This is a genomic window from Rhizobium sp. PP-CC-3G-465, assembly GCF_004343445.1.
Lineage (GTDB): Bacteria > Pseudomonadota > Alphaproteobacteria > Rhizobiales > Rhizobiaceae > Ferranicluibacter > Ferranicluibacter rubi.
The window spans coordinates 1075665-1133335 of record NZ_SLYH01000001.1; the positions used below are offsets into that span (position 1 = coordinate 1075665).

50 protein-coding genes (2 of these 50 cut by a window edge) are annotated in these 57671 nt (G+C 63.0%); 16 read left to right on the forward strand and 34 right to left on the reverse strand.

Annotated features, from left to right (window positions below; genetic code table 11):
• The 9 genes from exoR to C8J33_RS05040 all read right to left on the reverse strand — a co-directional run.
• Positions 1–472, reverse strand: the 5' portion of a protein-coding gene (gene exoR / locus C8J33_RS05000) for an exopolysaccharide production regulator ExoR (protein ID WP_110798839.1). Its footprint begins 326 nt before the window's first position; 472 of the gene's 798 nt are visible here — the first part of the coding sequence; the start codon lies at positions 470–472; its stop codon lies off the left edge, out of view.
• Positions 473–1241: 769 nt separating this feature from the next.
• On the reverse strand, positions 1242–2498 hold the full coding sequence (locus tag C8J33_RS05005; protein WP_110798838.1) for an OmpP1/FadL family transporter: 1257 nt from the start codon (positions 2496–2498) through the stop codon (positions 1242–1244).
• 454 nt (positions 2499–2952) lie between these two features.
• Complete coding sequence (locus C8J33_RS05010; protein ID WP_110798836.1) at positions 2953–5796, reverse strand: valine--tRNA ligase; 2844 nt, start codon at positions 5794–5796, stop codon at positions 2953–2955.
• 235 nt (positions 5797–6031) lie between these two features.
• On the reverse strand, positions 6032–6997 hold the full coding sequence (locus tag C8J33_RS05015; RefSeq protein WP_132663344.1) for a PopZ family protein: 966 nt from the start codon (positions 6995–6997) through the stop codon (positions 6032–6034).
• Positions 6998–7163: 166 nt separating this feature from the next.
• Complete coding sequence (locus tag C8J33_RS05020; protein WP_132663345.1) at positions 7164–8522, reverse strand: TolC family outer membrane protein; 1359 nt, start codon at positions 8520–8522, stop codon at positions 7164–7166.
• A 368-nt stretch (positions 8523–8890) separates the two neighbouring features.
• The gene (locus tag C8J33_RS05025; protein ID WP_132663346.1) at positions 8891–9550 is read right to left on the reverse strand and encodes a protein-L-isoaspartate O-methyltransferase family protein; all 660 of its coding nucleotides are present in this window, start codon (positions 9548–9550) and stop codon (positions 8891–8893) included.
• Between the two features lie 176 nt (positions 9551–9726).
• The gene (exbD, locus tag C8J33_RS05030; RefSeq protein WP_132663347.1) at positions 9727–10161 is read right to left on the reverse strand and encodes a TonB system transport protein ExbD; all 435 of its coding nucleotides are present in this window, start codon (positions 10159–10161) and stop codon (positions 9727–9729) included.
• A gap of 3 nt (positions 10162–10164) precedes the next feature.
• Positions 10165–11187, reverse strand: a complete 1023-nt coding sequence (gene exbB / locus C8J33_RS05035) for a tonB-system energizer ExbB (RefSeq protein ID WP_245507063.1) — start codon at positions 11185–11187, stop codon at positions 10165–10167.
• 156 nt (positions 11188–11343) lie between these two features.
• Positions 11344–13830, reverse strand: a complete 2487-nt coding sequence (locus C8J33_RS05040) for a ComEC/Rec2 family competence protein (RefSeq protein ID WP_245507064.1) — start codon at positions 13828–13830, stop codon at positions 11344–11346.
• Between the two features lie 310 nt (positions 13831–14140).
• Between C8J33_RS05040 and gltA the strand changes: the two genes are divergently transcribed.
• Positions 14141–15430, forward strand: coding sequence for a citrate synthase (gene gltA / locus C8J33_RS05045; RefSeq protein ID WP_092936179.1), 1290 nt, complete (start codon positions 14141–14143; stop codon positions 15428–15430).
• Positions 15431–15586: 156 nt separating this feature from the next.
• On the opposite strand, the gene C8J33_RS05050 is transcribed toward gltA, so the two are convergent.
• Positions 15587–17482, reverse strand: a complete 1896-nt coding sequence (locus C8J33_RS05050) for a L,D-transpeptidase family protein (protein WP_132663348.1) — start codon at positions 17480–17482, stop codon at positions 15587–15589.
• Positions 17483–17990: 508 nt separating this feature from the next.
• On the opposite strand from C8J33_RS05050, the gene fumC reads away from it, so the two are divergent.
• Positions 17991–19382: a class II fumarate hydratase gene (gene fumC / locus C8J33_RS05055; RefSeq protein ID WP_132663349.1), complete on the forward strand. Its 1392-nt coding sequence runs from the start codon at positions 17991–17993 to the stop codon at positions 19380–19382.
• A 310-nt stretch (positions 19383–19692) separates the two neighbouring features.
• Positions 19693–20763 (forward strand): GGDEF domain-containing protein, encoded by a 1071-nt coding sequence (locus C8J33_RS05060; RefSeq protein ID WP_132663350.1) that lies wholly within the window; start codon positions 19693–19695, stop codon positions 20761–20763.
• 119 nt (positions 20764–20882) lie between these two features.
• On the opposite strand, the gene C8J33_RS05065 is transcribed toward C8J33_RS05060, so the two are convergent.
• From C8J33_RS05065 to C8J33_RS05075, 3 genes are read right to left on the reverse strand one after another with little or no spacing between them, the layout of a single operon-like run.
• Positions 20883–21461, reverse strand: a complete 579-nt coding sequence (locus C8J33_RS05065) for a nucleoside 2-deoxyribosyltransferase (RefSeq protein ID WP_132663351.1) — start codon at positions 21459–21461, stop codon at positions 20883–20885.
• 34 nt (positions 21462–21495) lie between these two features.
• Positions 21496–22683, reverse strand: a complete 1188-nt coding sequence (locus tag C8J33_RS05070) for a low temperature requirement protein A (RefSeq protein WP_422037518.1) — start codon at positions 22681–22683, stop codon at positions 21496–21498.
• The gene (locus C8J33_RS05075) at positions 22680–23081 is read right to left on the reverse strand and encodes a gamma-butyrobetaine hydroxylase-like domain-containing protein (RefSeq protein ID WP_110798828.1); all 402 of its coding nucleotides are present in this window, start codon (positions 23079–23081) and stop codon (positions 22680–22682) included. Before C8J33_RS05075 ends, C8J33_RS05070 begins: the two co-directional genes overlap by 4 nt.
• A 255-nt stretch (positions 23082–23336) precedes the next feature.
• Between C8J33_RS05075 and moaA the strand changes: the two genes are divergently transcribed.
• Genes moaA through mobB form a run of 3 tightly spaced genes read left to right on the forward strand, consistent with a single transcriptional unit; the run spans position 23337 to position 25484 of the window.
• Positions 23337–24326: a GTP 3',8-cyclase MoaA gene (gene moaA, locus C8J33_RS05080; protein WP_245506862.1), complete on the forward strand. Its 990-nt coding sequence runs from the start codon at positions 23337–23339 to the stop codon at positions 24324–24326.
• Between the two features lies 1 nt (position 24327).
• Positions 24328–24972 (forward strand): molybdenum cofactor guanylyltransferase MobA, encoded by a 645-nt coding sequence (gene mobA, locus C8J33_RS05085; protein WP_132663352.1) that lies wholly within the window; start codon positions 24328–24330, stop codon positions 24970–24972.
• Positions 24969–25484 (forward strand): molybdopterin-guanine dinucleotide biosynthesis protein B, encoded by a 516-nt coding sequence (gene mobB / locus C8J33_RS05090; protein ID WP_132663353.1) that lies wholly within the window; start codon positions 24969–24971, stop codon positions 25482–25484. Before mobA ends, mobB begins: the two co-directional genes overlap by 4 nt.
• A gap of 9 nt (positions 25485–25493) precedes the next feature.
• Here the strand turns inward: mobB and C8J33_RS05095 are convergent, their stop codons facing one another.
• Together C8J33_RS05095 and C8J33_RS05100 are read right to left on the reverse strand one after the other, a co-directional pair.
• On the reverse strand, positions 25494–26228 hold the full coding sequence (locus C8J33_RS05095; protein ID WP_132663354.1) for a polysaccharide deacetylase family protein: 735 nt from the start codon (positions 26226–26228) through the stop codon (positions 25494–25496).
• A 122-nt stretch (positions 26229–26350) separates the two neighbouring features.
• A complete protein-coding gene (locus tag C8J33_RS05100; protein WP_132663355.1) occupies positions 26351–28639 on the reverse strand; it encodes an OmpA family protein in 2289 nt (762 codons plus the stop codon).
• A gap of 357 nt (positions 28640–28996) precedes the next feature.
• Here C8J33_RS05100 and C8J33_RS05105 point away from each other — a divergent pair, with 357 nt between their 5' ends.
• The 6 genes from C8J33_RS05105 (at position 28997) to C8J33_RS05130 (ending at position 33855) form a co-directional block, all read left to right on the forward strand.
• Positions 28997–29779: an ABC transporter substrate-binding protein gene (locus tag C8J33_RS05105; protein WP_110729688.1), complete on the forward strand. Its 783-nt coding sequence runs from the start codon at positions 28997–28999 to the stop codon at positions 29777–29779.
• 120 nt (positions 29780–29899) lie between these two features.
• Positions 29900–30703 carry an ABC transporter permease gene (locus tag C8J33_RS05110; protein ID WP_132663356.1) on the forward strand — a complete coding sequence of 268 codons (804 nt, stop codon included), beginning with the start codon at positions 29900–29902 and terminating at the stop codon, positions 30701–30703.
• 53 nt (positions 30704–30756) lie between these two features.
• Complete coding sequence (locus C8J33_RS05115) at positions 30757–31617, forward strand: ABC transporter permease (protein WP_132664461.1); 861 nt, start codon at positions 30757–30759, stop codon at positions 31615–31617.
• Positions 31618–31767: 150 nt separating this feature from the next.
• Positions 31768–32034, forward strand: a complete 267-nt coding sequence (locus tag C8J33_RS05120) for an usg protein (protein ID WP_092933569.1) — start codon at positions 31768–31770, stop codon at positions 32032–32034.
• Positions 32035–32117: 83 nt separating this feature from the next.
• The gene (locus tag C8J33_RS05125) at positions 32118–32942 is read left to right on the forward strand and encodes a methyltransferase domain-containing protein (RefSeq protein ID WP_132663357.1); all 825 of its coding nucleotides are present in this window, start codon (positions 32118–32120) and stop codon (positions 32940–32942) included.
• A 40-nt stretch (positions 32943–32982) separates the two neighbouring features.
• The gene (locus C8J33_RS05130) at positions 32983–33855 is read left to right on the forward strand and encodes an NAD(P)-dependent oxidoreductase (protein ID WP_132663358.1); all 873 of its coding nucleotides are present in this window, start codon (positions 32983–32985) and stop codon (positions 33853–33855) included.
• A gap of 43 nt (positions 33856–33898) precedes the next feature.
• On the opposite strand, the gene C8J33_RS05135 is transcribed toward C8J33_RS05130, so the two are convergent.
• From C8J33_RS05135 to C8J33_RS05145, 3 genes are all read right to left on the reverse strand, one after another.
• Positions 33899–34387: an Lrp/AsnC family transcriptional regulator gene (locus tag C8J33_RS05135; RefSeq protein ID WP_062596499.1), complete on the reverse strand. Its 489-nt coding sequence runs from the start codon at positions 34385–34387 to the stop codon at positions 33899–33901.
• Positions 34388–34454: 67 nt separating this feature from the next.
• The gene (locus tag C8J33_RS05140) at positions 34455–35096 is read right to left on the reverse strand and encodes a uracil-DNA glycosylase family protein (RefSeq protein ID WP_132663359.1); all 642 of its coding nucleotides are present in this window, start codon (positions 35094–35096) and stop codon (positions 34455–34457) included.
• Positions 35081–35620, reverse strand: a complete 540-nt coding sequence (locus C8J33_RS05145; RefSeq protein WP_245507065.1) for a thermonuclease family protein — start codon at positions 35618–35620, stop codon at positions 35081–35083. The genes C8J33_RS05140 and C8J33_RS05145 overlap by 16 nt, the downstream gene beginning before the upstream one ends.
• A 153-nt stretch (positions 35621–35773) precedes the next feature.
• Between C8J33_RS05145 and C8J33_RS05150 the strand changes: the two genes are divergently transcribed.
• A complete protein-coding gene (locus C8J33_RS05150; protein WP_132449255.1) occupies positions 35774–37309 on the forward strand; it encodes a sensor histidine kinase in 1536 nt (511 codons plus the stop codon).
• 19 nt (positions 37310–37328) lie between these two features.
• Here C8J33_RS05150 and C8J33_RS05155 read toward each other — a convergent pair whose 3' ends face one another.
• The 12 genes from C8J33_RS05155 to dusB all read right to left on the reverse strand — a co-directional run bounded on the left by C8J33_RS05155 (position 37329) and on the right by dusB (position 52881).
• Complete coding sequence (locus C8J33_RS05155; protein WP_132663361.1) at positions 37329–38405, reverse strand: ABC transporter ATP-binding protein; 1077 nt, start codon at positions 38403–38405, stop codon at positions 37329–37331.
• A complete protein-coding gene (locus C8J33_RS05160; RefSeq protein ID WP_245507135.1) occupies positions 38402–39952 on the reverse strand; it encodes an ABC transporter permease in 1551 nt (516 codons plus the stop codon). Before C8J33_RS05160 ends, C8J33_RS05155 begins: the two co-directional genes overlap by 4 nt.
• Positions 39953–40161: 209 nt before the next feature.
• Positions 40162–41118, reverse strand: a complete 957-nt coding sequence (locus tag C8J33_RS05165) for an iron ABC transporter substrate-binding protein (protein WP_422038056.1) — start codon at positions 41116–41118, stop codon at positions 40162–40164.
• Between the two features lie 194 nt (positions 41119–41312).
• The gene (locus tag C8J33_RS05170; RefSeq protein ID WP_422037524.1) at positions 41313–41753 is read right to left on the reverse strand and encodes a diacylglycerol kinase; all 441 of its coding nucleotides are present in this window, start codon (positions 41751–41753) and stop codon (positions 41313–41315) included.
• A gap of 1 nt (position 41754) precedes the next feature.
• Positions 41755–43380: a phosphoethanolamine transferase gene (locus C8J33_RS05175; RefSeq protein ID WP_132663363.1), complete on the reverse strand. Its 1626-nt coding sequence runs from the start codon at positions 43378–43380 to the stop codon at positions 41755–41757.
• A gap of 153 nt (positions 43381–43533) precedes the next feature.
• Positions 43534–44856 (reverse strand): GTPase HflX, encoded by a 1323-nt coding sequence (gene hflX, locus C8J33_RS05180; RefSeq protein WP_132663364.1) that lies wholly within the window; start codon positions 44854–44856, stop codon positions 43534–43536.
• 79 nt (positions 44857–44935) lie between these two features.
• Positions 44936–45178 carry an RNA chaperone Hfq gene (gene hfq / locus C8J33_RS05185; RefSeq protein WP_018325164.1) on the reverse strand — a complete coding sequence of 81 codons (243 nt, stop codon included), beginning with the start codon at positions 45176–45178 and terminating at the stop codon, positions 44936–44938.
• Positions 45179–45369: 191 nt separating this feature from the next.
• Entirely contained in the window at positions 45370–46734 is a 1365-nt protein-coding gene (locus C8J33_RS05190; RefSeq protein ID WP_062596507.1) for a sigma-54-dependent transcriptional regulator, read from the reverse strand.
• Positions 46724–49084, reverse strand: coding sequence for a sensor histidine kinase NtrY-like (locus C8J33_RS05195; RefSeq protein ID WP_132664463.1), 2361 nt, complete (start codon positions 49082–49084; stop codon positions 46724–46726). The genes C8J33_RS05190 and C8J33_RS05195 overlap by 11 nt, the downstream gene beginning before the upstream one ends.
• A gap of 178 nt (positions 49085–49262) precedes the next feature.
• Entirely contained in the window at positions 49263–50717 is a 1455-nt protein-coding gene (gene ntrC, locus C8J33_RS05200) for a nitrogen regulation protein NR(I) (RefSeq protein ID WP_092933547.1), read from the reverse strand.
• A complete protein-coding gene (locus C8J33_RS05205) occupies positions 50714–51859 on the reverse strand; it encodes a two-component system sensor histidine kinase NtrB (protein ID WP_110798812.1) in 1146 nt (381 codons plus the stop codon). The genes ntrC and C8J33_RS05205 overlap by 4 nt, the downstream gene beginning before the upstream one ends.
• Positions 51856–52881, reverse strand: coding sequence for a tRNA dihydrouridine synthase DusB (dusB, locus tag C8J33_RS05210; RefSeq protein WP_132663365.1), 1026 nt, complete (start codon positions 52879–52881; stop codon positions 51856–51858). The genes C8J33_RS05205 and dusB overlap by 4 nt, the downstream gene beginning before the upstream one ends.
• Here dusB and C8J33_RS26945 point away from each other — a divergent pair.
• The 3 genes from C8J33_RS26945 (at position 52861) to C8J33_RS05220 (ending at position 54798) form a co-directional block, all read left to right on the forward strand.
• On the forward strand, positions 52861–53001 hold the full coding sequence (locus tag C8J33_RS26945; protein WP_165910534.1) for a hypothetical protein: 141 nt from the start codon (positions 52861–52863) through the stop codon (positions 52999–53001). The two genes, dusB and C8J33_RS26945, sit on opposite strands and share 21 nt — an antisense overlap.
• Positions 53002–53077: 76 nt before the next feature.
• A complete protein-coding gene (locus C8J33_RS05215; RefSeq protein WP_132663366.1) occupies positions 53078–54286 on the forward strand; it encodes a bifunctional 2-C-methyl-D-erythritol 4-phosphate cytidylyltransferase/2-C-methyl-D-erythritol 2,4-cyclodiphosphate synthase in 1209 nt (402 codons plus the stop codon).
• The gene (locus tag C8J33_RS05220; protein WP_132663367.1) at positions 54283–54798 is read left to right on the forward strand and encodes a CinA family protein; all 516 of its coding nucleotides are present in this window, start codon (positions 54283–54285) and stop codon (positions 54796–54798) included. The genes C8J33_RS05215 and C8J33_RS05220 overlap by 4 nt, the downstream gene beginning before the upstream one ends.
• Here C8J33_RS05220 and C8J33_RS05225 read toward each other — a convergent pair.
• The 4 genes from C8J33_RS05225 to lipA form a co-directional block, all read right to left on the reverse strand.
• Positions 54777–55235, reverse strand: a complete 459-nt coding sequence (locus tag C8J33_RS05225; protein ID WP_132663368.1) for a type II toxin-antitoxin system RatA family toxin — start codon at positions 55233–55235, stop codon at positions 54777–54779. The genes C8J33_RS05220 and C8J33_RS05225 overlap by 22 nt on opposite strands.
• 9 nt (positions 55236–55244) lie before the next feature.
• Positions 55245–55817: an AAA family ATPase gene (locus C8J33_RS05230; protein ID WP_132663369.1), complete on the reverse strand. Its 573-nt coding sequence runs from the start codon at positions 55815–55817 to the stop codon at positions 55245–55247.
• A 27-nt stretch (positions 55818–55844) separates the two neighbouring features.
• Positions 55845–56888: a phytanoyl-CoA dioxygenase family protein gene (locus C8J33_RS05235; protein ID WP_132663370.1), complete on the reverse strand. Its 1044-nt coding sequence runs from the start codon at positions 56886–56888 to the stop codon at positions 55845–55847.
• Positions 56889–57103: 215 nt separating this feature from the next.
• On the reverse strand, positions 57104–57671 hold the 3' portion of the coding sequence (gene lipA / locus C8J33_RS05240) for a lipoyl synthase (protein ID WP_110798805.1). Its footprint extends 410 nt past the window's final position; 568 of the gene's 978 nt are visible here — the last part of the coding sequence; its start codon lies beyond the right edge, outside the window — the gene reads right to left on this strand; it ends in the stop codon at positions 57104–57106.

A 57671-nucleotide genomic window follows, 5' to 3' on the forward strand; every position in this document is an offset into this window, starting at 1 on the left:
CACCAAAGGTCGAGGCAGCCTGAAAGTAGAGCTGACGCGCCTGGCTGAGGTCGGCGGAAACGGGTGTATCGGGAATGCCGCGGCGGTAATAGCCTGCAAGAGAGATCAGCGCGTTGACGAAATAGCCTGTATCCTGCGAGCCCGGCTCAACGCCATTCTCGGCGATTTCGCTGTAGATCTTGAAGGCTTCGAGATCGTTTTCGGTGACGCCGTCACCATCGGCATACATGTTGGCCAGAGCCCAGCGAGACGCCGTATGGCCCTTTTCGGCGGCATAGCGATAAGCCTCGATGGCCTCATCCTTGCGGCCATTCTTGTAGGCGGAGAAGCCGAATTTGAAGAGTGCGAACGGACCGGATTCCTTCGTGACGCCGGCATTGGGGTCAAAGGCGCGAACCGCACCACAAGACGCCCCAAGCGCTGCCGCCAAACTCAATACCACCAACGTCAACGACCTGCATTCGCGTAGCATATTCGTCAAAATCTTCCGTTCAACCCGGCTCGCCTCATGTTCGATCCGGCGCTTCCCCACTCGGTCCATGCCTGCCGAAATGCCGCAGCGACCCCTCGCCCGCATTCCCCTGTCGCAACCGCTGCCGGCTGCCGTCCCCTTGAGTGTCGAAGCCAGGCTAGCGCCGATTTTCGGCGACACTGCGGCCCTGTCTCGATCCTCTGTAGATCCGGGGTTCGCCATACCGGTTCCACCCGTCGATGTTCTCGAAGTTCGCCATGTAACATCATGAAACATCACTACTTCGTTTCACCTGCCGAAAATTGTTCCCCTTGGCGCACTCTTGGTTCGCTCGGGGTTCATCTTCCTGCGGCAGGAGATCGATGCTCTCTGTTTGTGGCGGGAAATAGACTGAAACAAGGGCCTGCCGGGGCCACCAAACCATTCAAACCGCGTGTTGCGGAATCGTCACAAAATGCGTGTGTCCGGAGGCGTTTTCCCGTCGCACTCTTCGCTTCCCGGTTCAGCCGCCACCTTCAGATCGAGCCTGACGGAAACATCTGCGAGACGGGTTGAACGTCTATCGATGTCGCGAGATGCGAGCCCTGACGGTCGAAACGGTGCGCGGTCGCCGGCGCTGCGTCATCGTCACCTGAAACGCACAGGCCGACCCGCCAGCATACCACCGTCTTGCCCGAATACGGGCTCGCCTCACGCACCTGCGTCTCCAAACGCAAAAGCGCCCGGCTTTGAACCGGGCGCTCCTTATTTGGCATCTGGTCACGATGGATCAGAAGCGAACCTTCAGCGACGTCGAGACGGCAGTGACGACGTCGTTGCCGTAATCGTAGCTGACGTTGCTGCCGAACGGCACGCCATTGATGGTGGTCGAGCGGGACGAACCGCTGGTCAGGATGCCCACGGCGCCAGCCAGACGGAACTCGACGTTTTCGACCGGCTTGTAGGCAACGCCCGTGCCGAGCGTCCAGGTGTCGCTCTGCGCATTGATGACCGTGCTCGTACCACGATCCCAGGTCAGGCTGACGGCGCCGCTCCACTGATCATTGAACTTGTGACCGACACCTGCCGTGACGGTCAGCCCGTCGCGGTAGAGCAGGTCGAGGCTGGTGCAGGGGGTCAGAGGACTTGCCGTCGCCGGGCAGAAGGCGACCGACTGCAACACACTCCAGTCCGTCCACTTGATCGAGCCGAAGGCCAGCCAGTCGGGTGCGATACCGCTCTGGATCTTGTACTCCAGCGACTGCGGTACGGAGGCCTCACCGCTTATGTCATACTTACCGAACTGGATCGGGCGGGTCGGTCCCAGCGGACCGGGTACGCGCACTTCGCTAAGGTCGATCGTGCCTTCGATATCGTCGAACTTGACTTCGCTGTTGTAAACAAGGCTCGTCAGGAAGGCATATTCCGGAATTTCATACGCAAGACCAACGCGACCGCCCCATCCGTTCGCCTCAAGATCCAGGCGGCCGATGCCGTTGCCTGTACCGTAGAAGTTCGGCGCGACCAGACGCTCCTTGAAGCCGTTGACCTCCTGGTAGAAGCCGCCACCGATGACCCGGATTTTACCCGGACCCATGGCCCACTTATAGGAACAGGTCACCGCGTAGTTGTCGGTTTCGATCTTGGTCTTGGTATTGTCGTTGGCACCGATCCAGTTGCGGCCCGGATTGGTGTAGGCACCGAACGGCTGCGAATAGTCGGCCATGCAGTCGATGCCGCTATCGCCGAGCGCTGCCTTGATGCCGACACGCGGTACCCAGTAGCTTTCCGTGTCACGCGTCGATGTCGAACCACCGCCGCGACCGTCGGCGCCAAGGCCGTTCGCCGGATTGGTGTCGCGGCCGTTTTTCAGGTCGCGCTGCGGGTTCACGTATGTCGTCGTGGCTTCAAGAGCATAGGCAGAGGGATCGAACAGAAGATCGATATTATAGCCGCCGCGCTCCAGACCACCTGCGTGAGCCGATGTTGCTGTCATCGCGGCGAGAACTGCCATGGCAACGACAGACCGTGTATGTTTGAAATTCATGTAACCTCCCACTCAACGTGACGACACGCCCTCGGATGCCGCCTTATTGAACATGAGGATATGCGAATACAAACCGAATGCAATTCCCATAAATTGATGGTCACATCTGGTTGCGTGCAGAAATTGACGTAAGAATTTCGTCTGCATGCCGAATATCGGGTGATTTGGAAATTTTTTTCTAGTGAACTGGGGTTTTCCGATGGAGAGGGTATGAATTTGCTCTGCTCCCTGCACTGTCACCCACATGCCACAACCTGCCCTTTTTCAGACATGTTTCGCTCCTAGTCGTGCCCCGGACGGAACTTTCCTCGTGTGACACTATCTCTTTCTCCGCGACGTCCTCGCATCGCTGAGTCGCTCGATCCAAGAACTCGGACGTGAGAAGGGGCCGCGACGATGCCGCGGCCCCTTCGATGCTCACATCATCCTACATGCGATAGCCCGGTCGCGAACCTCAGCTCGCATCCGCAATGCGTCCGAGGGCGACATCGAGCGCGGCCTTCTGGCCTTCGAGTTCGACCAGTCGCTCACGCTCGGCCTCGACGACCTCCGGCTTGGCGTTGGCCACGAACTTCTCGTTCGACAACTTGCCGAGGATACGCTGGCGTTCGATCTCGACCTTGTCGATCGCCTTGCCGAGGCGTGCCTTTTCGGCAACCAGATCGATCAGAGCACCGAGCGGCAGGCAGAATGTCGCTTCGCCGACCACGATCTGCGCGCTGCCCTTGGGCGCTATCGTCGCGATGTCGATGGCATCGACGCGAGCGAGCCGGCGGATGGCGGCGGCGTGACGTTCCAGCCGCTCGCGTGTGGGAATGCCGGCATCGACCACCACCAGCGGCGCAATCGCCGACGGGGGCACGTTCATTTCCGAGCGAACCGAGCGGATGCCAGAGACGAGATCGATGAGCCAGTTGATCTCCGCCGCCGCATGCTCATTGGCAAAGCCGGTAACGGGCCACGCCGCGTGGCACAGCAGTCCGTCCCGCCGGGCGCCCTCGTCTGCCGTCGCCGTCCACAGCTCCTCCGTCATGAAGGGCATGAACGGATGCAGAAGCTTGTAGGCCGCTTCGAGAACATAGGCGACGCAGGCCTGGGACTCGGCCTTGGCAGCTTCGTCCTCACCGGCAAAGACCGGCTTCAGCAGTTCCAGATACCAGTCGCAGACCTGGTTCCAGACGAAACGATACAGGCTGCCGGCGGCCTCGTTGAAGCGGTAGGTTTCGATGGAGGCCGTAACATCGCGAACCGTGCGCGACAGTTCGGTCAAGATCCACTGGTTGACCGGGAGGACGCAGGCCTCCGGCAGGAAGGACGGATCGGCCTTCACACCGTTCATCTCGGCAAAGCGCGTCGCATTCCAGAGCTTGGTGCCGAAATTGCGGTAACCGGCGATCCGCGCGGGATCGAGTTTCACGTCGCGCCCCTGCGCCGCCATGATGGCCAGCGTGAAGCGCAGAGCGTCGGCCCCGTATTCATCGATCAGGTCGAGCGGATCGATGACGTTGCCCTTCGACTTCGACATCTTCTGCCCGTTCTTGTCGCGAACGAGAGCGTGCACATAGACAGTGTGGAACGGCTCGACCGGGTTGCCGCTCTCGTCCTTCATGAAGTGAAGTCCCATCATCATCATCCGGGCAACCCAGAAAAAGATGATGTCGAAACCCGTGACCAGAACGTCCGTCTGGTAGTACTTCGCCAGTTCCTTGGTCTGATCGGGCCAGCCGAGCGTGGAGAACGGCCAGAGCGCGGAAGAAAACCACGTGTCAAGAACGTCTTCATCCCGCGTCAGGATCTCGCCGACGGCAAAATTCTCGATCCGATCCTGAACGAAAGCCTTCATCGGGCCTTCATGTGACAGATAATGCTGGATGGCGGCGTGCAGCGCCTCTTCCTCGGACTTCTCGACGAAGACCTGGCCATCCGGTCCGTACCATGCCGGAATCTGGTGTCCCCACCAGAGCTGACGGGAAACGCACCACGGCTGGATGTTTTCCATCCACTCGTAATAGGTTTTTTCCCAGTTCTTCGGGACGAAGTTGGTCCGGCCCTCGCGAACGGACGCGATGGCAGGCTTGGCGAGCGTCGCCGCATCGACGTACCATTGCTCCGTCAGGCGCGGCTCGATCGGCACGCCACCGCGGTCGCCATGGGGAACCATGTGCTTGTGCGGCTCGATCTTGTCGAGCAGGCCGCGTTCTTCGAACAAAGAAACGATGATCTTGCGGGCCGCGAAACGCTCGACGTTTTCGAGAATTTCGATCAGCGCATCGAGTTCGCCGGTCGCCGGCAGGCCTTCAAGGAAGTCCTCGTTGTCCTTCAGCGTGACATGGCCATCGATCGTCAGAATGTTGATCTTGCGCAGATCATGTCGGCGCGCGACTTCGAAGTCGTTGAAATCGTGGGCCGGCGTCATCTTGACGGCGCCGGTGCCGGCGGTCGGATCGGCGTAATCGTCGGCAACGATCGGAATGCGGCGGCCAACCAGCGGCAGCACGACGTGCTTGCCGACGATCGCGCGATAGCGCTCGTCTTCCGGATTGACCGCGATGCCGGTGTCGCCAAGCATGGTCTCCGGCCGCGTCGTCGCAACGACCAGATAGTCGCGCGTCTCGAACGCGGTGGGTTCGCCCTCTTCGTTGAAAGCAACGGGGTGCTGGTAGGTAACGCCGGGCTCCAGCGGATAACGCAGATGCCAGAGATTGCCGGCAACCTCGATCTGCTCGACTTCGAGATCCGAAATCGCAGTCAGGAGCTTCGGATCCCAGTTGACGAGCCGGTTGTCCTTATAGATCAGGCCCTGCTTGTAGAGCGTGACGAAGACCTCGAGGACAGCCTTCGAGAGCCCCTCGTCCATGGTAAAGCGCTCGCGCGACCAGTCGCAGGAGGCGCCGAGGCGCTTCAGCTGGTTGAAGATCAGACCGCCCGATTCGTCCTTCCAATCCCAGATCCGGTCGATGAAGGCATCGCGGCCCATATCGCGCCGGCCGGGAAGCTGGCGTTCCATCAGCTGGCGCTCCACGACCATCTGCGTCGCGATGCCGGCATGGTCCATGCCCGGCTGCCACAGCACGTCCTTGCCGCGCATCCGCTCGAAGCGGATCATGATGTCCTGCAACGTGTTGTTGAGCGCATGGCCCATGTGCAGAGAGCCAGTCACGTTCGGCGGGGGAATGACGATGCAGAAGGGCTCGGCGCCGGGCTTGGCGCCCGCACCGGCGCGAAAGGCGTCGGCATCGTCCCAAAGCTTGGCGATACGCGGTTCGACCGCAGCGGAATCATAGGTTTTGTCAAGCATTTCGGAGCCAAACGTGCTGGTGGATGTGGGAGGCTTGTAAACCGGAACCGCGCAAGCACGCAACATTCCGCCCCGCGAATATGGGAGGTGTTGACCGAGAATGCTATGCCTGCGGGTATCAGGAGACGAGCAGAGGACTGCCCGCAGTGCCTGAACGCCCTGCGGTTGATGATCAGGCGTCGGCGTGCCGAACGCGCAAGAATGCGCTCCTGCCGGACGCCGCTATCGAAGGGGGTTAGCGGCGCGGGCCGCGCGCCACGCGTTCGATTTCTTCGCGCACGAGGCGCTCCACCAGCGTCGGCAGATTGTCGTCGAGCCACTCATGAAGCATCGGACGCAGCATTTCTTCCGCGATCTCGTCGAAGGAACGGCGCGGACTGCTATCGATTGCCAGCGCCAGCTCGCCGAACGAACGGGACACCTGCTCGCTGACCGCATCCGAAAGGATGGCGGTGACGTCTTTTTCCCGCACCTGCGACGATGCGTCGGACGACGCAATCGGCGCTGCAGCTGGCGTTTCCGGCTGTGTCGTCACGGTCGTTCCAGCATTGGCGGTCTCGGGGGCGGCAACCTCGTCCGTCACAAGGTGTGGCGTGACGACGTCGCGCGCCATGGCGCGAATGGATGCCTCCACCTCTGCCTGATAAGCGAGATCCTGCTCGCTCTGTGTCTCCACGACAACCGGTTCGCGATAGGCCATCACACGGATCGGTTCGGGCTGGGAAGCCGCTGCGACGTTTGCCTGAGGCAGAGGTTGCTGCACGTCCTGACGCGGTGCGGTGGTCTGGGGTGCCCTCGCCTGCTGATCGCGGGGTGTGGCAACGGCTTCGCGCGGCATCGTCTGGCGTTCGGACGCAGCCCGAACGCGGGCGGCAACATCTGCCAGCGAGAGCGGCGCGGAGGGCACGGCGCGGGGCGGCTCTTCCATGGCGTAGGACGGAGAAGGCACTTGCCGATGACCGATATCGGCCTCGGATGCATCGAACTCGGGGAAGACGGTGTCGTCGATCGTCAGCTGGATGTCTTCGGCCTGCTCCTCGTCGAGGTAGGCTCGGTCGCTGGCGTAATAGCTGTCCGACATCGGACCGTGATCATTGGCGGGAAGACCCGGGCCCGTCGCCTCGTTGCTCTCGATGATCTTGCGGATCGAAGCGAGAATTTCGTCCATCGACGGTTCGCGCGCCAGGTTCGATTGTGCCATTGCAGATCCTCGTTTCATTCAACGCGCGCCGCCGCTTCGCGCAGAGCCTGATGACCCTTAAGCGACTTGTCCGTTAGGCGGAATGCCGCGAATCATCCTCCCGCGATGATGCACAGATTTGTTTCTCCCGTCATCCGGTCCTTGCAGGCAAACGAGACTTCGGCGGTCAACGCCCCTCAACAGGGCTCAAGCCGAACCATTTGTTCTTCACCGCCTCGTAGTGTTCTTCCGGACGATATTCCGCAACGTTCAGGTTCTGACCTCGTACGGTGAGCGCGCCCATGCTGGCGAGCAGAGAATAGCTGGCGACGACGGCGTTGCGCTGTGATGCCGCGAGGCTTTCGCGCGCGATCAGCACCGATTGCTGGGCGTCGAGCACGTCGAGCGTCGTGCGTTGCCCCACCTTGCGCTCCTCGATGACACCAGCCAGCGCCTGGTTCGCAGCCCGGATCTGCTCCTTATTGGCGGTAATGGAAGCGCGGGCGGCATCCAGTTGGGCGTGGGCGCTGACGACCGTCTTCTCAACGTCGAGCCGGACACTGTCGACGACGATACGTTGCTGGCCTGCCCGCTCCTTGGCCTGCCGCACCTGGCCGTATTCGGCACCACCTTGGTAGATGGGCACCTGAAGGCGCGCGGTGATCGACCCCGAGGTGCTGTCGATCCCGCCATTGTTGACAGAATCGCCGGTGTTGCGGCTGACCGAGCCCTGGATCGTCACGCCGGGCAGCATGGTGCCCTCCGCCTGCTTCACCCGGTAGCCGGCGGCATCGACGGCATATTCCGCGGCGATGATCTGCGGATTGTCCCGAAGGCCTGCGGCGACAGCTTGTTCGAGCGTGCGCGGCATGCCGATCTTGGCGGGCGACGCCGCCTTGATATCGCGAGGCGCGCCGCCGACGATCTGGACATAGACCGCCTCACTCTGCTTCTGCTGCGATACCGCCGTGGCAAGCAGCGCCTTGGCACTTGCAAGCTCCGCCTCGGCTTGGCTGACATCCGTACGCGTGCCCTCGCCCACCGTCAGCCGGGCATTTGCGGCCTTCAGCTGCTCCTTGAGGAAGGCAAGGTTCTGGCGGCGAATGCCGACGACCTGCTGGTCGCGGACGATATTGGCATAGGCTTCCGCAGCCGAGAGCAAGATGGAGATCTCGTTGGCCTTCAGGCTTTCCCGATTGGAAAGGACGGTGGATTCGGACGCGCGGACCTCGTTCAGGGTCTGGAAACCGTCGAAGATCTGCTGGGTGATCGTCAGTCCGGCGGACCCCTGGTGGAAGTCTCGCGGGCGTCTCTGCAACTCGCTATCGAAGCGCGTCTGCGTGCCGGTCGCCACCGCCGAAACCTGGGGCCGGTAACCGGACTTCGCGATCGTGACGGATTCGTCCACAGCCCGAAGACCGGCGCGCGCCGCGTTCAGGTCCGGATTGTTGGCATAAGCCTTCGCCATGGCTTCCGCCATCGTCTCGGCGGAGGCAGGGGAAACGAGAGCCAGCCCGAGTATGGCAACGGTGTGCAGCATTTTCATGCGATGCCTCCAGTATGACAGGACCCAGCACTCCGGCACCCGCACATAGACGTCAGTGTTTCCGCGGCAACAGCCATACCGACGGTGGGAACAGCTACGACCGCAGGACTATTCGATGCCAGCCCTGCAGCAATGTGCGCAAGACGGAAACGGCTCTGCGTAACCTTACAGTGGCGTAGCGTTGCTGTCGCGCATCAGGTCGCTCTAAAGCCGGACCGGTATTCAAGCTAGACCTAATTGGCCAGCATGGCGCCGGGCTGACCATAGCACGTTCGGGCGAGCCGCCGCGGTTCGCGGGCATGAAAAAGCCGGGACGCTTTCTCGGCGGCCCGGCTTCTCGTATCCATCGAAGATTGGCGATCAGACGATCAGAACACGAATTCCTTGGCGATGCGGAAGCCCGGCAGCGGCTTGACGGCCGTGTTGAAAGCTTTGCGCTCGGATGCCTTGCCACCCTCGCGCATGAAAACCTTGGCCCGCGAAGCATTGCCGAAGCCGACGACGGCGATCAGGCGACCACCATCCCTCAGCTGGGACGTCAGGGCCGCGGGAACCGTTTCGATCGCGCCATTGACGAAGATGACATCATACGGCGCTTTGCTGGGGTAACCGGCTTCAAGGGGACCCGTCACGACATTGACGTTCGCGTAGCCGAGGCTGGACAGGTTGGCTTTCGCCTGGGCGGCCAGATCGGCGTCGCTTTCCAGCGCGATCACATCCTTGCCCAGCAGAGACAGGAGGGCCGAGGTGTATCCGGTGGTGCAGCCGATCTCGAGAATGGAGTCGGTTACGGTGATCTCGCCGAGCTGCAGCAGCCTCGCCAACGGCGACGGCTCCATGACATATCGGCCGCCATCGGCCTGGGAAACGGCGATATCCGTGTCGATATAGGCGAGTTGCTTGCGGTTTTCCGGAACGAACGCTTCGCGGGGAACCGCGAGGAAAGCGGAAAGGACCGTATGAGAGGTGACATCCGTGGTGCGAACCTGGTTGTCGACCATCTTGATACGTGCTGCTTCGAAATCCATCGCGCGTGCCTCTTCGATCCGCTTTGAACGCCGCCCTTATGGACCATTGTCCGGACGGCCTGCGTCCGCCGCATTGGCGGGCTGCCTTGCAAAGCTCATAAATCGCCGCTTCGTGCGTTTCAAGCGGCGAATGCAGGGATCGGAAAATCGCTCTTCGTCTCGTGCGCCTGAAGCACTCACCGCGCGGCCGGTGTACCCTCGAGACCGACCAGTGCGATCTTGCTGTAGCCTGCCTGCTGGATTCTGTTCATCAGGTCCATCAACGCACCGTAATCGACCGTCTTGTCGGCCCGCAGGAGAATGCGTGTCTGTTTGTTGCCTTCGGTCATACCGTCGAGGTCCGTAGCAAAACGCGTTTCGTCCGTCGTCTCGTTGCCAAGCGCAAGCGTCAGGTCGGACTTCAGCGTGATGAACACAGGCTTGTCGTCGCTGCGCGGAGTCGGCTTTGCCGCCGATTGCGGAAGATCCACCTTCATATCGACGGTGGCCAGCGGCGCTGCGACCATGAAAATGATCAGAAGCACCAGCATGACATCGATGAAGGGTGTGACGTTGATCTCTGCGTTTTCCTCGAGATCGCCGCCACCGCTGTCGCCAAGTCGCGTTGCCATGGTCTACCTCGCCCGTGCGACGGGCGTTTCGCCCTGCTTGATCGTGTCGGCCAGCCGTGGCGCGGTGCGGCGGGCCAGGCGGAAATCGAGGTCGCGGCTGACGAGACGATCGACGGCTGCGGCCGTGTCCGCGAGAATCAGGCGGTAGCCGGCGATGGAGCGAGCGAAGTAATTGTAGATGACCACAGCCGGGATCGCCGCGACAAGACCGATCGCCGTCGCCAGAAGCGCCTCGGCGATGCCGGGTGCGACGATGGCAAGGTTGGTAGTCTGGGCCTGGCTGATGCCGATGAAGGAATTCATGATGCCCCAGACGGTGCCGAACAGGCCGACGAAGGGCGAGATGGAACCGACAGTGGCCAGGACGCCCGTGCCAGACGCGATCTTCTTGCCAGCACCGGCTTCGATGCGCTGGAGGCGCGAGGCGACGCGCTCCTTGACGCCTTCACCCGGCACGAGATCGAGGACTGGCTCGGATTTGGTCAGTTCCTGACCTGCCGCCGTCAGCATCGCCACTGCCGGTCCGCTGCGAACTGCACCGTTTTCGGACGCGTCACGCAGGCCTGTCGCATCGGTGAGATGGGCGAGCGCCCGCCGCAGGCGCGCCTTGGCTGCCGAGAGTTCGAAGACTTTGAAGACAAGAATCGACCAAGTGGCGACCGAGGCGAGCGCCAGCGCGATCATCACGCCCTTCACGACATAGTCTGCCGCCAGGAACATGCCGACCGGCGACAGATCATGCGGCAGCGCCGGGTCGGCGCCGTCTTCAGCGGTGAACTCCTGAAGTTCCGTCGGGGGCTCGTCGGGCGCAGGCGTGGCCGGTGCCGTTTCGGATGCCGCCGGTGTCGTCGTCTGTGGCGCTGGTACCGATGGGGCGGGATCGGTGGGCGCCGGCTGGGCCGAAGGCGCCGGCTCCGTGGCGGGTGCCGGAGGGACAGCCGTCTGGGCGTAGACCGGCAGCGACATCGCGAGGGCCCCCATCAGGGCGGCGGCGAAAAAGGGCGTGGAAAACTTGCGGTTCGACATGATCCGTCCATCTCAAGCGATCCATCCGTGCCAAGTGGCGGAGGATGATCTCGGGCGCCGGCCGCGGCCGGTTTCGTCACCTCTGTGACGTCGTTCGCGCTCTCATATGACAGAGACGGTGTGGAAGGCAAGATTTGTAGAGTGTTTTGATCATGATTATTCACCGACGGCAGACTCGAGGGCTTCGCCGCTGGCGGGCGCACCGTCCGGAAACGAATCGAGCCGCCAGTCATAGGCGCGGTGGCGCTGCCACGGACGGCTGAGCCCTTCCATCGCCGGGACGATCCGTCTGCCGTCCGGCGCGCTCGAGTCAGCGTAGATTTCGAGCGCGCCCGTTTTCCGGAGCATGCGGGCGCCGGCGAGGAATGCTCCGGATCGGCAGGTGGGGAAGGCAAGGCTCGCGGATGTCACGACGAGATCGGCGAGATCGCAGGCCGCACCGACGAGCTTTCGATCCTCCACCGTCACGACGACCCAACCCTGGTGCGACGTCGTGGCACACCATTGTTCGGGGACGCAGGAGAAACGACCCTTTTCCCCTTCGCCGATCAGCCGGCTGAGAGCAGCACGGGCTGCGGAGGGTTCGAAGGCCGGCCGGTTCCGCCTGTCGGTGGTCGGCGATGGCGGCTCGGGCAGAGCGAGATCGGTTCGGGCAGTCGGTGCATCGTGTCTGTCCAGACGGAGCGCCCGCGTCCACTGGCCATAGATGAAGGCAGGTGGCCGGGTTCGATTGCTGGCGCCTGCCGTGCCGTCGATGATCGCGGCAAGCCGTCCGTCCTCGGCAATCACCACAGCCGGACGTTCGGACGGAGCAGCGATAGCAATGCAGAGGCCAAGGATGGCGAGCCCGAGGCCTGCGAGCGCGAGCCGCGTTCGCAATAGGCAGAGAACAACACCTCCGATGGCGATCAGCGCGAAGGCCGCGTGCGGCAGGCGCCCGGTCATGATCTGGCCACCCAGCGACGAGACGAAGCGGGCGACCGCCAGCATAACCTCCAGCCCGTATCCCATCACAATCAGCGGCAGGGTATCGAGCCCGAGCGGCATCAGCAGCATCGCGATAAGCCCGGCCGGCATCACCACGATGCCGATGACAGGCATGGCCAGCATATTGCCGAGCAGGCCGTAGGCGGGTAGCTGGTTGAAGTGTGCCGCGGAGTAGATCATCGTCGAGACGCCACCGATCAGCGAACTGAGAAACAGTCCTGCGAGGAAACCGCGAATGCCGGCGAGCATTTCGTTTCCCTCGCGCCGTCCGGTGGGCACCTCGCGCTCCCTCCAGCGGGCATAGCCGGCGACAAGGGCCAGCGTTGCGGCAAAAGACATCTGGAACCCGGGACCGGACACGGCGGACGGGTCCACCGCCAGAATAACCAGTGCTGCGATGGCAACGTTGCGTAGGCTGATCGAGGGTCGATCGAAGAAGACGGCGACGAGCATGATGACGATCATGATCCACGACCGGACCGCGGAAACGGCACCTCCGGAAATCAGGATGTAGAAGCACACCATCAGCAGAGCCCCGGCCGCCGCGATTTTCTTGATCGGCACGCGGTGGGCTAGGCCGGGCACAAGGCTGAGACCCGTTCGCAGGCCGACCAGCAGCGTGCCCGCGGCCAGCACCATGTTGAGCCCGGAGATCGCCAGCACATGGCCGAGGCCGGAATTTCGCAAGGCGGTAATGCTGTCGCGGCTGATCGCCCGCTCTTCCGCCGTGACGAGAGCGGCCGCGATGGCGCCCGCATCCCCGGGGATCGTCGCGCGGATCCGGATGCCGATCGCTTCGCGCCAAACGGCCAGGCCGGCCCAGCCCCTGTCGATCAAGGACACATTGCCCGTCTCTCGGCCGCCGGCATCGGCGAGGATCTGCGGTTTTCCATAGGCATAGCCCACGGCACCAATGCCTTTGAAGAAGCTGTCGAAGCCAAAATCGTTGAGGCCGGCGAGTGCGGGGCCGGAGGGCGGCGAAAGACGCGCCCTGCCCTTGATAACATCGCCAACCTTTGCCGCGCCGCCGTTGCGAACAACGAGCGTCAGGGTCGTCGGCGGCCGCCGCAGCGTCGGCGCCTCGGTGCGCTGAAGGGCGACGATGTAGCGATAGGCATTTCTTCCGGCGATCTCCCGGCTCAGGATTCGCCCAGTCATCGTCGTCGTTACCGGCGAGTCCAGCATGACGGTGGCCGTCCGGGCGGTCTCGAAGGCCGCCGATGTCGCGCCCAGCAGCAGGCCCGTTGCCATGAGCACGACCAGACGCACCCACCCGGGCCGCGACAGGAGCACGCCACTCGCCATGCAAAAAACACATGCCAGCACTGCAACATTGACGAGACCGGGTGGATCGCGTGCGGAAAACCAGAGAATAGCCCCCAAGGCAATCAGCAGCGGCAGGAAGAGAAACGGATGCCCAAAAGCCGCTTCCTCTTCCCAGGCCGCGCGGCAACGATCCGGCCAGGTGGAAGGGCGCGGCCGCAGGGCGGCGATCCGGCGACCTTGTGCGCGCATCGACAGCTGCGGAAATCGCGGGAAACTCCGGCTGGCCGGGGACGAGACGACCAGCGGGCGTTCCTCAGGACCCGGCTCATGAAGAGCGCGATCAGCTAGCCGCGGGCGGACGTCCGTCATCGTTTCGGGCACCTTACGCATCACATGCATGCCCCCTCTCACCACCGTCGGAAAATGTTGCAGAAAACAGGCCGATTTACAATTTCGAGTTACTGCCTAATTCTTCATCATGTCGCCGATCAAGCGCGGAAAGCCGCGACTTTCCTATGCAGCTGCGATTGGAACTGCCAACAATCCATGCAACTATCGCGCCGCAAGATGTTTATGCTGCATCGCAAAACGTAAGCCCCCGAGCGCTTGGCAGGGGGTATCAAATGCGGTAGCACTGAGGCAACAACGATGAATTGCGGCACGCTTTCGTGCCGTTTCGGTGCAAATGGAGGATCGCTATATGGCAGGCAAAAGCGCAACGGTGACGGTCAACGATAAATCGGTCGAGCTGCCGGTGCGGTCCGGGTCCATCGGCCCAGAGGTCGTCGATATCGGCACGCTCTACAAGCAGACGGGCCAGTTCACCTACGATCCGGGATTCACATCGACCGCATCCTGCGAGTCCAAGATTACCTATATCGACGGTGACGAAGGCATTCTTCTCCACCGCGGCTTTCCCATCGAACAGCTCGCCGAACAGGGCGATTTCCTCGAGGTCTGCTATCTTCTTCTCTACGGCGAACTGCCGACCAAGACGCAGAAGATCGACTTCGATCACCGCGTCACGCACCACACCATGGTGCACGAGCAGATGTCGCGATTCTTCACCGGCTTCCGCCGCGATGCCCACCCGATGGCTGTCATGTGCGGCTGTGTCGGCGCGCTCTCGGCTTTCTATCACGACTCGACGGATATCACCGATCCGCACCAGCGTATGGTTGCAAGCCTGCGCATGATCGCAAAGATGCCGACGCTCGCCGCTATGGCCTACAAGTACCATATCGGCCAGCCCTTCGTTTACCCGAAGAACGACCTCGATTACGCATCGAACTTCCTGCACATGTGCTTTGCGGTTCCGTGTGAAGAGTACAAGGTCAACCCGGTGCTCGCGCGCGCCATGGACCGGATCTTCATTCTCCATGCCGACCATGAGCAGAACGCATCGACCTCGACGGTTCGTCTCGCCGGCTCGTCGGGCGCAAACCCCTTCGCCTGTATCGCGGCCGGCATTGCCTGCCTCTGGGGCCCGGCTCACGGCGGCGCCAATGAAGCGGCTCTCAACATGCTGGCGGAAATCGGCACGGTCGATCGTATTCCGGAATATGTCGCCAAGGCCAAGGACAAGAACGATCCCTTCCGTCTGATGGGCTTCGGTCACCGCGTCTACAAGAACTACGATCCGCGCGCTAAGATCATGCAGAAGACCACGCATGAAGTGCTGGCCGAACTCGGCCACAAGGACGATCCGCTGCTGCAGGTCGCCATGGAACTCGAGCGCATCGCGCTGACCGATCCCTACTTCATCGAGAAGAAGCTCTACCCGAACATCGACTTCTACTCGGGTATCACTCTAAAGGCGCTCGGCTTCCCCACGACCATGTTCACCGTGCTGTTCGCGCTGGCCCGCACCGTCGGCTGGATCGCGCAGTGGAACGAAATGATCGAAGATCCGGAACAGCGCATCGGCCGTCCGCGCCAGCTCTACGTCGGCGAACCGAAGCGGGACTACATCCCGGTTTCCAAGCGCTGACATTCAACATTTCGTTGAAAGACAAGCCGCGGGTGCACAGCCCGCGGCTTTTTCGTGTCCGCCTTCGGAGGAGGACTCACGCACACGAAAAAGCCGGCCCGTTCAACGGGCCGGCTCGGATAAGACTTTGCAGAGGGGCTGGCGCGATGCGAAGACTCAGCCTTCGATGCGGCGGACCTGACGGGTCGCGTCGAACGCGCGGTTCATGTACATGTCGCGATCGTAGACATCGTCGAAATAGGCGATGCGCCCATCCTTGTCCGGCCACGCGGTGAAGTAGGCGACGTAGACGGGGATGCGGCCCGGAACCGAGACGCCCTTGTTGCGGCCGCCGGCGATCTGCTTGGCGACATCGTCCACCGTCGTGCCGAGCACGGCAGCGGCCATGCGGCGGGGGTCGGCGAGCCGGACGCAGCCATGGCTGAGCGCCCGCATGTCCTTCTTGAAGAAGCTCTTGGACGGCGTGTCGTGCATGTAGATCGCATGCGCGTTGGGGAACAGGATCTTCAGTTCGCCAAGCGCATTGTCATCGGACGGCGGCTGGCGCACGGAGACGCCCTTGGTGGAGCCGTACCAATCGACGTCGTAGGACGACACGGCGCGGCCGGCGACTTCCACCTGATAGCCCAGACGATCGAGATAGCCCGGATCGCTGCGCAGCTTCGGCAGCATCTCGTTGATGATGATCGACTGCGGCACGCCCCAATAGGGGTTGAACTCGACGGTCTGGATCTGGTCCTCGAAGAAATACGTCTGGTTCGTCTTCGAACCGACGACGACGCGCATGTTGAACTGCTCGACGCCGGCATCATGATAGGAGGCCGTGAAGGCCGGCTGGTTGATGAAGACGTAGCGGCTGCCGAGGTCGGCGGGAAGCCAGCGGGCCTGCTCCATGGCGATGCGGAGCTTGGCAATCTTGTCGGCATTGCTGTCGCCGCCGCTCAGGATGCGGATCGAGGCGCGTCCGACGATGCCATCCGGCTTCAGGCCGTTTTCCTTCTGGAATCCCTCGACCAGCGCCACAAGATCGGGCGTATAGTCCTCGCTGCCCTGATAGGCGGCGAGTGTCGCGGTATGGTCCGTTTTCAGCGCATCGGAGCCCTTTACCTTGATGGCAGCGACGACAGCCGGCATGCCGGGATCGGCGATACCCGGCTTCAGGAGTGTGCCTTCCGGGATCTCGATGCGCGGCTGGCCGTCGGCGGTCGCCTCCAGCCGCTTCAGCTCGTCGCGAAGGGCGGTGAATTCGGGGTTGGACGGCGTCTGCGTCGCCAGGAAGGCAGCGACATCGTGGCTGGCGGCGATGACGCGCAGCTTGCCGGCGAGGTTGACGTCCTTGCGCTTGAAATCGTGGTAGCCGGAGATCGCATTCGGATCGATACGACCGCGAACCGTATCCTGCACATAGGTCATCACGGCCGCGCTCAGGCGGATCTCGAAGGAGACAAGAGATTTTTCACGGGCGGCCATATCGGTCGCATCCGGCGTTTCCGAGGGAAGCGTGACGGCGTAATCCTGGGGATCGAGCCCGATGCTGGCGGCATCCGCCAGCACGGCCATGGCGGCACGCGCGCGGTTGTTCACGCCGGCGGCGTCGATCCAGATCAGCGCATCCGTCCCGGCGTAATAGGCCTCGATCGTCTTGGCGACATCGGGAGCCGCATAAGCGGTGACGGACGGCATGTAAGGCCTGATATCGCTGAGCGGCGTCGTGTTGCCGGTCGATACCAGATCGGGGCGGAGCGAGCCGGTGACGACCGGATCGACCAGCCGATCGGTCTCGATGCGGCGCGGGGCTTCAGCCTTGTAGGTATAATATTTCGGGCCGACGACACGGGGTGCCGGCGATGACGAGGCGCTCCGCCGGGCCGGCGCGGACTGTTCCTGCGCGGGAGCCGGAGCAACCTCCGGCAGCGTCTGAAGGGTCTCTGGCGCGCGGTTGCGACGGAACAGGTCCATCAGCGTCATGGCGTCGGCATGACCGACGTGGAGCGTGGTCAGGGCGCACCCCGACATGAGGGTGACGATCGCTGCTGTCTTCTTCAATGTCATAGCCGAACTTTCCGTATCGCAGTGCCGCCTCATGGCGGGTGGCGCCCGATGCCGTTCATGTCACCAAGCATCCGACTTATAAGAAATGTTGGTGAATGAAAAGGAAACGCGCTTGGCGGAATCAGGCGGGTGCTTACGGAAAAAATCCGTCTCGACGAAGAGTGGAGCAGGTCAAGAAACTGATAGTCCTTGCTTTTCGCCTTGATGGATTTACAGCGCCGGCCGTGATTATTTTCGGCATGCGGCCACGGGTTTTCGAGAGACATTCAGCCTGTGTTACAAAAGGCACAGAAAGCGCCTCCGAGCCGCTGTCACCGGGACGTGTCGAGTCCTTCACCGCCCGGGATCTTTCAAACGATTGTACGGCCGGCAGCCCTCTCCTGCCTCTTTACAACCGGGCGGCTCCTGGGCCACAGAAGACGCCAGCCCGGCCGGGCCTTGTCACGGCCGGCTCCGAGGATCTTGCAGCGCTCGACGGTGCCGCATCAGACGAAGCAGGGAAGAGACGATGACAGCCACCCGCACGGAAACAGATACATTCGGCCCGATCGAGGTCCAGAACGACCGCTATTGGGGCGCACAGGCCCAGCGTTCCCTCGGCAATTTCAAGATCGGTTGGGAAAAGCAGCCGCTGTCCATCGTGCGGGCCCTCGGCATCGTCAAGCAGGCGGCGGCCAAGGCCAATATGGCACTGGGACGACTCGACCCCGCCGTCGGCGAACCCATCCTTCGCGCCGCGCAGGAAGTGATCGACGGCAAGCTCGACGATCATTTCCCCCTCGTCGTCTGGCAGACCGGTTCCGGCACGCAGTCGAACATGAACGCAAACGAGGTCATCTCGAACCGCGCGATCGAACTTCTCGGCGGCGTCATGGGCTCCAAGAAGCCGGTTCACCCGAACGACCACGTCAATATGAGCCAGTCGTCCAACGACACGTTCCCGACCGCCATGCACATCGCCTGCGCGGAACGCGTCGTGCACGACCTGCTGCCGGCGCTGAAGCATCTGCATGTGGCGCTCGAAGCCAAGGTGAAGGCCTTCGACCATATCATCAAGATCGGCCGCACGCATACGCAGGACGCAACCCCGCTGACGCTCGGCCAGGAATTCTCCGGCTATGCGGCTCAGGTGGCCTCCTCCATCAAGCGCATCGAGATGACCCTTTCCGGCCTGCAGGAACTCGCCCAGGGTGGTACGGCGGTCGGCACCGGGCTCAACGCACCGATCGGCTTTGCCGAAAAGGTCGCCGAAGAGATCGCCGCGATCACCGGAATCGCCTTCACCTCCGCACCGAACAAGTTCGAGGCGCTGGCCGCGCACGATTCCATGGTGTTCAGCCATGGCGCCATCAATTCGACGGCAGCCGCTCTCTTCAAGATCGCCAACGATATCCGGCTTCTCGGCTCCGGCCCGCGCTCGGGCCTCGGCGAGCTGTCGCTGCCGGAAAACGAGCCGGGCTCCTCGATCATGCCGGGCAAAGTCAACCCCACGCAGTGCGAAGCGCTGACCCAGGTCTGCGTTCAGGTCTTCGGCAACAACGCCTCGCTGACCTTCGCCGGCAGCCAGGGCCATTTCGAGCTGAACGTCTACAATCCGCTGATGGCCTACAACTTCCTGCAGTCGGTCCAACTACTGGCCGATGCCGCCGTATCCTTCACCGACAACTGCGTCATCGGCATCGAGGCGCGCGAAGACAACATCAAGGCGGCCCTCGACCGTTCGCTGATGCTCGTCACGGCGCTGGCGCCGAAGATCGGCTACGACAACGCCGCCAAGATCGCCAAGACCGCTCATAAGAACGGGACGACGCTCCGCGAAGAAGCCGTCGGCGGCGGCTATGTGACGAACGAGGAGTTCGACGCCGTGGTTCGTCCGGAAACGATGATCAGCCCTTCGTGATGACGATCACAGCCTGATCCGCTGGAGCGAAGCATGCGGCCGCTTGCGGACGAGCGGCTGAAGCGATTGCTTCAAAAACCTTGCTGGTCTCCAGCAAGGTTTTTTTGTGCGCACGCGAAGCTCCGGTCTTAATGGGTTAAAGAATGTTTTGAACAATCGTTAAACTTTCTCTCATCTTTTCCTCCCTAGAATACGCCATTGCAGAACGCCTCCTCCGATCGATCGAGAGGCACACCTGCAGCCAAGTGCGTTCGCGGAGCGACAATGACGTCGTTCCCGATGCCAAGGTCAGGAAAACAGGAGGGCGTTCGTGCAGCCTGCGACATCACCCAAGGGGCAAGCTCCGGATATTGCGGCGCAGGTTACCTTTGCGATGCGGATCATGGGCATTGCCCCGATCCCGCGCAATTACGAGCTCTATTACGAAGCCTATATCGGCTCGAACCCGCGCCTGACGAAAGAGCTGGCCGCGCTCGGCAGCAAGGCCACGCAGGAAGAGCTGGACGAGATCGGCGCCCGCTACTTTGCCCATATCCATCACGCTGCCGGCGTCGAGCGCGCGCATAGCCGTCTTGCCGCGCAGTTGAACGACCTCCTGGCCCTGATGCGCGACGAGCAGTTCGCGCTCGAGAGCTACAATCGGGTCCTCGGGGAAGCCGCCGACAACATCAACAACAAGAGCGCTGCGAGCGTCGAGATCCTTCGCAGTGCGGTGACGCTGCTCTCCCGCGCCACCGAAGACACGATGAGCCAGGGCAAGGAACTGGCCGAGAACGTCTCCCTGAAATCGGTGGAGATGGATGTCATCCGGCAGGAGTTGGACGAGTACAAGCGGATCGCCAACACCGATTCCCTCACCCGTCTCGCCAACCGACGAGCCTTCGACGAGAAGCTGTCGTCGGTCTACAATTCGGATCAGATCAAGACCTATACCGGGCTTCTGATCGCCGATATCGATCATTTCAAGAAGGTCAACGACACGTTCGGCCATCCGGTCGGCGACAAGATCCTCGCGACGGTCGGCACCGTCATCCGCTCGAACCTGCGCCGGGACGCGTTCGTCGCGCGCACCGGCGGCGAAGAGTTCGCGATCATCCTCAACGACCAGACCGTCGAGGAATGCGTGCAGGTCGCCGACCGCATCCGCACGGCGCTGGCCAACACGCCGTTCAAGAATTCGAAGACGGGCGTGAACTACGGCCCGATCACGCTATCCATCGGTGTCTGCCAGGCCTCCCTCGCGGAAGACCCGGTCGATCTCTACAACAAGGCCGACGTGGCGCTCTACTGCGCCAAGAATGCCGGGCGCAACCGGACCATGCTGTTCGAGGACGGCATGAAGAAAGACACCGGCCGCAACTGGCTTCTCTATCGCCGTTAGAGCGCCACGCGTCACTCATGACGCGCTAAGATCGCTCTAAGGCATAAAATTTGCTGCATAATTCCTCAAGCCGATTCCGGCTTGAGGAATTATGCAGTGAGATCGATCGAGGACGGTGGTCAGGCCGTCGTGCCCTGCTGCTCGGCGAGCAGTCGAAGGCATTCCTCGAAGGCCGCGAGGTCCGTGTAGAGCGCATCGGCCGCCGCATTCCCCACCACCAGCGCGCCACCACGGGCTGCAATGCCGCCATCCAGCATCAGATTGTCGGCCATGTCGAAGTTCTCGATAGAGATACCGTCGGGCCCGCGATGCCGGCCATCGGTCGTCTCGCGAATCTCGCCGCCATAATAGGCCGAGCAACGGTCGTAGTGGGATTGGGCAATGTTCGTGTAGGCATAGACCAGCTTGCCCTGCGCGCACATGAAGCCGACCTCGAAGGCCGTGCCGACATCGGCGGCGACGCCGCGGAACGGGGTGAGGTTAGCGATGACGGCATCGGCCGCGCGCATCATCCCTTCATTGACCTGGCTGATCGCGAGACCCATGCCGAACTTCGTCTCGGCCGGAGGGATCGCAAGATCGCCTGGGCTCAGCGGCTCGAAGCCTGCAGCCCTCGCGCGCTCCGCCTTGAGATCCAAGATCTCCCGCGCGTTGGGCAGGAAGACCTCGGGGCCGGCGAGGTAGACTTTCAGGGGCATTGTTCTTCCAGTTCCAGATGGGTTTGATGCGGGTTCAACGCACGGATTTGAGCGTCAGGTATTCCCAGACGGCGACGATGACGAGAATGATGAAGGAGATGATCAGGAGGACGTGCGGCTCGACCACAAAGGCGAGCGGTGCCGCGAGCACCAACAGTCCGATGCCCGCGAGATGCGAAACGGACAGGCGCGGGGCGACCGAACTCTTGATCCAGACATTGCCGGCGAGAAAGACGATGGGGCCACCGATGATGGCGCTGGCCGTCTTCAGGTCGATCGCGCCATGCGGATGGGCGAGCACGAATTCGTCGGCGACGGCGCAGAGAATGATGCCTGCGACCACCGGGATATGGGCGTAGGTGAAAATGGTGCGCGCGGCTTCGCCGGGCGACTCGTCGCTCTCGATCTGCGCAGCCGCTCGTTCCTGCCCGAACCGGAAATAGATCCACCACATCGTGACGGTCGACCCGAAGCTGCTGACGGCGAGAACGAAGACGAGCGGCGTCACCTCCATTTCGGCAAGCGTGCGGCCCGTTACGAGAATCGTTTCGCCGAGACAGATCAGGACGAATAGAGCGCATCGCTCGGCCATGTGTGCACCAAGCACGTCCCAATCGTCGAACTCGGAACGGCCCAATCCGGGCACCCGGAAGCCGACGGCGGGCGAGACATATTCGATGGTGAGCGCAGCGATCCAGATGAAGAGCTGCGCTTCGCCGCCGATCAGAGCGCCCGCGATCCAGAACACGCCGGAGAGGATCAGCCAGCAGGTGATGCGCAGGAAATCGCGCGCGTTGTCGGGGCTGTGCCCGTGCATCGCGTAGACCGTGAACAGCGACCGGCCGACCTGCATGGCGACATAGGAGATGGCGAACAGCAGCGCCTTGTCGCCGAAAGCGTCGTTGATCGCCGTCGATAGCAGCAGGGCGCCGAACATCAGGGCGAACAGCATGGCGCGAACCGGCATCCGGTCCGGATCGAGCCAGTTCGTGACCCAGGTAGTGAAGATCCAAACCCACCAGACGGCGAGAATCATCAACAGCGCTTCGAGCGCGCCCATGAGGGAGTAATGACCGGCAAGCGTGTGCGACAACTGGATCAGCGAGAAGACGAAGACCAGATCGAAGAACAGCTCGGGAAACGCGACCTTGTCGTCCTCTCCCTCACGACGCTCCCGCATCCAGCCGGCCCGATCCCGCAGCGACTGGAAAAGCGTGCTCATCGCGCGGCGTCCTCATTCGTACCCTGCCCGCTGCGAACTGGGCCGCGGTCGAGGCCCTTGGCGCTCAATTCCTGTTCGTAGGCCGCGAAGGGCGTGGCACCGTCGATGCTGAGGTCCCGCAGGTAGGTCCAGGTGAAGATGCCGGTGTCGTGACCATCGTCGAAGGCGATCCGCACGGCGTAGTTTCCCGTCGGCGTCATCGCGGCGATGGCCACGTTGCGCTTGCCGGGCACGGTGACCTTCTGGCCCGGACCATGGCCCTGGACTTCCGCCGATGGCGAAAGCACGCGCAGCATCTCGGCAGGAAGGACGCCGGCGACCCCGTCATTGAAGGTCACGGTCAGCGTTCTCCGGTCCTTGGAGACACGCAATTCCTTAGGCCAGATCTCGCTCGTCATGTCCGTCCCTCCGCGCCCGTTACGCCCGTGCGCCAGCCACCGCTTGATTTTTCAGAGACCTAGCGCAGTTTCCCCCTCAAGGAAACTGACACGCCCATCATTGCAGGCCGCGAACCACAGCCGGCCTTGACGCATCTCGTCCCAGGCACGATGTTTGTGGGCAGGACGACGGAGACGCTTGTGAACACCATCATCATCGACAGACGCCCGATCGACAAGCGCGGAGCCGTGGCGCTCGTAAACTCCACCGCGCCGATGATCGATCCGTTCGGCCGGGCGGTGACTTACTTGCGCGTCTCCGTCACCGACCGCTGCGATTTCCGCTGCACCTATTGCATGGCGGAGAACATGAATTTCCTGCCGAAGAAGGATCTCCTGACGCTGGAAGAGCTGGAGCGCATCTGTTCCGCCTTCATCGAAAAGGGCGTGCGCAAGCTACGGCTGACCGGTGGTGAACCGCTGGTGCGCAAGAACATCATGCATCTCGTGCGGGCGCTGGGCAAAAAGATCGAAGAGGGAACGCTGGACGAGCTGACGCTGACCACCAACGGCTCGCAGCTGGCGCGCTACGCGCAGGAACTGGCAGACGCCGGCGTGAAGCGCATCAACGTGTCGATGGATACGCTCGACCCGGTGAAGTTCCGGGAGATCACCCGCTGGGGAGACCTGTCGAAAGTGCTGGAGGGCATCGATGCCGCGCAGGCGGCGGGCATCCACGTGAAGATCAACGCCGTCGCCCTCAAGGGCTTCAACGATCTCGAAATTCCCGACATGATTCGCTGGGCGCACGGTCGCGGCATGGATCTGACGCTGATCGAGACCATGCCGATGGGAGAGATCGAGGAGGACCGGACGGATCGCTACATGCCGCTGTCCGAGATGCGCGACCGGCTGGCGAAGATTTTCACTCTGACCGACAACGCCTATGCCACCGGTGGCCCGGCGCGTTACATGACGGTCGCGGAAACCGGCGGACGGCTAGGCCTCATCACGCCGATGACGCATAATTTCTGTGAAAGCTGCAATCGGGTGCGGCTGACCTGCACGGGCACGCTGTATATGTGCCTCGGGCAGAACGATGCCGCGGATCTGCGTGCCGCCGTTCGCGCATCCCCAGAAGACGCTCTTTTGTCGCAGGTGATCGACGAGGCCATCGGCCGTAAACCGAAGGGCCACGATTTCATCATCGACCGCACGCAGAACCGCCCGGCCGTTGCGCGGCATATGAGCGTAACAGGCGGCTGACGTGACTGCAGATGTACCGCGGGCCATCCTCGGCGTCGTGCTCGCCAGCGGTCTGTCGCGCCGCATGGGGCGTGACAAGGCTGCCCTGCCCCTTGGTGGAACACCGCTCGCCATACGCGCCCTCGAGCGGCTGCGGCCGCAAGTAACAACCCTCGCCTTCAACGGCGCTCACGCCTTCCCCGGACTGGCCCCGGATATCGAAGCCATCCCCGACGCGGTGCCGGGGGCGTTTGGTCCGCTTGCGGGCGTTCTCGCCGGGCTGCGCTTGGCGCAATCCCGCGATATCCCGCTTGTCGCCAGCGTTCCCGTGGATGCTCCATTTTTCCCGCATGCATTCGTACGCCGGCTTCTCGAAGCCCTCGACGAGACGAACAGCGTGATCGCCGTGGCGGCATCCAAGGACACCCTGCATCCCGTCTTCGCACTTTGGTCCTCTTGGCTTGCCGACGATCTGGAGCGCTTCATCGCAACCGATGCCAAGCGACGGGTCCGCGGCTTCATCGAGCAGCATGCGCATGTCGTCGTCGATTTCACGGCGACGGGAGATGTCTACGGGGATATCGATCCCTTCACGAACATGAACAGGCCGGGAGATGTCGAGATGATCGAGCGGATGCTTTCCCGCGCGGGGACCGCAGAGCAATGACCACACCGAAGATCTTTGGCATTGCCGGCTGGAAGAATTCCGGAAAGACCGGGCTTGCCGTCAGGCTGGTGACGGAACTTACGGCGCGGGGTTACACGGTTTCCACTGTGAAGCATGCCCATCACGATTTCGACATCGACAAGATCGGCGCCGACAGCTGGCGGCATCGCGAGGCCGGTGCACACGAGGTGACGATCGTCTCGGGCACCCGCTTTGCGATCATGCATGAGCTTCGTGGCGAACCGGAGCCGTCTTTCGAGGCCATTCTCGCGCGTCTCGCGCCGTGCGATCTCGTTCTCATCGAAGGCTACAAGCGCGAACCGATCCCGAAAATCGAGGCGCGACGGCTGGAGGCGAAGAACCGCGAGCCTTTGGCGCCCGGCGACCCGCACATTCTCGCCATCGCGGCCGATCACGCCGTTCCCGACGCAGGCCTTCCGGTGTTCGATCTTGATGATACCGGCGTCATCGCAGATTTCGTGGAGGCGACCTGCGGGCTCAAGCGTCGGTGAGACGACGCGTCAGTTGACGGTCGCGTTGCTGCCTTCCTCATGGACGGCGTCGAGCCGCACGAACTCGTATCCTTTTGCCTTCAAGGCGAGGATACCCGCCGCAACGCCTTCGCCGGCTGCATGTGTCGGCTGGTTGATATGCGAGATGATGACGTCGCCATCATGGGCGTTGGCGATCCGCCGCGTGGCCATCTTGGCGCCCAAAAGCGATCCGTCGTCGCCATTCAGCGAGTAGCCCGCAACATCGAAGCCGAGGGCCCGGATCTGCGCGATCGAGGATGCCGTGTACTTCGCCGTAGCGCCGCGAAACCAGTGGGGCTGTGGTGCGCCGCTGGCGACCAGCGCATTCGCTCCACCCATGACTTCGGCCTCGACAGCCTGCGCAGAGCCGGCCGAGGCAATCCCGTAGACCGGGACCGGACGATCGATGGCCGGCACGTGCATCGCGCCGTGGTTTTCCAGCTCGAACAGATCGGCATGAGCCCGGAAGACCGCGAACGTCTCCGCGTTCCGCTTCAGCCAGCGCTCCGTGATGAAAATCGTCGCCGAGATGCGGTTTTCGATGAGGACGGAGATGATACGCTGGTCGGCCAGCCCCATGCAGGCGTCGAATGTCAGCGCCACGCGTGGTGCCTTGCTGCCTGCCGCGATATGCAGCTTCGGTTCCAGCAGACCGTCGCGGGCCAAGGCCGGGGCAGCCAAGCCGAGGGCGGCGAGGAGCGGCAGGAGGAGAATCGTTTTCATAAGACGTCCAGACGAAAAGAACCCGGCGCGACGAGCACCGGGTTCTTCATCTTCAGGGCCTTGAAGATGGCAAATTCTGGGCAGGCGGCCATGTCTGGCCACCTGCCCCTCACCTCAAAACCTTACTTCTGGGCGACAGGGCGGACGAGCGGGGTGACGCGGCGAATGGTGACGCGGCGGTTTTCCTGCTCGGCTTCCGACGTGCGGACCTTGAGGAATCGCTCTCCGTAGCCCTGTGTGACCAGGTTTTCCGGCGGGATCTCGTAGATGTCGGTCAGAAGTGCGGCGACGGATTCGGCCCGTTCGTCGGAGAGAACGAGGTTCGACTGGTCGGAGCCAACCGCATCTGTATGACCTTCGATCAGGAAGGTCTCGCCGGGATCCTTGTCGATCACCTCGATCATCGCGTCCGCGACCTTGCGCAGGGTCTTTGCCTGCGACGTCGGGACCTCGGCGCTACCCGTAGCGAAGGTGATCGTATCGAGATCGATACGGCGCACCTTGTCGCGGATGCGGGCGGAGTTCCGGACTTCATCCAGCGAATAGGTCCGCTCGACCCGTTCGACCGGCGGCTCGGCCAGGAAGTCGTAGTAGTCGCGATCCGGATCCGTCGAGGTATCGATGATGTAGTCGCGCACCGGCACCGTCAGGCGCATGGGCGGAAGATCCTCACCGACGTCGTAACGCGGCGGGCGCTTTTCTTCGTCGACTTCCGGCGCATAGACCATCAGGTACTCTTCGCCATCGCTATTGATGCGCGTGCGCTGGATGACATCGCCGTAGCGATTGTAGATCGTCACGACACGCATGCCGTTCGGACGCTCGATGACCTCGCGGGTTCTGCCACGCGGCAGTTCCTCGTAATAGGTCTCGCGGGCATCGCGGCGCAGGCGCGGACGATCATCGCTCCTCACAACGATCTCGTCACCGAAATCGAGCACGGTGCGGTTGTTGCGCTGCTCCTCGATCCGCGGACGTTGACCCGTCAGCGCATCGATCAGATCGCCGGCATCGAATTCCGGCGCCCGGTCGATGCGGCGGCCGCGTTCGTTGTTGGCAGCGTTCAGCTCTTCGCGATCCGGCCGGCGTTCGCGGTGCTCCGACTGGGCGTCGGCATCGGTGCGCGGCGGCGGCTGGTTGTCGCGTTCCTGGCGAACCTGTTCACGCTCGCGACGGCGGCGGTCCCGGGTGTCGTCGTTGCCGCGATTGTCGGCATCCTTGTCGCTGTCGAGCACGGCGGCACCGTTCTCGACCGGCAGGACGACCGTTTCATCGCTCTTCGACGGGTCGCGCGCCAGCTTCTCGCGTTCTTCACGCGAACGCTTGTCCACGACGTCCCGCGCGGGACGATCCCGATTGGCGCCGTTATCGCCCGCCTGCGCGGGATCCGTGGCGTTCGGCTCGCTGCCCGGACGTGCCGGATCCTCTGCCTGCTGGCCTTCGGCCTCGCGCTGCTTGCGGCGCTCGGCGCGGATACGAGCCCGCTCTTCGTCGGTCATGTCACCGGCAGCTGGCTGCCGGTTGCTGGCAGCAGGTTGCTCGGCAGTGTCGCCGGGCTGGGCACCATCCTGTTGCCCGTTGAGGCGTTCCGCCTCACGCTTGCGAATGCGCTCTTCGCGCTGGCGCTTGCGTTCGGCGGCATCCGGTGCGTCGGCGTCCTGCCCCGTCTGGCGCGGCCGGGTCGCATCGAGATCGGACGGCTTGATCTGCTCTTGCGTGTCGGCGCCGTCTTGCTTCTTTTGCTGTTCGGCCTCGCGCTGCTTGCGACGCTCTTCGCGGCTCTGGCGCGGTGCCTGACCATCGAGATCCGGCATCGGCTGGCCCTCGGGCTGTGCCTGCTCGCCGTTCTGCTTCTGCTGCTCGGCCTCACGCTGCTTGCGGCGTTCCTCGCGGCTCGGTCGCGGCGTTTCCTCGCCCGAAGGCTGGGCCTGCGGCTGTTCGCCGTTTTGCTGCTGCTCGGCTTCACGCTGCTTGCGGCGCTCTTCACGGCTCGGTCGCGGCGCGTCCTCGCCGGCAGGTTGGGCCTCGGGTGCCGCCTGCTCGTTGTTCTGCTGCTGTTCGGCCTCGCGCTGTTTGCGACGCTCCTCGCGGCTCGGGCGGGGCGTGTCGTCACCCGAAGGCTGGGCCTGCGGCGGCTCTTCCCCCGATTGCTGCTCGGCATCGCGCTGCTTGCGGCGCTCTTCGCGGCTCGGGCGGCCTTCTCCGCTTTCGGAAGGCTCCGACTGCTGTTGCGGCGCTGCATCCTGCTGCCCTTCGACAGGCCTGCGCTTCCGGGGCAACTCTTCTTCCGGATCGGCCTGCGCCACCTGGAACGGCTTCATCTGCGCGTCGGCCAAGGCCGGCTGCAAGCCTATCGTCATTGTGAGCAACGGCATCGCTACCGTTGCGAAAAGCTTGGATCGAATGGTCATGGTGTCTCCTCCTGAGAGAGATCCCGTTCTTGTTCTTGTCAACCGGCACCGATGATCCGGGCCGGTATACGTTTGAACGCCGCGTAACGGACGGTCGCAACTGTGGCTGCGATCCATGGCCAGAGCGGTAGCAACAGGCGCATGAATTGGCGATGAATGCCGCGTTCACCCGGCGGACATAGGCTTTCCTCCTCTTCCCGCCAGAGCCTGTTCACGCTTTTCTCCCCGCGCGCTTTTCCTGTTGCATTTGCGAACGGGTGACGGAATATCGCAACCGAAGCGACCGTTCACCGTCGCTTGCGAATGGCCCCGGGACACAAAGAACAAGCCGGGCCTGCGCCAACAGAGAGGATCGACATGCCTATCGCCAAACGTTTCACCATGGCTGCCGCTGCGGCCGTTTTCGCCCTGACCGCGAGCACGGCACTCGCCGCCGGCGAAAAGATCACCATCGGCACCGAAGGCGCCTACCCGCCCTTCAACGTTCTTGAAGCCGACGGCTCGCTGACCGGCTTCGACATCGACATCGCCAAGGCGCTCTGCGTCGAGATGAAGGCCGAATGCACCTTCGTCACCCAGGATTGGGATGGTGCCATCCCCGCCCTGATCGCCAAGAAGTACGATGCCTTCATCGCCTCCATGTCGATCACGGCCGAGCGCAAGCAGCAGGTGGACTTCTCGGAAAAGTACTACAACACCCCGCCGGCGATCGCCGTGCCCAAGGATAGCCCGATCACCGAGGCGACCGAAGCCGGTCTCGACGGCAAGACGCTCGGCGCCCAGTCCTCCACGACGCATTCCAACTATGCAGAAGCGCATATGAAGAAGGCCGAGCTGAAACTCTACCCGACCTCCGACGAGTACAAGCTCGACATCGCCAACGGCCGTATCGACGCCGTCATCGACGACGTCGTCGTTCTCTCGGAATGGCTGAAGACCACCGATGGCGACTGCTGCAAGCTGCTCGGCACGCTGCCGATCGACCCCGTCATCAATGGCGAAGGCGCCGGCATCGCACTGCGCAAGGGCGACAACGATCTGCGCGAAAAGTTCAACACGGCGATCAAGGCCATCCGCGCCAACGGCAAGTACAAGGAAATCAACGACAAGTACTTCTCCTTCGACGTCTACGGCGGCTAATTCCCCGGCTTGTCCGAAATCCTGCGGCGGGAGCTTGCCCTCCCGCCGTTTTTGTTTGACAAACGATGCCGTAAGCAAGAGGCGCCCAACAAGAAGCGCCTCAAGGGGACAGACCAGACGATGAGCGGAATCATGGCCGCGCTTTCTTCCGCCGTGTCGTGGCTCGGCGCCACGCTCGATCCGTGGTGCGGACCGATCGGCATTTTCCGCCTTCTCGCCGGCAACACGCTGCTCGCCTGCGGCGATGCCGGCTGGGGCGACGAGATCGGCTACGGCTTTCTCATCACCGCATCGCTGGCGATCGCCACGCTGCCGGTCGGCCTTGCGCTCGGCTTCTGTGTCGCACTGGGCAAGCAGTCGAGCGAGAAGTCGCTCCGCCTGTCCTCCGATATCTACACCACCATCTTCCGCGGCCTGCCGGAACTGCTGACGCTGTTCATCGTCTATTACGGCCTGCAGATCGTTGTGCAGCAGGTGCTCGCAGGCGTCGGCTATTCCGGCCCTGTGGAGATCAACGCGTTCTTCGCCGGCATCGTCGCGCTCGGCGTCGTCTTCTCGGCCTATTGCTCCGAGGTCCTGCAATCCGCTTTCAAGGCCATTCCCAGAGGACAATACGAGGCGGGCGACGCGCTCGGCTTCAGCCGGGGAAAGACCATGCGGCTGATCGTGCTGCCACAGCTTTTCCGCATCGCTCTGCCGGGCCTCGGCAATCTCTGGATGGCACTTTTGAAAGATACCGCCCTCGTCTCCGTTATCGGCCTGCCGGATATCCTGCGCCAGACCGGCGTTGCCGCGCGCGTGACCAAGCAGGCGTTCGAATTCTTCGGGCTCGCCTGCATTCTGTTCCTGCTGCTCGCCGCAGCATCCTCCGTCGTCTTCTCCGCGCTGGAGCGCTGGGCGCGCCGTTCGGAGGTGGCCCGATGAGCGCGACACCGCCTCTTCCGCCCGCCGGCGCGCCGCCAGCGCTCGATACGGATATGCCGGGTCCAGGCGTCCGCTCGGTGCAGGCCTTTGTCTCGACGGACCTGCTTCCGCCGCAGCCTGCGCCCCGCGAAGAAGCGCGTCCCTACACCTTGTCTCGCCTGTTCGGCCGCGTCCTTCTCGGCGTTTGGCTGGCGGTCTTCGTCGGCCTCGGCATGCTCATCGTCGGCGGGTTCGATCCGGAAAAGTTCCAGCGCTACGGGCCCGGCTACATCTCCGGCCTCGGCGTCACGCTCGGTCTCGTCTCGACCTCCATCGTGCTCGGCGCACTTCTCTCGCTGCCGGTCGCGCTCGGGCGCATGTCGAAGAACAAGGTCGCGAACTGGATCGCCTACGTCTACGTCTATTTCTTCCGCGGCACGCCGGTCATCATGCAGCTCTTCCTGATCTATTACGGCCTCGGGAGCTTCCGGCCGCAATTGACGGAGATCGGGCTCTGGTGGTTCTTCCGCGAGGCTTGGTACTGCGCGCTGCTGACCTTCGTGCTCAACACGGCGGCCTATCAGGCGGAAATCCTGCGCGGCGCGATCGAAAGCGTGCCGCGTGGCCAGCGCGAAGGTGCGGCCTCGCTCGGCCTGTCTGAGCGCATCGCCTTCTTCAAGATCATCCTGCCGCAGGCGATGATCGTGGCGCTTCGACCCTACGGCAACGAGATCATTCTCATGATCAAGGCGTCGGCCATCGTCGCCATCGTCACCGTCTTCGACCTCATGGGCGAAACCCGCCGCGCCTTCTCCCGCACCTTCGACTACCAGACCTATCTCTGGGCCGCGATCTTCTATCTCATCATGGTGGAAGCGCTGCGCAATCTGTGGGTCTGGCTGGAGAACCGGCTGACCCGGCACCTGAAGCGCTAGCGGCCGAGGCGTTGGCAGCACTCTCCACCTCTCGCTGCCAAGCCATTGGTTAGACACGATTTTTTTCGTCACATGACCGTCATTAAGACTTGCTTAACCATTCCGGCGCTTCATTCTAGAGACCGTCATTCAGCAAAGATGAGGTTTCGCATGGCATCTGACATGGAACTGCAGCTGAAAGGATACGGCCTCACCACGGCCGAGATCCTCTACCGAATGCCGGATCGCCAAGCGATCCTGCAGAGCTACCTCTGGCAGCATTACGACCTGGCGCCGCATTTCCCCGAAATGAAACGCTTCCTGAAATTCTGGCAGGAAACGCTCGATGGGCCGCTCCACTCGGTACGCTACGTCCATCGCAAGCTGATATCGGCGGGCGACTGGCGTGCGTTGCGGGGGGAATTCATCATCAACTGATGTCTCCTTGACGATCCTTTACATTGGTTTCCGGTCGGCGGATCGGGATTGCCATTCGGCGACACCCATCCTACAAAGCCGCCATGCAAAAGAAGATCGACGAAGAAGCTTTGGCCGAGGCCTATAACCGCGCTCTCGCGCTTGAAAAATCCGGCGATGTGGAGGCGGCGGTTGCCGCTTACAGGCAAGTCCTGGTGCTTGATCCGGAAGATCATGGCGGCGCTGCCGTGCGCATCGCCTCCATGGGCCGCGGCGAGACGCCCGACAAGGCGTCGGACGCCTATGTCACGACCCTGTTCGACCAGCATGCCGACGTGTTCGAAGACGTGCTCGTCGAACAGCTCGGCTATTCCGTGCCAATGATGGTGCGCCAGCGGCTGCAGGCGCTTGGGCTCGGTCCCTTCAAGAGCCTGCTCGACCTCGGCTGCGGCACGGGCCTCACCGGCGGCGCGCTGCGCGACATGGCCGAAAATCTGACCGGCGTCGATCTCTCGGAAAACATGGTCGAGATTGCCCATGAGAAGGATCTCTACGACGCGCTCTATGTCGGCGAAGCGGTGGATTTTCTCGAGGATAACGAAGACGGACCGTTCGATCTCGTAACCGCGACGGATGTCCTGCCCTATCTCGGCGGTCTCGAAGCGCTGTTCTTCGCAGCAGCCGAGACCATGGAGCCGGGCGGGCTGTTCATCTTCTCCAGCGAAACACTCCCGGACGATGTCTTTGCCGGTCGCCGCTTCATGGTCGGTCCGCATCAGCGTTTCGCCCATGCGCGCGACTACGTGCTTGAGCGGCTGGAGGCCACCGGATTCGAGCTGGTCGATCTCACGGATATCACCGTGCGCATGGAAGATGGCGCGCCGATTGCCGGTCATCTGGTCGTGGCGCGACTGCGCAATCCGTCCTGAGCCGACGTCTGATTCCATCGATAGCCTTAAGGAGCATCCCGTGGCCAAAGTCGCCTTCATCGGTCTCGGTGTCATGGGGTATCCCATGGCCCGCCATCTCGCCGTCAAGGGCGGCCATGACCTGACCGTCTACAACCGCACATCGGCGAAGGCCGAGACATGGGTGTCGGAAAACGGCGGCACGTCGGCGGCGACCCCGGCCGAAGCTGCGCGCGATGCGGATTTCGTGTTCTGCTGCGTCGGCAACGATGATGACCTGCGGTCGGTCACCACGGGCAAGGACGGCACCTTCGAGACGCTTCGCACGGGCGCGATCTTCATCGACAACACCACCGCCTCCGCCGAAGTCGCCCGCGAACTGGATGCGGCCGCCCGGGCGCGTGGCGCGCATTTCATCGATGCCCCGGTCTCAGGCGGCCAGGCGGGTGCGGAGAACGGCGTTCTCACCGTCATGTGCGGTGGCGATCCCGACGTCTTCGAACAAGCACGACCTGTCATCGACGCCTATGCACGCATGGTCGGACTGATGGGGCCGGCCGGCAGCGGTCAGCTCACCAAGATGGTCAACCAGATCTGCATTGCGGGCCTCGTTCAGGGACTGGCGGAAGCGATGCATTTCGGCAAGAGCGCCGGTCTCGATATGGAGGCCGTCGTGGACGTGATCTCCAAGGGTGCGGCCGGTTCCTGGCAGATGGAAAACCGCCACAAGACGATGATCGCCGACACGTACGACTTCGGCTTTGCCGTCGACTGGATGCGCAAGGATCTCGACATCGTGCTGACCGAAGCCCGCCGCAACGGCGCGAAGCTTCCGGTCACCGCGCTGGTCGATCAGTTCTACGGCGACGTACAGGCGATGGGCGGCAAGCGCTGGGATACCTCGTCGCTGCTGGCGCGGCTGGAAAAGAAGTAGGCGCGCCCCCGCGCCTGCTTCCCGTTCCATTTTCCAGAGGACCTCAGTCCTCCTGGGACTTTGCCTGCTCCAGGATCATGTAGTCGAGCGGCATCTGCGTCGTGTACTTGATCTGCTCCATGGCGAAAGCCGAAGACACGTCGCGGATCTCGATCTTGGCGATCAGGCGCTTGTAGAAGGCGTCATAGGCCGCGATATCCGGCACGACGACGCGCAGCAGGTAATCGACATCGCCGCTCATGCGGTAGAGCTCGACCACTTCGGGAAATTCTCCGACGACCTCCGAGAACCGCCGCAGCCACTCGATCGAGTGGGCATTGGTGCGGATCGACACGAAGACCGTGACCTTGGTGTTGATCTTCGCGGGATCGAGCAGGGCGACGCGGCCACGGATGACGCCCTCTTCTTCCATCTTCTGGATACGGCGCCAGCACGGCGTGGTCGACAGCCCAACCTTCTTGGCCAGGTCGGCAACGGCGAGTGTCGAATCTTCCTGCAGAAGTCGCAGGATCTTGCGATCGAGACGATCCATTTCAATAGCCCCCTTCGAATATTATTTCTTCTATAGCGTCAAAAGGGGCCAATGCCAGAGTGAATTCTCACGATATCCGCAATGCAATTTCAGCGCGGAGCACTGGCAGCAGTTCGGCTTCGAACCAGGGGTTCCGTTTCAGCCATGGCGTGTTGCGCCAGCTGGGGTGCGGCAGAGGCAGCAGTTTCGGTCCTTCCGCCCGCTCGAACGTCCGCCGCCAGTCCGCCACCGTCGCCGTCATCGAGGCCTGCCGCTTCGTGCCGAGATGATAGGCCTGCGCATAGGCGCCGATGACGAGGATGAGTGAGGCGTTCGGCACGGCGGCGAGCGCCGTCTCCCGCCAGACCGGCGCGCATTCGCGCCGTGGCGGGATGTCGCCGCCATGTTTGTCGTAGCCGGGGAAGCAGAACCCCATGGGAACGATGGCGAAATTGTCGGGATCGTAGAAGGTCGGCCGGTCCACACCGAGCCAGTCGCGCAGCCGGTTGCCGGAGGGATCGTCGAAGGGGACGCCGCTGACATGCGCGCGCATGCCGGGGGCCTGGCTCGCGATAAGGATGCGCGCCTTCGCCGAGAGCACGAAGATGGGCCGGGGCTCATGCGGCAAGGGCGCGCCGAAAACCGGCGCATCGCGACAGATGCGGCAGGTAGAGATCGTTGCGGAGAGTTGATCGATGTCGTCTCTGGTCGGTGTCAGCGGAGTGTCCATGCGGTCTCGATACGGCGTAGCAGCGCCTTGATCCAATCCATATCGATATGGGGCGCCTCAGCCATTCCGCCATGGCGGGCGCGCCAGTCTCGCGGTTGATCGAACGTGCCCGCCCAGAGCCCTGCCCGGCGTGCACGCGCATCGGCTTCCTCCGCCTCATAGTCGCCGAAGGCGACGGCAAAGCCGTCCTCGACCATGCGGGCGTTGAGGTCCTCTCCTCCAGCCGCACAGATCGCAAGCCGCCGGCCGTAGCGGTCGTCTGCGTGGCCCTCGCACGCGACGGCGGCCTTGCCGATCAGCCGCGTCAGATGCCGTCGGGCCTCCTGCCCGCAATCCCAGTCCCTGCCGTCGCGCTCGCAGGTCTGTGCGCTCTCGGGCGCATCGATGCCGATAAGGCGGATACGATCTTGCCCGATGGCGAGCGTGTCGCCATCCACCACGCGCGGGTGGCCGGTCATCGTCTCGCCACCACCGGCAAGGCGATTGGCGGCAAGCCAGACGAGCCCGAGGAAGAGGATCGTCAACAGACCGTCCCGGACAAGCGACCGTCGCCGGCCTACCATGGAAAACACCGTAGAATTCGGCTGTCGGAGGGCAGGCTGAGCAGGTGCAGGAAGCAAGTTCTTAACAATTCATACCTAGAATCTGTTGGGTATCCGTCAGACTTTCCGGACAAGATGAATCAGGGCGTCAGCACATCGACCGACAAGATCATTGTCGACAAATCGCGCAGCCATCGCAACAAGGCTGTGTCGAAAACCGTGCGTGCGAATCGCGAACGCCTGCAATCCGGCCCGTCGAACGGTGCCGGCTTCGACAAGGAAATGCTGGCTCTCTACGTCGCTTCCGTCCTGCAGGGCGCAGCAGCGATGCCGATTCTCCTAATGATGATCGCTGCCGGCGGGCTCTATCTGACGGAAAACGTGCAGATCGTCGGTTGGCTGATCGTGGCCCTCGTCATCCACGCCCTCGGCCTCCTTGCAGCACAGCGGGCCCGACGAAAGGATCTGACGCCGGAGGCCGTCGTCTACTGGCGTCGACGGTTCCTCGCCGTGCAGGGTTTGATGGGCGTCGTGTGGGCGCTGTTCCTGCTGCAGGATTGCCAGTCCTGCGTGCCGCGCGATTTCGGGCTGTACAAGGGCGTCGCCCTTCTCGTGGCTCTTGCCGCCACGGCCATCGCCACCATTCTGCTCCGCTATGCGCTGATCGTCACGTTCGCCCCCTGCGTCGCCCTTCTCACCGGCACCGCCATCATGGCCGGGCGTGGGGATCTCGTCGCGCTCGCCATCGTGCTTTCGACGTCGCTTGCCTTTCTCGTCTACATGACGACGCGGATGCGACGCGCCAATATCCAGATCCTCTCCGTTCAAGCCGAGAAGGACGATCTGATCGCGGAACTGGAAGTCGCGAAATCCATGTCGGACGAGGCACGCCGGCGGGCGGAAGAGGCGAACCTTGCCAAATCCCGCTTTCTCGCCTCCATGTCGCATGAGTTGCGCACGCCGCTGAACGCCATTCTCGGCTTCTCCGAGGTCATGTTTACCGAGGTCATGGGCCCGCTGAACAACCCGACCTACAAGGAGTATACCGGCGATATCCACCGCTCCGGCAAGCACCTGCTCGACCTGATCAACGAAATTCTCGACCTCTCCCGCATCGAGGCGGGCCGCTACGACCTCAACGAGGAAGCGATCCTGCTGGCGGAGATTACCGAGGACTGCATAGGCATGGTGCAACTGCGCGCCCGTACGAAGAGCATCACGATCACCGAACAGTTCGAGCAGGGCATGCCGGCCGTCTGGGTGGACGAGAAGGCCATGCGGCAGGTAACGCTGAACCTGTTGTCGAACGCCGTGAAGTTCACCCCGCAAGGCGGACAGATCTCGGTCAAGGTCGGGTGGACGGCGGGCGGCGGACAGTATCTGTCCATCAAGGATGACGGTCCGGGCATCCCGGAAGAGGAAATCCCCGTCGTGCTCTCGGCCTTCGGCCAAGGGTCGATCGCCATCAAGAGCGCGGAACAGGGAACCGGCCTCGGCTTGCCGATCGTTCAGGCGATCCTTGCAAAACACGATGGCGAGTTCATTCTGCGCTCGAAGCTGCGCGAAGGGACGGAGGTCATCGCCATCCTGCCGGCGCGCCGCGTGCTGCAGACGGTCCCCGCCGTGCAGGAAACCGCCGCCGTGGCACGTCGTCGCAAGAGCTTCGCCTGATCAAGACTTTTTGATAGCGTCAGGCGGGCAGGACGTGTGCCTGCCCCACCACCTCGATGGCCACCGTCTCACCCGGTGCGGCGACATCGAAGCCCGAGACGCGCAGATCGAGAACGGTGCGGGCCGGGCCCTCGCCCACCTCCACCGTCAACCGGCAAAGGCCGCCGCCGAACTCGCTGTCGAGCACGCGTGCCTGCACACCCTTCATCAGATCAGCCTCGCCAAGACCGAGCCAGCGAATGCGCAACTGCTCCGGCCGGAGCATCACGAGCGACCGCGATGCTGTGTCGGAAGAGGCTTTGTCGGTCGGTCCGACAGGAATAGGACCGAGAACGGTTTCCGCCTGTCCTGCGATCACCGTCGCGTCCAGCAGCACCGCATCACCAAGAAAGAGCGCCGTCTGCCGATCGGCGGGGCAGCGGTAGAGCGATTGCGGGCTACCGGCTTGAACCAGTCGTCCCTCCCGGAACACTGCGACATGATCGGCGAAGGACAATGCCTCGCCCTGATCATGCGTCACGAGAATGGACGTCGTTCCTGAAGCCGCGAGGATGCGCGAGACGGTGCGGCGCATGGTGTCGCGCAGGCCGGTATCGAGGGCGGAGAACGGCTCGTCGAGCAGCATCAGCCGGGGTTCGAGCGCCAGGGCGCGGGCGAGCGCCACGCGTTGCTGCTGGCCGCCGGAGAGCTGGTGCGGACGCCGCGAGAGCATGTCCGCGTCGAGTTCCGCCGTCGCCATCAGCGCAGCAATACGCTTGTCGCGGCCTTCCTGCCGTTTCGGCAGGCCGAAACCGATGTTCTCCCCGACAGTCAGATGCGGAAACAGTGCGCCGTCCTGCGAGACGATGCCGATGCCACGCTTATGGGCGGGCACATGAACGCCCTCGCCGGCCAACAAAGCGCCTTCCAGCGTGATGCGGCCGGCATCGGGTCGCTCGAAGCCGGCGATCAACTTCAGGAGCGTGGTCTTGCCGGAGCCGGAGGGACCGACGATCGCGGTTCGCGCGCCGGCGGGAACGATAAGGGAGACGTCGATCAGGGCGCGGGCATCGCGGCCGTAGGTCTTGCTGACGGATTGGATGGACAGAAGGCTCATGCGGCGCTCCCGCTTACGCGACTGGATTGACGGTGGAGAACCAGCGTCAGTGGCAGGGACAGAAGAACCATCATCAGCGCATAAGGCGCGGCAGCGACATAATCGATCTCGCTCGTCAGCGACCAGAACTTGGTGGCAAGCGTCTCCACGCCGGTCGGCGAGAGCATGAGGGTGGCGGTGAGTTCGTTGGTGATGCCGAGTGCAACGAGGGCGGTGCTGGCAGCGGCACCGGGCGCGGCAAGGCGCATCGTCGTGACGCGGACGGCCTGCAAGGGTGCCCGCCCAAGCGCCATCGCGGCACGCTCGAGCTCGACCGGCGCCTGCGCGATGCTGGCCCGTAGCGCCACCAGCGCGCGTGGCAGGAACAGAAGGCTGTAGGCCAAGAGAAGCGTTGCGAATGTCTGGTAGAGCGGGAGAACCAGCCGAACGGTGATGGTGACCAGCGCCAGCGCCACGACGACGCCCGGCAGGGAGCCGACATAATAGTGGCAGGCTTCCAGCACCCGTTGCAGGCGGCCGGGTGCGCGCACCGAAAGCCAGGCCATGGGCGCGGCGGCAACCGTGGTCAGCATGCCGCCCATGACGGCGAGGAGAACGGTCTGCAACACGGCATTGCCCACCGTCTGCAACGGCCAGATCTCCAGCCCGCCGATGGCCAGCCACCGCGTCAGCGTCGTGAACGGCACGCCGATGGCGAGCGCGGCCGTGACGAGATTCAGACCCAGCGCCGGCCACAGCCATACACCGAGCGCGTGGCGCGTCACCATGCGCGGCGCGCCCGAACCGACGCGGGCGTAGCGCTCGCCGCCCCGCGCCAGCGATTCCGTACCCAGAAGCGCCAGGCAGCAGAGGACGAGGACGCCGGAGAGCATGTTGGCGGCGGGGCCGTTGAAGGCCGACTGGAACTGATCGACGATCGCCGTCGAAAACGTGTCGAACCGGATCATGACGAAAAGGCCGTATTCGGCCAGGAGATGCAGGCCGACGAGCAGGCTGCCGCCGCAGATCGCGACCCGCAATTGCGGCAGGACGGCCCGGAAGAAGACCCGCCACGGGCTGAGACCGAGCGACGCCGCGGCATCCTCGATGGCCGGATCCAGCCTCCGTAGTTGTGCAGCCACCGGCAGATAGAGGAATGGAAAGTAGGCGAGCACCGAGACGAGGACGCCGCCGCTGAGGCCTTTCAGGCCGGGAACGAGGCTGATCCAGGCGTAGGAATGCACGAAGGCGGGAACCGCGAGCGGCACGACGGCGAACCAGGCCCAGAGCCTTGCGAACGGCAGGTCCGTGCGCTCCGTCAGCCAGGCCAGCGCGACGGCCAGCACGATGGTCAGCGGCACCGTCGCCGCTTCGAGAAGCGCGGTGTTGATGAGGAGATCGCCGACACGGCCGCGAAAGACGAGCGCGACCACCTGATCCCACCCCGTCTGCACCGTCACGATCGCGACGAAGCCGAGCGGAATGAGACTGACCAGAGCCACGAGCAGGGCCGGCAGCGTGACCAGGGGATAGGCAAGCCGCGCGCGCCGTCGCTGCCCGAGCGTCAGACGGCCCGGTGTCGCGCCGGGGGAGACAGCGAAGGACTTGGCATCGGCATGCGGCACGGGTGGCGCCTCTAGACGGAACGGAAAGATGCGCGCCTCCTAAAAGGAAGCGCGCACGGGTCGCGATGACCTATTGCGGCGATTGTGGATGAAATCAATCCAGAATCGTCACGCAGACGTGATGTTGCGTCGGGATGACGCCAAGCTAGCGATTAGAGAATGCCGGCTGCCGTCATCAGATCGGTGACCGACTTGCTGTTCAGCGACTGCGGATCGACCTTTGGATAGTCTAGCGTGGAGAGTGCGGGAAGCGCCGCGTTGGATTCCGCATCCTTGGAAACGGCATATTCGAACGAGGTGCCGTCACGCAGGACAGCCTGTCCGCCCTTGCCCGTCAACCACTTCAGGAACGCCTGTGCTTCGGTCTTGTGCTGGCTGGAGGCGAGAATGCCGCCGCCGGAGATGCTAACGAAGGCGCCCGGATCCTGATTCTTGAAGAAGTGCAGCGCGACGTTCTTGCTGTTCTCACCGGTCTTCGCCTGATCGCCGAAGTAGTAGTAGTGGTAGATCACCGCGCCTTCGACTTCACCGGCATTCACGGCCTTCATCGCCGTCGAATTGCCCTTGTAGGCGGTGAAGTTCGTCTTCATCGCGGCGAGCCATTCCTTGGTGGCAGCTTCGCCCTTCAGCGCCAGAAGCGCGCTGACGATCGCCTGGAAGTCGGCGCCGGCCGGCGATGCGGCCCAACGGCCCTTCCATGCGGGATCGGCGAGGTCGAGCAGCGACTTCGGCAGCTTGTCCTCGGTCAGCTTGGTCTTGTCATAGGCAAAGACGGTGGAACGGGCGGCAACGCCGACCCAATGGCCGTTCGACGGCTGGAAGGTCTCGGGAACCTGCGCAAGCGTGTCTTTTGCGACCGGTTCGAACAGGCCGGCCTGATCGACCAGCGACATGGCAGGCGAATTCTCGGTGAGGAAAACGTCGGCGGGGGATGCGGCACCCTCCTGAACGATCTGATTGGCGAACTCCATGTCGCTGCCCTTGCGCAGCGTCACCTTGATGCCGGTTTCCTTGGTGAAGGCTTCGGCCCAGGCAACGCCGAGGCTCTCGTGCTGGGCATTGTAGACGACGATGCCGGCGGATTCGGACTGGGCGAGCGCGGGGTTCATCCCAGCCAGAAGAGCAGCCGCGGCAACGAAGCCTGCGGCGCGAACGGAAATTTTCATAACGACCTCCTGAGAGTGCCCGGGCGACGCGCCCGGCAGAGGCGGTATAAATAAGCTGAACCTGAAGGTCAACTTTTAGAAGCGCTTGCTTTCATGCACAGTTTCGCAGGAAGCGCGCGGTGGTCACCTTTGCGGCATTACAGCCCGGTCAACGGCATGTCGGTCACGACATGCGAGAGGAAGACGACATAGAACGCATAGCCGGCATTGGCAAGGATCAGGCAGAGGCACGCGAGCGAGCCCAGATCCTTGGCATTGCGGCCCATTTCCGAAATTTCGGGCGATACCCGATCGACGATTTCCTCGATCGCCGTGTTCAACGCCTCGAACGCGATCATCAGCAGGAAGAGCAACATCATCGCGACGTACTGGAACAGCGTTGCGCCGCTGATGGCGAAGGCCAGCATCGCCAGGGCAAAGCCGATGAGCTCCTGCCGGAAGGCGGCTTCGCCGAGAAGACGCCGGGCGCCCCCCAGAGAGTAGGTCGCGGCAGCGAAAAAGTGCTGGAAGCCTGTAAGCTTTCGCGGCAGCTTCTGGGTCGGCTCTCGCTCCTGCATGCGCAGCGTATTCCTGTTCATCTCAGCTTCTTGCCACGCAGGGCGCGAAAGCGTCCAGTTCGCGATTATAGACATCCGTCTGGATGTTCATCATGCCGAGCACCGTGTGAAACAGGTTATCGTGCGACATGGCCGCATCCGAATAGGCGAGAAGGCACTTCGTATCAAGCCCCATGGTCCGTGCGTAGGACGGCGAGAACCACGAGATGAAGGGAACATGGGTCTGCTCCTTCGGCGCGATCGCATAGGGCGCGCCATGGAGATAGATGCCGTTTTCTCCGAGCGATTCGCCGTGGTCAGACATATAGATCATGGCGCCGGACATCGTGTTTTCGTGCTTTGCCAGCAGTTTGGCGACACTGGCGAGGATGTGGTCGGTGTAGAGGATCGTGTTGTCGTAGGCATTGACGATCTCGTCATGCGAGCAATTCATCAGCTCGTCCGTGCGGCAGTCGGGCTTGAATCGCCGGTATTCTTCGGGATAGCGGCCGAAATAGCCGGGACCATGGCTGCCCAGCTGGTGCAGCACGATCACCGAATCGTGTTTGATCGTGGCGAGCTTGCTGTCGAGGCCATCGAGGAAGATGCCGTCGAGGCATTCGCCTTCGTGACAGAGCGGGCTGTTCTGGCGACCGTTGATCGCGGCATAGTCGATCAGCTTGGCGATGCCCTTACTGCCGGTATTGTTGTCCCACCAGGAGACGTTGACGTCGGCATGGGTGAGGACATCGACGAGGTTCTGGCGGGTGTGCGCCTTGCTCTCGCTGTATTCCGTCCGCCGGTAGCCGGAAAACATGCAGGGCAAGGATACGGCGGTTGCCGTGCCGCAGCTGGTCGTGTTGGTGAAGTTGACCACGCCGAGCGCTTTAAGTTCGGGATTGGTTTCGCGGGCATAGCCATCCAGAGAGAAGCTGGCGGCGCGTGCGGTTTCCCCCGCAACGACCACGACGACGACCGGCTTCTTCTCGGCAGCGAGCCGATCTCCCGCCCGGGCGTCCGTGCCGAAGGGGGCGACCACGGCATCGACCTCCTTATAGGCGGAGAGCGCGAACCGGACGGCCGACGACAGTGGTGCCGCAGGGTTGAAGACGTTCAGCACCTCCTTCCGCTCGCGGGCGACAAAAGCAATAGCCGCATAGTTATAACCGATGAGAACCAGCGCCACGGCGAAGGCCGGAAGGATCAGAGCGAGGTTTCGCAGGGCTTTTTGCAGGAACGGACGGTGGCGGATGCGCACGACGCCGATCATGACGGCCGGGAGAATGGCGAAAACGAGGACGTGAAGCACGAAGTGCGGCGTCAGGATGTGCCCGGCCTCCGCCCCCGTCGTGACGAAGGCACTCTCCACCATCTCCTTGTCCACGACGACGCCGTAGGTGTCGGTGAAGTAGGACGCGACACCGGCGACGAGAACGCAGAGGATCAGGACAGGCTTGATGACGTAGCGGACCGAGAGGGTCACGAGGGCGCAGATCGTCAGCAGCGATATCGCGACCGAGAAGGCTAGAAGACTCGTTTTGTTGGAGGAGAACGCTGCGGCGCTGCGACTCCAGAAGGTGGTGTTGGTGACGACGAGCAGATAGGCGGACACGATGAGGGTCAGCGGGATACTGCCGATCTCAGGTCGAGAAAACGTGGGAATTTTCAAGGGGTCACTCCCGTCAGAACGCCGGCGGGAACCCGTCAGGCTATGCTGAGGGTGTGGTAGAGCCGAAATCCTGTCGGGAAACTGTCAGGTCGCAATGCCCTGATATTAAGGGCTAGAACAGGTAAGGCGCCACGTGGCGTGGCGCCTCTTTTGCTATTCCCAGTCTTCCGCGGCTGGTTTCTGTCCCTGGCCGAGACGACGGTCGAGTTCCCCCGCCTCCGTTTCCGTCAGGCGCAGATCGAGCCGGATGGAGCCATCCTCAAGATCTTCGCGATGATCGACGATCGCATGCTCGTAAAGCCAGGGCAGAAGCTGCAGGCGATCGACGGGCAGCGTGACTGTCGTCTCCATCATCACGCCGGAGAGACGACGGTTGATTTCCTGCATGAGGGCATCGACCCCCTCGCCTGTCACGGCCGAAACGGTGATCGTATTGGGCGTGTGTACCGCCTTTTCGAGCATCGCCGCATGCGGCTCTTCCTCAAGCCGGTCGATCTTGTTCCAGACCTCCAGCAGGCGCTCGCTGCGCGCCTTCTCGTCGATGCCGAGATCTTCGAGAATGCGCTCGACGTCTTCGGACTGCGCCGCATGATCCGGGTCCGACACGTCGCGGATGTGCAGGATCAGGTCGGCCTCCAGCACCTCTTCGAGCGTCGCCCGGAATGCCGCCACGAGATGCGTCGGCAGGTCCGAGATGAAGCCGACGGTGTCGGAGAGGATGACGGTGCGGCCTTGCGGCAGCTTCATCCGGCGCAGCGTCGGATCGAGGGTCGCAAACAGCATATCCTCAGCCAGCACGCCCGCGCCGGTGATCCGGTTGAACAGCGTCGATTTGCCGGCATTGGTATAGCCGACGAGAGCGACGATGGGATGCGGCACCTTGCGGCGCTTGGAGCGGTGCAGCTGGCGCGTCCGACGCACCTGCTCCAGCTCCTTTTCCAGCTTGATGATTTTGTCCTGAAGCTGGCGGCGGTCGGCCTCGATCTGGGTTTCACCCGGACCACCCATGAAGCCCGCGCCGCCGCGCTGACGTTCAAGGTGGGTCCAGCTGCGGACCAGACGGCCCTTCTGGTAGTTAAGATGCGCCAGATCTACCTGCAACGTGCCTTCCTTGGTGGAAGCGCGACGGCCGAAGATCTCGAGAATGAGGCCCGTGCGGTCGATGACCTTGGCGTTCCATTCCTTCTCGAGATTGCGCTGCTGCACCGGTGTCAGCGGGTGATCCACGATGACGAGGCCGGCATCCTGGGTGTCCAGCAGATGGCCGATCTCTTCGATCTTGCCGCTGCCGAGCAGCGTTCCCGGCTTCGGCTGGGCGATAGGTACGACCAGCCCCTGGACGACGGACAAATCGATGGCACGCGCCAGACCGATCGTTTCCTCGAGACGCGCCTCGTCCGAGCGGATCGAATGCGGTTGCTCGGCGTGCTGCCGCCCGGTTTTTTTGACGACCGGGACGATGACCAGCGCCCGCATGTCGTCACGGTGCTTTTCGGTCTCGGGGATGATGCTGTCTGGGGTATCGTTGTGTTTTGTGATGGCTTCAGTCCGGTGTTCAGGAGGCGGATTCTTCGCTCTCGAACATCTGCATGGGCTGGCCCGGCATGATGGTCGAGATGGCGTGCTTGTAAACGAGCTGGGAATGCCCGTCGCGCCGCAGCAGCACGCAGAAATTATCGAACGAGGTAACGACGCCCGTCAGCTTGACGCCGTTGATGAGGAAGATGGTGAGAGAGATCTTCTGCTTGCGAACCGTATTGAGAAAAAGGTCCTGCAGGTTCTGAGAACGTTCCGCCATAGCGCCGCTTCTTTCTTTATTGCCGGTTCGAAATCAACCGGTTGATACGTCTGTAAATCGAGAGTTGCCCCCGCGCGCCTGCCCCTCAGACGCTGCGGAATCTGGTATCGCATCAAGGTCTCTTTCGCAATGTCGAAAAAGCCTGCGCGACGTTTCCGTGACACCGTAGGGTCCGCAGCGTTCCCTAGCTCTTACACACCGAGCGACTTCAGCTTGCGATGCAGGGCGGAACGCTCCATGCCCACGAACTCCGCCGTGCGCGAGATGTTTCCGCCGAAACGGTTGATCTGCGCGATCAGATAGTCCCGCTCGAACATTTCGCGCGCCTCGCGCAGCGGCAGCGTCATGATGTGCTGGTCGCCCTGGGCGGAGATCTTCGGCAGGCTGTCGCCCACTTCTGTCGGCAGCATGTCGGCCGAAATGACCGTGTCCGGGCCATCGGAACGCGCGAGGATCATCAGGCGCTCGATATTGTTGCGAAGCTGGCGGATATTGCCCGGCCAGCCATGCGCCTGCAGAACGGCCAGCGCATCGTCGCCGATCTTGCGCGAGCGGATGCCCGCCTGTTCGCTGATCTGGCGCATGAACATATCGACCAGGAACGGAATGTCTTCCCGGCGATCGGCAAGTGCCGGCACGCGGACGGGAATAACCGCCAGACGGTGGTAGAGATCCTCGCGGAAGGCGCCCTCGGCAATCAGGCTCTCCAGATTGTAGGCGGTCGAGGAGATGATGCGAACATCGACCTTGACCCGCTTCGAACCGCCGACGCGCTCGAACTGCTGGTCCACGAGCACGCGCAGGATCTTGTTCTGCGTCTCGCGCGGCATCTCGCCGATCTCGTCGAGATAGAGCATGCCGCCATGCGCCTCCTCCAGCGCGCCGGTCTTGCGCGGCTGGCCCGGCGTTCCCTCCGTGCCGAACAAGGCGATTTCCATGCGGTCGGGCGTGATCGCCGCAGCGTTCAGCGCCACGAAGGGGCCGGCGGCGCGGGCGGACTTCTTGTGGATCATCCGCGCCACGAGTTCCTTGCCCGAGCCGGAAGGCCCGTGGATCATGATGCGGCTGTTGGTCGGCGCAACCTTTTCGATGGTCTGGCGCAGCTGCGAGACGGCGACGGAGGTGCCGATCAGCTCCACCGGATCACCGGAGCGCTTCTTGAGTTCCGTCACTTCACGCTTCAGCTTGGAGTTTTCCAGCGCCCGCTCCGCGATCAGGATGAGGCGGTCCGCCTTGAAGGGCTTTTCGATGAAATCATAGGCACCGCGACGGATCGCCGAGACGGCGGTCTCAATGTTGCCGTGGCCGGAGATCATGACGACCGGCAGGTCCGGATGCCGGCTCTTGATCTCGTCCAGCAGGGACAGACCGTCGAGGCGACTGCCCTGCATCCAGATATCGAGGAAGACGAGGCGCGGCACGCGGTCGGAGATTGCGGCCAGCGCGCTGTCGCTGTCGAACGCCATGCGCGTCTCGTAGCCTTCGTCTGACAGGATGCCGGAGACGATCTCGCGAATGTCCTGTTCGTCGTCTACAACCAGAATATCAGCGGCCATCGGTCAGTTCCTTGCTTTGTCTGTCGTCGTCTTTGTGTTCCGCATCGGCGGAGCCCGTTCGTTTCGCATCAGGGCCCAATAACTCTGGGGGCGGACCAGCGATAACCGGGCGGTTTCGCTCCGCCTCTGCAATGATCGCCGGAGGCAGGATGATGCGGATCATCGCGCCGTGGCCCTGGTCGAAATCAGCCGGTGCGTCGTGCAGTTCGAGGTGTCCGCCGTGGTCCTCGATGATCTTCTTGACGATGGCGAGCCCGAGGCCGGTGCCTTTCTCGCGCATCGTCATGTAGGGTTCGAGGATCCGGTGACGGTTCTCGGTCGGCAGGCCTTTGCCGTTGTCGATGATATCGACCACGTAAGTGCCGCTCTTCTCGTTCAGACGCGAGCGGATCATGATCTTCGGCTCGTCGCGTTCTGCATCGGCGGGCAGCGACTCGATCGATTCGACCGCATTCTTGATGATGTTCCCGAAGGCCTGCCCCAGCATGCGGCCGTCGAACGAGCCATCCAGAGCATCATCGCCGAAATCGCGGATGAACTGGATGTCGCTCGTACCCATTTCCCGCAGGAAAACGGCATCCTTCAGGATCGCGCGGAGGTCGGAGCGCTCCTTCGTCGGCTTCGGCATGCGGGCAAAGGACGAGAATTCATCGACCATGCGGCCGATATCCTCGACTTGGCGAACGATCGTGTCGGTGCACTGGTCGAAAACGGCCCGGTCGTCCGGGTTGATCTGCTTGCCGTAGCGGCGCTTCAGACGCTCGGCCGAGAGTTGGATCGGGGTCAGCGGGTTCTTGATTTCATGCGCGATGCGGCGGGCGACGTCGGCCCAGGCGGTCGAGCGCTGGGCGATGACGAGATCGGTGATGTCATCGAGCGTAATGACGTAGGATTCGGCCGTATCGGTCGCCTCCTCGCGGGTCACCTGAACGTTCAGCGTGCGCTCCTTGCCGTTGCGCATGATGTTGATCTGCTTGCGGAAGTCGTTTCGTGGCCTCGATATCGCCTCGGTCAGCACATCATCGATCTCGGGGGCCACATCCGCCAGCCGCTCACCGACGATGTCGAGGGTCGGACGAGAGAGGAAGACCTCCGTCGAGGGGTTGGCGATGGTGATGCGGCGATCGTCCTCGACGCCGATGACGGCCGCCGTCACGCCGGACAGCACGGCCTCGATGAAGCGCCGGCGGTTGTCCATCTCGTCCTTCGCCTCGAGCAGCTGATGCTGTTGAGTGCGAATCTCTACGATCATCTTGTTGAAGGTGCGCGAGAGACTGCCGACATCGCCATCGACCGCGTGAACGGGTACGACGACGTTGAGGTTGCCCGAGGCAACGCTGTCGGCGGCGCCGATCAACAGGCGGATGGGGCGCACGATCCGGTCCGCAACCGCAATCGCCGCCCAGATCGCCGCGAGCAGGACGATAAGCGCGAAGCCGAGATAGAGGACCCCGAAGGCCACCTGAAGCGAGGTGCGGCCGGCGGCGAGGTTACGGTATTCTGCAACGTTCTCCTCCATCAGCCGCATCGAGTTCATCACCTTGGGATCGACGGTGCGAACGGTGTAGAGATAGGCCCCGGCAATATTGTCGAGTGGAATGATGGCGCCGACGAGATTGGTTATGCCGGGCGGGATGAGCGTTGGCTGGCCCGAGACCGTGCTTGCCAGAGCATCGACCGGGATGGCCGGCAGGGGCCGGTCGGTCGGGATGTTGGCCTGCAGGATCGCCGAGCCGTCCGCCCGCACGAGGAACGCACCGAGCATGCCGCGCGCCCGCGCCTGCCGGGTCATCAGATCCACGAAACCGGTGCGATCGAGACTGTAGAGCTGGCGATTGCGCTCAAGGTCGGTTGCCATCGACGCCGTTTGCCCCTGCAGATAGCTCGCGTTCTCCAGCACATAGGCCTGCGCGACATCGATGGAGGACCGCACGATCGCCTGCGTTCGCAACGAGAACCAGCGATCAAGCCCGACATCGAGCGTGATCGAGGCGAAGATGGCAACGAGAATGGCGGGCGTGATGGCGACGATGGAAAACAGCGCGACGATGCGGACATGCAGCCGCGCGGCCGCCCTGCCCTTGCTGCGGGCTCGCAGCAGCCGCATGATCTCGCGGCCGATCAGGTAGATCAGGCCGATGACGAACAGCGCGTTGATCGCCGCGGAGGCTATGACGATATTGGTTTCGGGCTTGATCGGCGTCAGGCCGAGCAGCACCAGCAGGGAAATCATCGCGCAGGCCAGCGCACCGGAGGCCAGCACGAGGCCCGGCAGAGCGAAGGCGGCGCGGCGATCCGTGCCGTTGCCCGCCTCGTCCTTTGCCAATGGCAGTATCAGCCCTTCGGCCATGCGTATTCCACCCATTGACGGCATCCGGCAAGAACCGGTCCCGCTCGTCCGGGGATCTCAGCGACCCCGGACCTCGCCCGATGACCATGAGGCCGAACACTGCCTTACGGACGATTCGGTTCTCATGTGTCATCCAAGCAACACAATGTGGCGTAAATGCAACGGTCGGTAAAGGGTGTCAAGCGTTCCGCGAGCTGCGATAGACGGAGACGCCCAGTTCCCGGATCTTCTTGCGCAACGTATTGCGGTTGAGGCCGAGGAGATCGGCAGCCTTGATCTGGTTGCCGCGGGTCGCCGTAAGGGCTGCGAGGATCAGCGGATATTCCATTTCCGCCAGCACGCGGTCGTAGAGACCGGAGGGCGGCAGGCCGTCGCCGAAACCTGCGAAATATTGGCGCATGTTCTCCTCGACCGCCTGGGAGATCGACATCGGCCCGGACCGTCCGCTTGCCTTTTCGATCGGGCTGTCGGGAATGTCGGAGCGCAGCTCGCTCTCGATGATCTCGCGACTGATGACCTCCTGCGGATAGAGCGCCGTCAGGCGTCGCACGACGTTCTCCAGCTCGCGCACATTGCCCGGCCAGGGGTGGGACTTCATCAGTTCCAGCGCTTCCTGTTCGAAGCGTTTGACGTCGAGCCCTTCCTTCTCCGCCATCTGCACGAAGTGGCGAACGAGATCGGGAATATCCTCCGCCCGGTCGCGCAGCGGCGGCAGGCGCAGGGGCACGACATTGAGGCGGTAGTAGAGATCCTCGCGGAAGAGCCCCTGGTTGATCGACTGTTTCAGGTCCTTGTTGGTCGCCGCGACGATCCGGACGTCGGAACGGATTGGCGTGCGCCCGCCAACCGTCGTATATTCCCCCTGCTGCAGAACGCGCAGAAGCCGGGTCTGGGCATCCATCGGCATGTCGCCGATTTCATCGAGAAACAGCGTCCCGCCCTCGGCCTGCTCGAAGCGGCCGGTGGACCGGTTCTGCGCGCCGGTGAAGGCACCTTTCTCGTGGCCGAAGAGTTCCGACTCGATCAGGTCACGCGGAATGGCGGCCATGTTGATCGCGACGAAGGGGCCGTTGCGGCGTTTGCCGTAGTCATGCAGCGCCCGCGCCACCAGCTCCTTGCCGGTCCCCGATTCGCCGGTGATCATCAGCGTCAGGTCCGTCTGCATGAGACGGGCGAGCACGCGGTAGATTTCCTGCATGGCGGCGGAGCGGCCGACCAGGGGCATGCCGTCCTGCGTGTCGTCGTCCATCTTCGCCGGCTTGCGCTTGGGTTCCGCCAGAGCGCGGCCAATGATGGCGACGAGTTCGGTCAGGTCGAAGGGCTTCGGCAGGTAGTCGTAGGCGCCCTTTTCCGACGCCTTGATGGCGGTCATGAAGGTGTTCTGCGCGCTCATGACGAGCACGGGCAGCTCCGGCCGGGCCTTCTTGATGCGCGGCAGCAGGTCGAACGCGTTTTCATCCGGCATGACGACATCGGTCAGCACCAGATCGCCATCGCCCGCCGAAATCCAGCGCCAGAGGGTCGCGGCATTGGAGGTGATGCGGACGTCGTACCCGGCGCGGCTGAGCGCCTGGTTCAGCACGGTGCGGATGGCTGCGTCGTCGTCGGCAACGAGAATCGTGGCGCCAGTCATCGGGTCTTCCCTTTTACAGCAATGGGTTCGGGGTCCTCGGCGGTCGGTCCCTTCGACGCAGGCATGAGGACGCGGAATGTCGTACGGTTGGTCTGGCTGTCACATTCGACGATACCGCCGTGACCGCCGATGATCTTCGCCACGAGCGCAAGGCCAAGGCCCGAGCCGTTGGTCTTGGTGGTGATGAAGGGGTCGAACAGGTGCGGCACGAGATCGGATGGCACGCCCGGACCGTTGTCATGCACGCAGAACTCGAGCGGCAGCGAGATCTTCTCGCGTGTGCCGGCGACCGACAGGCGGATGCCGGGTCGATAGGCTGTGGTCAGCATGATCTCGCCATCCGGCTTGTCGCCGATCGACTCTGCAGCGTTCTTCACAAGGTTGAGGAACACCTGCACCAGCTGGTCGCGATTGGCATAGACCGGCGGCAGCGAAGGGTCGTAATTCTCGGTGATGCGGATGCGACGGGCAAAGCCCGCCCGCGCCACGGCCTTCACATGGTCAAGGATGGAGTGGATGTTGACCGGATGCCGGTCCACGGGGCGCTCGTCGGAGAACACTTCCATACGGTCGACCAGCGAGACGATGCGGTCGGTCTCGTCGCAGATCAGCCGGGTCAGCGCCCGGTCCTCGTCATTGACGGAGCTTTCCAGCAACTGGGCGGCGCCGCGAATGCCGGATAGCGGGTTCTTGATTTCGTGCGCCAACATGGAAGCAAGCCCCGTGACCGACCGGGCGGCGGCGCGGTGCGTCAACTGCCGGTCGATCTTGTCGGCCATCGAGCGTTCCTGGAAGACGATGACGACGCAGCCGGGTTCAGACAGCACGGGCGCGACGTAGAGATCCACCAGCTTGTCGGCCCCCAGTCGCGGCGACGACAGGTCGACCCGGTACTCGTTGACCGCTGCCTTGCGCTCTCGCACCTGCTCGATCAGCGTCAGCAGCGGGCTGCCGAAGGGAATGAAGGTGCTGATATCGTGGCGGGCCAGATAGTTGGCGCTGGCGCCGAAGAAGGCCTCTGCCTCCCAATTGGCGAAGGTTACCAGCCCGCTCTGGTTGACGAGGACCACCGGGTTCTGGATCGCGTTCAGCACCGCCATCGGCAACACGCTCTTTGTGTCGTCGGTTATTTTGCCGCTCATGCCGCCATCGTCCTTTCAACCGCTGTCTCGCCATCCCGAAGAAGCTCGAGAAGACCCGATAGCGCCGCCTTGTGATCCGTCGCCGTCAACACGGACGCCTTTCGATGCCCGGGGGCATCGGGCGCGAACCGCTCGATATACCAGCCGAGATGTTTTCGCGCATGCCGAACACCCGTCTCCATGCCGTAGAAGGCGAGCATCATCTCGTAATGTTCTGAAATGACATCGAGACGCGCCTGCCCTTCCGGCGCGGCGCAGGCACCGGCGAGAACGCCCGCATGCCATGGCCGCCCCTGGCATGCCCGTCCGGTCATGACCGCGTCGGCGCCCGAGCGCTTCAGAATTTCGGTCGCATCGTCGAGCGTCGTAACGTCGCCATTGGCAACCAGCGGCAGGGACACCGCATCGCGCACGGCGCGGATCGCATCCCAGTCTGCCTGCCCCTTGTAGAATTGCATGCGCGTGCGCCCGTGGATCGTCACCATACGGATGCCGACCGCCTCGGCGCGGCGGGCGATCTCGGGTGCGTTCATCGTCGTCTCGTCCCAGCCGAGTCGCATCTTCAACGTCACGGGAATATCGACGGCGCGGACCGTCGCCTCGATCAGCGACAGCGCATGGTCCGGATCGCGCATCAGCGCCGAACCGGAATAGCCGCCGGTGACCTTCTTTGCAGGGCATCCCATATTAATGTCGATAACGTCGGCACCATTCCCGGCCGCGATCTTGGCAGCTTCCGCCATCCAGTGCGCCTCGCGTCCGGCCAGCTGCACCATATGCGGCGTGATGCCTGCATTTTTCAGCCGCGCCCAGCTCTCGCCCGCATTGCAAGCCAGCTCGCGGCTTGCTACCATTTCTGTCACGACGAGGCCTGCGCCATAGCGCCATGCCAGCTGACGGAACGGCAAATCGGTCACGCCGGACATGGGCGCAAGCACCACGCGGTTTCGAAACGACATCCCTTCGATCGCGAAGGGCGATGACAATGTCGGAAGATGCAAGTGATTATCTTTCAGGCACATGAATTTTCTGCACTATTTTTAGACATAGATATCGCCATTGCCAAGCGCTTTCACGCGACATCCGTAAATTTCCTCATTCGCCTGCCAGCTTCGCTGGCAAAGCCCATCGGCGCGGGTTAAACGCGCTCACACGGACCGCGCGGCACCCTCTCGCCGAGCGGCAGTTCAGGGCAGGCATGGAGGCGTCTTACAGCAGATGCAAAGAGAACGCGAACTTTCATGCGGTGTCGTCATCGTCGCAGCGGGACGCGGCGAGCGGGCCGGTGCCTCGACCGAAGGTCCGAAGCAGTATCGCCGGATCGGCGGACGCCCTGTTATCGCCTGGACCATCGATGCCGTCTCGGACTGGGGCAAGGCCGGCCCCGTCGTTGTCGTGATCCATCCCGATGACGTAACCCTCCTCGATTCCGCGCTCTTGGCCTGCCGCCTTCGACCCGACATCACCATCGTTCACGGCGGCGCAACGCGGCAGGCTTCGGTGCTCGCCGGTCTGAGAGCCCTCGCCGATCTCGGGGCTGCCTATGCCCTCATTCAGGATGGGGTGCGGCCTTTCATCGAGCCCGACCTGCTCAACCGGTGCCTCGACAAACTTACCGCCGGCTTCAATGCCGTGCTTCCGGCGATCCCGGTCACCGACACGCTCAAGCGCGCCTATGCCTCCGGCGACGTGTTGGAAACCGTATCGCGCGATCGGCTGTTCGCCGCACAGACCCCGCAATGCTTTGCCCTTCCCGATATTCTAAAAGCCCACGAAGCAGCGGCCATTTCCGGACGCTCAGACTTTACCGATGACGCCTCGATCGCCGAATGGGCCGGGTTGCCGGTTGCCCTCGTCGAGGGTTCGGCGGACAATGTGAAACTGACGACCCGACAGGACCTTGCAATGGCAGACGAGAAACTGAACGGACGGACGATCGATGTGCGAACCGGCAACGGCTACGATGTGCACCAGCTGGTGCCCGGCGATGGCGTCACGCTCTGCGGCATCTTCCTGCCCCACGACCAATCGCTGCTCGGCCATTCCGATGCCGACGTCGCGCTGCATGCGCTGACGGATGCTCTGCTCGCCACCTGCGGCGCCGGCGATATCGGCGATCACTTCCCGCCCTCCGACAACAGGTGGAAGGGCGCGGCATCGCGGATCTTCCTCGAACACGCAGCAGGCATCGTGCGGGAGCATGGCGGCGTCGTCATGAATGCGGATATCTCACTCATCGCCGAAGCGCCGAAGATCGGTCCGCATCGCGAAGCCATGCGGCAGGCGCTGTCCGACATGCTCGGAATTTCGCTCGACCGCTGTTCGGTCAAGGCGACCACCAATGAGAAAATCGGCTTCGTCGGTCGGCGCGAAGGGATCGCAGCGATCGCCACGGCGACGGTCAGCTTCCCCGGAGGTTTCCAATGAGCCTCTGGCCCGACGACATCCGGCAGTCTGCCGAAAACCTGCTCGAAAGCTTCGTCGCGAAGGGATGGCTGGTGGCTACCGCCGAATCCTGTACGGGCGGAATGATCGCCGGCGCGCTCACGGAAATTCCGGGCTCGTCCCGTGTGGTCGATCGCGGTTTCGTCACTTATTCGAACGCGGCAAAGATAGACATGCTCGGCGTCAGCCCGGCCACGCTCGACCAGTTCGGCGCCGTCTCGCGGGAAACAGCGCTGGAGATGGTCCGAGGCGCCCTGATGCAATCGAAAGCGGAAGCGGCCGTGGCTGTGACCGGCGTTGCCGGACCGGGCGGCGGTTCGGAAGAAAAGCCGGTCGGCCTCGTGCACATCGTCGCCGCCACACGCCGTGGCGTCATCCTGCATCGCGCCATGCACTATGGCGAGATCGGCCGCGAAGAGGTGCGGCTTGCGACCGTCCGGACGTCACTCGACATGCTTCAGGCGCTTGCCGATCAGGCGGTAGCGCCGGCATAGACCGTGTCGGCGCGCTTTTCGAAGGCTTCGGCAAAGAGCCGGAAGGCCCTGTCGAACATCGAGCCCATCAGCGCGCCGAGAATGCGGTTCTTGAATTCGTAGTCGATGTAGAAATGGACCGAGCAGCCGCCGTCCGGCGCCGGTTCGAACGTCCATCGATTGTCGAGATAGCGGAAGGGGCCGTCGATATACTTGACCTCGATCTTATGCTCCGCCTGGTTCAGAAGCACCTGCGTCGTGAAGGTCTCGCGGATCGCCTTGTAGCCGACAGTCATGTCGGCCAGAAGCAGCTCCTTGCCATCACGCTCCTTGCGTGTCCGCACGGTCAGCGCTTCGCAGAGCGGCAGGAATTTCGGGTAGGACTCGACGTCGGCAACAAGGTCGAACATCTGGTCGGGGGAGTGCTTCACCAAGCGTCTGGTTTCGAACTTCGGCATGAGACGCAGTTAGTCGGCGGCGGAGACAAGATCAAGAAGGCGGGCAACGTCGCGGCGTGTTTTCATCGTGAAAATCGCCACATGCGGCCCGTGTAACGCGATCTCGCGCTCGATCAGCGGAACGACGTTTCGCTCGAACCTCCAGATATAGGTTAGGAATTCGCGGTCCGGGAACTGCTCCGGGCAGCTCGGTGCCATATCCGGGCGAACGCGGCCGAAGCTCGTCATCACCCGGCGAAAGACGCTGAGCAGGCAGAGCCAACGCGGCAGGCGCAACCAGAGCACGACCTCGGTGCGAGGCATGCGCAGGTGAAAGGTCGACGGCCCCGTGCCGTCCATGATCCAGCGTTCGGCCGCCACGGCCTCCAAAATGAGGGCACGTTCCTCGGCCTTGTCGCGTTTCTTCCAGCCCGGAAGCCAGAAGAAGGCCTTGTCCATCGAGATATGGGGCAGATCGAGCCGCTGGCCGAGAGCCCTCGCGAGCGTCGTCTTGCCGCCGCCCGAGCAGCCGATGACGGAGATGCGGTTTGCGCGGGAGACGGCGGCGGCGGCCTCCGCAACGGTCTTGAGGGCATGCGGCATTCCGTATCTCCCCCAACGTGACGGGTGTCAGCTGCCGGGCGGTCTCTCCCGGGCCTTGACGGCACCGACAGGCCGCCAGATCAGCCGCTGAAGTTTTAGTTTAACCAGCCAGTCCTCGAAATACCAGGAGATGACCTCTTTGCGACCGCTGACATAGGGGAGCTTCGCGCTGTCGAGGCCGATGAAGGGCAGGAAGGGATTGGGTCGCTGCGAGGCATAGAGTTCGACGCGAATGGAACGGCGTGCGGAATGGCCGCGTGCGTGGAAGCCAAAGGTATCGCCCACCACCAGCGTATTGGCAGGCACCGCAAACCGCGTCGGCTGCGGCAGACGGAGCAGCTTCAGGGCAGAGAGAGGAATGCGGAACGCCCCACCTCCCCGCCGCTCCGCTGCCAGCACGCTCTGCCGCTTGTGCCAGGCGAGACGACGCGGCGTCAGCTTGTGCGAGCCGGCGACATAGGTGAAAGGCCCCTCGTCTTCCGGCACATCGTAGAGGAAGTACCAGGCCTTGGCCGTCGAGTGAAACGTGTCCATGTGAAGGTCGGTTTGCGGATCCTTGCCGCCCTTGGAGACGGAGGGTTCGCCGAAGATCGTCTGGATGCTGAGAACGGGTTCGACGTCGAAACCGCCGACATAGCGGATAGGCCCGGTCCAGCGTTCGTCCTTGAGAAAGGCTGCAAGGGTGGGCGCGTGCTGGAGAACGTCGGGCGTCAGGGGAATGCGCCGCGTTATCGCGCCGCCTTCTCGCATCTCGCGCGCGGGTGCCTGCAAGGCCTCGACCTCCGCCACGAGGGTCCGGAACTGGCTGTCATCCAGCAGATTGCGGCGCTCGATGTAGCCGTTCTCCGCGAAGAAATCCCGCTCCACCGGCGTCACGAGGTGTGCCAGCCGCTTACGCCGCCATTCCGTTACCCGGGCTGCGGCCTTCACCCGCCAGACATGCAAGCCTTTGCGGTTCAGGCGTTCGTTCCCGAGGACGTCGTTCTTGAAGTCCTTGCGGCCGGTGACGATCTGAAGTGTGTGGAGCGGCGCCAGCGCCATGCGGCCCAGGCGCTGGCCAAGACGTCGCATTCGGCCGGTCCCCGGCTTCCCCTTAACCGACATGTCCATCTGACCGACTCCGTGCCCAAATGCGTATCGCGTAAGTCTACACGAACATTTTCAGCAGGGAAATGGACGATCAAAGGCTCATGCCAAACGGCATCGCTGGCACAATCAACATCGGCTAGCTTCCGCACGGGGGTACGGCTGTCCAGCCCGTCACGGCATCGCTGCGGACGCGACCTTTACTCCGCCGCGAGCAGCACCTTCTTCTCGCGTGCGGCCCGCAGGCGGGCGAAATCGTCACCCGCGTGGTGCGAGGAGCGGGTCAGTGGGCTTGAGGCCACCATGAGGAAGCCCTTGGTATAGGCGACGGTCTCGTAGGACTTGAACTCCTCCGGCGTGACGAAGGCTTCGACCTTGTGGTGCTTGCGGGTCGGCTGCAGGTACTGGCCGATGGTGAGGAAATCGACATCGGCCGTGCGCAGGTCGTCCATCAACTGCAGCACTTCGTTCCGCTCTTCGCCGAGGCCGACCATGATGCCGGACTTGGTGAACATGGTGGGGTCCAGCTCCTTCACGCGCTGCAGCAGGCGGACGGAGTGGAAGTAACGGGCGCCAGGACGAACGGTCAGGTAGTTGCCCGGCACGGTCTCCATGTTGTGGTTGAAAACATCGGGTTTGGCCGCAACGACACGCTCCAGCGCGCCGGGCTTCTTCAGGAAGTCGGGCGTCAGGATCTCGATGGTCGTTTCTGGCGAAGCTGCACGGATCGCCCAGATGACCTTCTCGAAATGCTCGGCGCCGCCATCC

Coding starts and splice junctions, on each gene's coding strand:
- C8J33_RS05005 (WP_110798838.1), bottom strand. CDS start 2,498: ATGAATTTCAAACATACACGGTCTGTCGTTGCCATGGCAGTTCTCGCC.
- C8J33_RS05010 (WP_110798836.1), bottom strand. CDS start 5,796: ATGCTTGACAAAACCTATGATTCCGCTGCGGTCGAACCGCGTATCGCC.
- C8J33_RS05015 (WP_132663344.1), bottom strand. CDS start 6,997: ATGGCACAATCGAACCTGGCGCGCGAACCGTCGATGGACGAAATTCTC.
- C8J33_RS05020 (WP_132663345.1), bottom strand. CDS start 8,522: ATGAAAATGCTGCACACCGTTGCCATACTCGGGCTGGCTCTCGTTTCC.
- C8J33_RS05025 (WP_132663346.1), bottom strand. CDS start 9,550: ATGGATTTCGAAGCAGCACGTATCAAGATGGTCGACAACCAGGTTCGC.
- exbD (WP_132663347.1), bottom strand. CDS start 10,161: ATGGCAACGCGACTTGGCGACAGCGGTGGCGGCGATCTCGAGGAAAAC.
- exbB (WP_245507063.1), bottom strand. CDS start 11,187: ATGTCGAACCGCAAGTTTTCCACGCCCTTTTTCGCCGCCGCCCTGATG.
- C8J33_RS05040 (WP_245507064.1), bottom strand. CDS start 13,830: ATGCGTAAGGTGCCCGAAACGATGACGGACGTCCGCCCGCGGCTAGCT.
- gltA (WP_092936179.1), top strand. CDS start 14,141: ATGGCAGGCAAAAGCGCAACGGTGACGGTCAACGATAAATCGGTCGAG.
- C8J33_RS05050 (WP_132663348.1), bottom strand. CDS start 17,482: ATGACATTGAAGAAGACAGCAGCGATCGTCACCCTCATGTCGGGGTGC.
- fumC (WP_132663349.1), top strand. CDS start 17,991: ATGACAGCCACCCGCACGGAAACAGATACATTCGGCCCGATCGAGGTC.
- C8J33_RS05065 (WP_132663351.1), bottom strand. CDS start 21,461: ATGCCCCTGAAAGTCTACCTCGCCGGCCCCGAGGTCTTCCTGCCCAAC.
- C8J33_RS05070 (WP_422037518.1), bottom strand. CDS start 22,683: ATGAGCACGCTTTTCCAGTCGCTGCGGGATCGGGCCGGCTGGATGCGG.
- C8J33_RS05075 (WP_110798828.1), bottom strand. CDS start 23,081: ATGACGAGCGAGATCTGGCCTAAGGAATTGCGTGTCTCCAAGGACCGG.
- moaA (WP_245506862.1), top strand. CDS start 23,337: ATGATCGATCCGTTCGGCCGGGCGGTGACTTACTTGCGCGTCTCCGTC.
- mobB (WP_132663353.1), top strand. CDS start 24,969: ATGACCACACCGAAGATCTTTGGCATTGCCGGCTGGAAGAATTCCGGA.
- C8J33_RS05095 (WP_132663354.1), bottom strand. CDS start 26,228: ATGAAAACGATTCTCCTCCTGCCGCTCCTCGCCGCCCTCGGCTTGGCT.
- C8J33_RS05100 (WP_132663355.1), bottom strand. CDS start 28,639: ATGACCATTCGATCCAAGCTTTTCGCAACGGTAGCGATGCCGTTGCTC.
- C8J33_RS05105 (WP_110729688.1), top strand. CDS start 28,997: ATGCCTATCGCCAAACGTTTCACCATGGCTGCCGCTGCGGCCGTTTTC.
- C8J33_RS05110 (WP_132663356.1), top strand. CDS start 29,900: ATGAGCGGAATCATGGCCGCGCTTTCTTCCGCCGTGTCGTGGCTCGGC.
- C8J33_RS05115 (WP_132664461.1), top strand. CDS start 30,757: ATGCCGGGTCCAGGCGTCCGCTCGGTGCAGGCCTTTGTCTCGACGGAC.
- C8J33_RS05120 (WP_092933569.1), top strand. CDS start 31,768: ATGGCATCTGACATGGAACTGCAGCTGAAAGGATACGGCCTCACCACG.
- C8J33_RS05125 (WP_132663357.1), top strand. CDS start 32,118: ATGCAAAAGAAGATCGACGAAGAAGCTTTGGCCGAGGCCTATAACCGC.
- C8J33_RS05135 (WP_062596499.1), bottom strand. CDS start 34,387: ATGGATCGTCTCGATCGCAAGATCCTGCGACTTCTGCAGGAAGATTCG.
- C8J33_RS05140 (WP_132663359.1), bottom strand. CDS start 35,096: ATGGACACTCCGCTGACACCGACCAGAGACGACATCGATCAACTCTCC.
- C8J33_RS05150 (WP_132449255.1), top strand. CDS start 35,774: ATGAATCAGGGCGTCAGCACATCGACCGACAAGATCATTGTCGACAAA.
- C8J33_RS05155 (WP_132663361.1), bottom strand. CDS start 38,405: ATGAGCCTTCTGTCCATCCAATCCGTCAGCAAGACCTACGGCCGCGAT.
- C8J33_RS05165 (WP_422038056.1), bottom strand. CDS start 41,118: ATGAACCCCGCGCTCGCCCAGTCCGAATCCGCCGGCATCGTCGTCTAC.
- C8J33_RS05170 (WP_422037524.1), bottom strand. CDS start 41,753: ATGAACAGGAATACGCTGCGCATGCAGGAGCGAGAGCCGACCCAGAAG.
- hflX (WP_132663364.1), bottom strand. CDS start 44,856: ATGCGGGCGCTGGTCATCGTCCCGGTCGTCAAAAAAACCGGGCGGCAG.
- hfq (WP_018325164.1), bottom strand. CDS start 45,178: ATGGCGGAACGTTCTCAGAACCTGCAGGACCTTTTTCTCAATACGGTT.
- C8J33_RS05190 (WP_062596507.1), bottom strand. CDS start 46,734: ATGGCCGCTGATATTCTGGTTGTAGACGACGAACAGGACATTCGCGAG.
- C8J33_RS05195 (WP_132664463.1), bottom strand. CDS start 49,084: ATGGCCGAAGGGCTGATACTGCCATTGGCAAAGGACGAGGCGGGCAAC.
- ntrC (WP_092933547.1), bottom strand. CDS start 50,717: ATGACTGGCGCCACGATTCTCGTTGCCGACGACGACGCAGCCATCCGC.
- C8J33_RS05205 (WP_110798812.1), bottom strand. CDS start 51,859: ATGAGCGGCAAAATAACCGACGACACAAAGAGCGTGTTGCCGATGGCG.
- dusB (WP_132663365.1), bottom strand. CDS start 52,881: ATGTGCCTGAAAGATAATCACTTGCATCTTCCGACATTGTCATCGCCC.
- C8J33_RS05215 (WP_132663366.1), top strand. CDS start 53,078: ATGCAAAGAGAACGCGAACTTTCATGCGGTGTCGTCATCGTCGCAGCG.
- C8J33_RS05220 (WP_132663367.1), top strand. CDS start 54,283: ATGAGCCTCTGGCCCGACGACATCCGGCAGTCTGCCGAAAACCTGCTC.
- C8J33_RS05225 (WP_132663368.1), bottom strand. CDS start 55,235: ATGCCGAAGTTCGAAACCAGACGCTTGGTGAAGCACTCCCCCGACCAG.
- C8J33_RS05230 (WP_132663369.1), bottom strand. CDS start 55,817: ATGCCGCATGCCCTCAAGACCGTTGCGGAGGCCGCCGCCGCCGTCTCC.
- C8J33_RS05235 (WP_132663370.1), bottom strand. CDS start 56,888: ATGCGACGTCTTGGCCAGCGCCTGGGCCGCATGGCGCTGGCGCCGCTC.